Annotated in this window: 59 protein-coding genes and 3 pseudogenes; 24 read left to right on the top strand and 38 right to left on the bottom strand. The window is 67.8% G+C overall.

The features are described 5' to 3' along the window. Positions 1–43: 43 nt before the first annotated feature. Entirely contained in the window at positions 44–271 is a 228-nt protein-coding gene (locus tag GH815_RS14440) for an HNH endonuclease (RefSeq protein WP_246176464.1), read from the top strand. Here the strand turns inward: GH815_RS14440 and tnpC are convergent. The 8 genes and pseudogenes from tnpC to GH815_RS14480 all read right to left on the bottom strand — a co-directional run. Next, the gene (gene tnpC, locus GH815_RS14445) at positions 255–1,871 is read right to left on the bottom strand and encodes an IS66 family transposase (protein WP_153749476.1); all 1,617 of its coding nucleotides are present in this window, start codon (positions 1,869–1,871) and stop codon (positions 255–257) included. The two genes, GH815_RS14440 and tnpC, sit on opposite strands and share 17 nt — an antisense overlap. 55 nt (positions 1,872–1,926) lie before the next feature. Further along, on the bottom strand, positions 1,927–2,259 hold the full coding sequence (tnpB, locus tag GH815_RS14450; RefSeq protein ID WP_246176456.1) for an IS66 family insertion sequence element accessory protein TnpB: 333 nt from the start codon (positions 2,257–2,259) through the stop codon (positions 1,927–1,929). 17 nt (positions 2,260–2,276) lie between these two features. Then, complete coding sequence (gene tnpA / locus GH815_RS14455) at positions 2,277–2,681, bottom strand: IS66-like element accessory protein TnpA (RefSeq protein ID WP_153749478.1); 405 nt, start codon at positions 2,679–2,681, stop codon at positions 2,277–2,279. A 279-nt stretch (positions 2,682–2,960) separates the two neighbouring features. Next, positions 2,961–4,010, bottom strand: coding sequence for a type II toxin-antitoxin system antitoxin DNA ADP-ribosyl glycohydrolase DarG (gene darG, locus GH815_RS14460; protein WP_153749479.1), 1,050 nt, complete (start codon positions 4,008–4,010; stop codon positions 2,961–2,963). Between the two features lie 17 nt (positions 4,011–4,027). Continuing rightward, a complete protein-coding gene (darT, locus tag GH815_RS14465; RefSeq protein ID WP_153749480.1) occupies positions 4,028–4,705 on the bottom strand; it encodes a type II toxin-antitoxin system toxin DNA ADP-ribosyl transferase DarT in 678 nt (225 codons plus the stop codon). Positions 4,706–4,735: 30 nt separating this feature from the next. Continuing rightward, on the bottom strand, positions 4,736–4,945 hold the full coding sequence (locus GH815_RS14470) for a helix-turn-helix domain-containing protein (protein ID WP_153749481.1): 210 nt from the start codon (positions 4,943–4,945) through the stop codon (positions 4,736–4,738). A gap of 292 nt (positions 4,946–5,237) precedes the next feature. Then, positions 5,238–5,495 carry a hypothetical protein gene (locus GH815_RS14475; RefSeq protein WP_153749482.1) on the bottom strand — a complete coding sequence of 86 codons (258 nt, stop codon included), beginning with the start codon at positions 5,493–5,495 and terminating at the stop codon, positions 5,238–5,240. Then, a pseudogene (locus GH815_RS14480) lies at positions 5,492–5,794 on the bottom strand (YcbK family protein); the annotation flags it as partial. The gene GH815_RS14475 and the pseudogene GH815_RS14480, both read right to left, overlap by 4 nt. A 201-nt stretch (positions 5,795–5,995) precedes the next feature. Here GH815_RS14480 and GH815_RS14485 point away from each other — a divergent pair. Further along, entirely contained in the window at positions 5,996–6,262 is a 267-nt protein-coding gene (locus tag GH815_RS14485) for an IS110 family transposase (protein WP_246176465.1), read from the top strand. Between the two features lie 170 nt (positions 6,263–6,432). Here the strand turns inward: GH815_RS14485 and GH815_RS14490 are convergent, their stop codons facing one another. Beyond that, positions 6,433–7,200, bottom strand: a complete 768-nt coding sequence (locus tag GH815_RS14490; protein ID WP_153749483.1) for a DUF5131 family protein — start codon at positions 7,198–7,200, stop codon at positions 6,433–6,435. A gap of 505 nt (positions 7,201–7,705) precedes the next feature. Here GH815_RS14490 and GH815_RS19265 point away from each other — a divergent pair. Continuing rightward, the gene (locus GH815_RS19265) at positions 7,706–8,149 is read left to right on the top strand and encodes a hypothetical protein (protein WP_246176460.1); all 444 of its coding nucleotides are present in this window, start codon (positions 7,706–7,708) and stop codon (positions 8,147–8,149) included. A gap of 49 nt (positions 8,150–8,198) precedes the next feature. After that, a complete protein-coding gene (locus GH815_RS19270; RefSeq protein WP_246176461.1) occupies positions 8,199–8,366 on the top strand; it encodes a hypothetical protein in 168 nt (55 codons plus the stop codon). Between the two features lie 30 nt (positions 8,367–8,396). Here the strand turns inward: GH815_RS19270 and GH815_RS14500 are convergent, their stop codons facing one another. The 15 genes and pseudogenes from GH815_RS14500 to GH815_RS14565 form a co-directional block, all read right to left on the bottom strand. Next, positions 8,397–9,014, bottom strand: coding sequence for an ABC-type transport auxiliary lipoprotein family protein (locus GH815_RS14500; protein ID WP_153749484.1), 618 nt, complete (start codon positions 9,012–9,014; stop codon positions 8,397–8,399). Beyond that, a complete protein-coding gene (locus tag GH815_RS14505) occupies positions 9,011–9,913 on the bottom strand; it encodes an MlaD family protein (RefSeq protein ID WP_153749485.1) in 903 nt (300 codons plus the stop codon). Before GH815_RS14505 ends, GH815_RS14500 begins: the two co-directional genes overlap by 4 nt. Continuing rightward, positions 9,913–10,686: an ABC transporter ATP-binding protein gene (locus tag GH815_RS14510; RefSeq protein ID WP_153749486.1), complete on the bottom strand. Its 774-nt coding sequence runs from the start codon at positions 10,684–10,686 to the stop codon at positions 9,913–9,915. Before GH815_RS14510 ends, GH815_RS14505 begins: the two co-directional genes overlap by 1 nt. After that, positions 10,686–11,762, bottom strand: coding sequence for an MlaE family ABC transporter permease (locus GH815_RS14515; protein WP_211365094.1), 1,077 nt, complete (start codon positions 11,760–11,762; stop codon positions 10,686–10,688). The genes GH815_RS14510 and GH815_RS14515 overlap by 1 nt, the downstream gene beginning before the upstream one ends. After that, positions 11,755–11,880 (bottom strand): Thivi_2564 family membrane protein, encoded by a 126-nt coding sequence (locus GH815_RS19540; RefSeq protein WP_407072188.1) that lies wholly within the window; start codon positions 11,878–11,880, stop codon positions 11,755–11,757. Before GH815_RS19540 ends, GH815_RS14515 begins: the two co-directional genes overlap by 8 nt. Continuing rightward, positions 11,873–11,950: pseudogene (locus GH815_RS19545) on the bottom strand (hypothetical protein); the annotation flags it as partial. The pseudogene GH815_RS19545 and the gene GH815_RS19540, both read right to left, overlap by 8 nt. 233 nt (positions 11,951–12,183) lie before the next feature. Further along, positions 12,184–12,954: pseudogene (locus GH815_RS14525) on the bottom strand (IS5 family transposase). Positions 12,955–13,376: 422 nt separating this feature from the next. After that, positions 13,377–14,294, bottom strand: a complete 918-nt coding sequence (locus GH815_RS14530) for a transglutaminase family protein (protein WP_153749487.1) — start codon at positions 14,292–14,294, stop codon at positions 13,377–13,379. A gap of 16 nt (positions 14,295–14,310) precedes the next feature. Then, positions 14,311–14,514: a hypothetical protein gene (locus GH815_RS14535; protein WP_153749488.1), complete on the bottom strand. Its 204-nt coding sequence runs from the start codon at positions 14,512–14,514 to the stop codon at positions 14,311–14,313. A gap of 137 nt (positions 14,515–14,651) precedes the next feature. Beyond that, positions 14,652–15,488, bottom strand: a complete 837-nt coding sequence (locus GH815_RS14540; RefSeq protein WP_153749532.1) for a transglutaminase-like domain-containing protein — start codon at positions 15,486–15,488, stop codon at positions 14,652–14,654. Between the two features lie 48 nt (positions 15,489–15,536). Continuing rightward, positions 15,537–15,896 (bottom strand): hypothetical protein, encoded by a 360-nt coding sequence (locus tag GH815_RS14545; protein WP_170290359.1) that lies wholly within the window; start codon positions 15,894–15,896, stop codon positions 15,537–15,539. Positions 15,897–15,995: 99 nt separating this feature from the next. Further along, positions 15,996–16,772, bottom strand: a complete 777-nt coding sequence (locus GH815_RS14550; protein ID WP_153749490.1) for a slipin family protein — start codon at positions 16,770–16,772, stop codon at positions 15,996–15,998. Between the two features lie 55 nt (positions 16,773–16,827). Further along, entirely contained in the window at positions 16,828–17,331 is a 504-nt protein-coding gene (locus tag GH815_RS14555; RefSeq protein WP_153749491.1) for a hypothetical protein, read from the bottom strand. A 120-nt stretch (positions 17,332–17,451) separates the two neighbouring features. Beyond that, on the bottom strand, positions 17,452–17,718 hold the full coding sequence (locus GH815_RS14560) for a hypothetical protein (protein WP_153749492.1): 267 nt from the start codon (positions 17,716–17,718) through the stop codon (positions 17,452–17,454). 82 nt (positions 17,719–17,800) lie between these two features. Further along, positions 17,801–18,193 (bottom strand): hypothetical protein, encoded by a 393-nt coding sequence (locus GH815_RS14565; protein WP_153749493.1) that lies wholly within the window; start codon positions 18,191–18,193, stop codon positions 17,801–17,803. A 289-nt stretch (positions 18,194–18,482) separates the two neighbouring features. On the opposite strand from GH815_RS14565, the gene GH815_RS14570 reads away from it, so the two are divergent. From GH815_RS14570 to GH815_RS14580, 3 genes are read left to right on the top strand one after another with little or no spacing between them, the layout of a single operon-like run. Further along, positions 18,483–18,917 (top strand): hypothetical protein, encoded by a 435-nt coding sequence (locus tag GH815_RS14570; protein ID WP_153749494.1) that lies wholly within the window; start codon positions 18,483–18,485, stop codon positions 18,915–18,917. 22 nt (positions 18,918–18,939) lie between these two features. Then, complete coding sequence (locus tag GH815_RS14575; RefSeq protein ID WP_153749495.1) at positions 18,940–19,287, top strand: hypothetical protein; 348 nt, start codon at positions 18,940–18,942, stop codon at positions 19,285–19,287. A gap of 37 nt (positions 19,288–19,324) precedes the next feature. After that, entirely contained in the window at positions 19,325–19,711 is a 387-nt protein-coding gene (locus GH815_RS14580; protein WP_153749496.1) for a DUF302 domain-containing protein, read from the top strand. Between the two features lie 48 nt (positions 19,712–19,759). On the opposite strand, the gene GH815_RS14585 is transcribed toward GH815_RS14580, so the two are convergent. Continuing rightward, on the bottom strand, positions 19,760–19,972 hold the full coding sequence (locus GH815_RS14585) for a DUF3185 family protein (protein ID WP_153749497.1): 213 nt from the start codon (positions 19,970–19,972) through the stop codon (positions 19,760–19,762). A gap of 425 nt (positions 19,973–20,397) precedes the next feature. Here GH815_RS14585 and GH815_RS14590 point away from each other — a divergent pair, with 425 nt between their 5' ends. The 3 genes from GH815_RS14590 (at position 20,398) to GH815_RS14600 (ending at position 22,987) form a co-directional block, all read left to right on the top strand. Beyond that, positions 20,398–21,987, top strand: coding sequence for an OmpA family protein (locus GH815_RS14590; RefSeq protein ID WP_170290360.1), 1,590 nt, complete (start codon positions 20,398–20,400; stop codon positions 21,985–21,987). A 330-nt stretch (positions 21,988–22,317) separates the two neighbouring features. After that, positions 22,318–22,593: a glycine zipper domain-containing protein gene (locus tag GH815_RS14595; RefSeq protein WP_153749499.1), complete on the top strand. Its 276-nt coding sequence runs from the start codon at positions 22,318–22,320 to the stop codon at positions 22,591–22,593. 19 nt (positions 22,594–22,612) lie between these two features. Next, positions 22,613–22,987 carry a hypothetical protein gene (locus GH815_RS14600; protein ID WP_153749500.1) on the top strand — a complete coding sequence of 125 codons (375 nt, stop codon included), beginning with the start codon at positions 22,613–22,615 and terminating at the stop codon, positions 22,985–22,987. On the opposite strand, the gene GH815_RS14605 is transcribed toward GH815_RS14600, so the two are convergent. Then, a complete protein-coding gene (locus tag GH815_RS14605) occupies positions 22,971–24,206 on the bottom strand; it encodes an AI-2E family transporter (RefSeq protein WP_153749501.1) in 1,236 nt (411 codons plus the stop codon). The two genes, GH815_RS14600 and GH815_RS14605, sit on opposite strands and share 17 nt — an antisense overlap. A 221-nt stretch (positions 24,207–24,427) precedes the next feature. Between GH815_RS14605 and GH815_RS14610 the strand changes: the two genes are divergently transcribed. The 3 genes from GH815_RS14610 (at position 24,428) to GH815_RS14620 (ending at position 25,035) form a co-directional block, all read left to right on the top strand. Further along, positions 24,428–24,601, top strand: coding sequence for a CsbD family protein (locus GH815_RS14610; RefSeq protein ID WP_153749502.1), 174 nt, complete (start codon positions 24,428–24,430; stop codon positions 24,599–24,601). Positions 24,602–24,638: 37 nt separating this feature from the next. After that, entirely contained in the window at positions 24,639–24,800 is a 162-nt protein-coding gene (locus GH815_RS14615) for a hypothetical protein (protein WP_153749503.1), read from the top strand. Between the two features lie 79 nt (positions 24,801–24,879). Then, positions 24,880–25,035 carry a DUF3309 domain-containing protein gene (locus tag GH815_RS14620; RefSeq protein WP_153749504.1) on the top strand — a complete coding sequence of 52 codons (156 nt, stop codon included), beginning with the start codon at positions 24,880–24,882 and terminating at the stop codon, positions 25,033–25,035. An 89-nt stretch (positions 25,036–25,124) separates the two neighbouring features. Here the strand turns inward: GH815_RS14620 and GH815_RS14625 are convergent, their stop codons facing one another. Then, entirely contained in the window at positions 25,125–25,358 is a 234-nt protein-coding gene (locus GH815_RS14625; protein WP_153749505.1) for a hypothetical protein, read from the bottom strand. A 180-nt stretch (positions 25,359–25,538) separates the two neighbouring features. Between GH815_RS14625 and GH815_RS14630 the strand changes: the two genes are divergently transcribed. Continuing rightward, positions 25,539–26,270 (top strand): Crp/Fnr family transcriptional regulator, encoded by a 732-nt coding sequence (locus GH815_RS14630; protein WP_153749506.1) that lies wholly within the window; start codon positions 25,539–25,541, stop codon positions 26,268–26,270. Between the two features lie 47 nt (positions 26,271–26,317). On the opposite strand, the gene GH815_RS14635 is transcribed toward GH815_RS14630, so the two are convergent. The 4 genes from GH815_RS14635 to GH815_RS18880 form a co-directional block, all read right to left on the bottom strand. Next, complete coding sequence (locus GH815_RS14635; RefSeq protein WP_153749507.1) at positions 26,318–26,512, bottom strand: hypothetical protein; 195 nt, start codon at positions 26,510–26,512, stop codon at positions 26,318–26,320. A gap of 281 nt (positions 26,513–26,793) precedes the next feature. After that, positions 26,794–27,420 (bottom strand): OmpA family protein, encoded by a 627-nt coding sequence (locus GH815_RS14640; RefSeq protein ID WP_153749508.1) that lies wholly within the window; start codon positions 27,418–27,420, stop codon positions 26,794–26,796. Between the two features lie 275 nt (positions 27,421–27,695). Then, positions 27,696–35,987 carry a GH36-type glycosyl hydrolase domain-containing protein gene (locus GH815_RS14645; RefSeq protein WP_246176463.1) on the bottom strand — a complete coding sequence of 2,764 codons (8,292 nt, stop codon included), beginning with the start codon at positions 35,985–35,987 and terminating at the stop codon, positions 27,696–27,698. A gap of 197 nt (positions 35,988–36,184) precedes the next feature. Next, positions 36,185–36,379, bottom strand: coding sequence for a hypothetical protein (locus tag GH815_RS18880; protein ID WP_170290362.1), 195 nt, complete (start codon positions 36,377–36,379; stop codon positions 36,185–36,187). 426 nt (positions 36,380–36,805) lie between these two features. Between GH815_RS18880 and GH815_RS18885 the strand changes: the two genes are divergently transcribed. After that, on the top strand, positions 36,806–37,681 hold the full coding sequence (locus GH815_RS18885) for a PRC-barrel domain-containing protein (protein ID WP_170290363.1): 876 nt from the start codon (positions 36,806–36,808) through the stop codon (positions 37,679–37,681). Between the two features lie 103 nt (positions 37,682–37,784). On the opposite strand, the gene GH815_RS14655 is transcribed toward GH815_RS18885, so the two are convergent. The 4 genes from GH815_RS14655 to GH815_RS14670 all read right to left on the bottom strand — a co-directional run bounded on the left by GH815_RS14655 (position 37,785) and on the right by GH815_RS14670 (position 44,802). Beyond that, complete coding sequence (locus GH815_RS14655; protein WP_211365096.1) at positions 37,785–38,144, bottom strand: PRC-barrel domain-containing protein; 360 nt, start codon at positions 38,142–38,144, stop codon at positions 37,785–37,787. Positions 38,145–38,356: 212 nt separating this feature from the next. Then, positions 38,357–39,568, bottom strand: coding sequence for an extracellular catalytic domain type 1 short-chain-length polyhydroxyalkanoate depolymerase (locus tag GH815_RS14660; RefSeq protein WP_153749512.1), 1,212 nt, complete (start codon positions 39,566–39,568; stop codon positions 38,357–38,359). Positions 39,569–39,754: 186 nt separating this feature from the next. Further along, positions 39,755–44,071 carry a chemotaxis protein CheB gene (locus GH815_RS14665; protein ID WP_153749513.1) on the bottom strand — a complete coding sequence of 1,439 codons (4,317 nt, stop codon included), beginning with the start codon at positions 44,069–44,071 and terminating at the stop codon, positions 39,755–39,757. 287 nt (positions 44,072–44,358) lie between these two features. Continuing rightward, positions 44,359–44,802: a hypothetical protein gene (locus tag GH815_RS14670; protein ID WP_153749514.1), complete on the bottom strand. Its 444-nt coding sequence runs from the start codon at positions 44,800–44,802 to the stop codon at positions 44,359–44,361. A 108-nt stretch (positions 44,803–44,910) separates the two neighbouring features. Between GH815_RS14670 and GH815_RS14675 the strand changes: the two genes are divergently transcribed. Both GH815_RS14675 and GH815_RS14680 read left to right on the top strand, forming a co-directional pair. Continuing rightward, on the top strand, positions 44,911–45,480 hold the full coding sequence (locus GH815_RS14675) for a sigma-70 family RNA polymerase sigma factor (RefSeq protein ID WP_153749515.1): 570 nt from the start codon (positions 44,911–44,913) through the stop codon (positions 45,478–45,480). 25 nt (positions 45,481–45,505) lie between these two features. Continuing rightward, entirely contained in the window at positions 45,506–45,832 is a 327-nt protein-coding gene (locus tag GH815_RS14680) for a hypothetical protein (RefSeq protein ID WP_132696566.1), read from the top strand. A gap of 110 nt (positions 45,833–45,942) precedes the next feature. On the opposite strand, the gene GH815_RS14685 is transcribed toward GH815_RS14680, so the two are convergent. The 3 genes from GH815_RS14685 to GH815_RS14695 are packed head-to-tail and all read right to left on the bottom strand — an operon-like array spanning position 45,943 to position 48,985. Next, positions 45,943–46,620: an ATP-binding cassette domain-containing protein gene (locus GH815_RS14685; protein WP_253090288.1), complete on the bottom strand. Its 678-nt coding sequence runs from the start codon at positions 46,618–46,620 to the stop codon at positions 45,943–45,945. Then, on the bottom strand, positions 46,617–47,822 hold the full coding sequence (locus GH815_RS14690) for an ABC transporter permease (RefSeq protein WP_153749516.1): 1,206 nt from the start codon (positions 47,820–47,822) through the stop codon (positions 46,617–46,619). The genes GH815_RS14685 and GH815_RS14690 overlap by 4 nt, the downstream gene beginning before the upstream one ends. Continuing rightward, on the bottom strand, positions 47,822–48,985 hold the full coding sequence (locus GH815_RS14695; protein WP_153749517.1) for an efflux RND transporter periplasmic adaptor subunit: 1,164 nt from the start codon (positions 48,983–48,985) through the stop codon (positions 47,822–47,824). Before GH815_RS14695 ends, GH815_RS14690 begins: the two co-directional genes overlap by 1 nt. 167 nt (positions 48,986–49,152) lie before the next feature. Here GH815_RS14695 and GH815_RS14700 point away from each other — a divergent pair, with 167 nt between their 5' ends. From GH815_RS14700 to GH815_RS14730, 7 genes are all read left to right on the top strand, one after another. Continuing rightward, on the top strand, positions 49,153–49,974 hold the full coding sequence (locus tag GH815_RS14700) for a DnaJ C-terminal domain-containing protein (RefSeq protein ID WP_153749518.1): 822 nt from the start codon (positions 49,153–49,155) through the stop codon (positions 49,972–49,974). A 39-nt stretch (positions 49,975–50,013) separates the two neighbouring features. Then, the gene (locus GH815_RS14705; RefSeq protein WP_153749519.1) at positions 50,014–50,946 is read left to right on the top strand and encodes an IS5 family transposase; all 933 of its coding nucleotides are present in this window, start codon (positions 50,014–50,016) and stop codon (positions 50,944–50,946) included. A gap of 206 nt (positions 50,947–51,152) precedes the next feature. Beyond that, the gene (locus GH815_RS14710; protein WP_153749520.1) at positions 51,153–51,500 is read left to right on the top strand and encodes a hypothetical protein; all 348 of its coding nucleotides are present in this window, start codon (positions 51,153–51,155) and stop codon (positions 51,498–51,500) included. Positions 51,501–51,771: 271 nt separating this feature from the next. After that, positions 51,772–51,969 (top strand): DUF6900 domain-containing protein, encoded by a 198-nt coding sequence (locus GH815_RS14715; protein WP_153749521.1) that lies wholly within the window; start codon positions 51,772–51,774, stop codon positions 51,967–51,969. A 12-nt stretch (positions 51,970–51,981) separates the two neighbouring features. Then, complete coding sequence (locus tag GH815_RS14720; RefSeq protein WP_153749522.1) at positions 51,982–52,197, top strand: hypothetical protein; 216 nt, start codon at positions 51,982–51,984, stop codon at positions 52,195–52,197. Positions 52,198–52,309: 112 nt separating this feature from the next. Further along, positions 52,310–52,534, top strand: coding sequence for a hypothetical protein (locus tag GH815_RS14725; protein WP_153749523.1), 225 nt, complete (start codon positions 52,310–52,312; stop codon positions 52,532–52,534). 90 nt (positions 52,535–52,624) lie between these two features. Next, on the top strand, positions 52,625–53,191 hold the full coding sequence (locus GH815_RS14730; RefSeq protein WP_153749524.1) for a DUF3489 domain-containing protein: 567 nt from the start codon (positions 52,625–52,627) through the stop codon (positions 53,189–53,191). Positions 53,192–53,269: the final 78 nt, after the last annotated feature.

Here is a 53,269-nt window from a genome sequence, read left to right on the forward strand (position 1 = left end):
ATCCCGACGTCATCGAACGCATCATGGCCGACGAGAAGAACCACTGAGGCAAGACGGCCCTCGGCGGAGCCTTACCGCCTCTCACATTATCCCGTGGAAGGATTGCACGACGGACGCGGAGCGGCTCGACGTTCACAATGGTTTGCTGCTTTCTGCATTGTGGGACGCTGCCTTCGTAAGCGAGGGTTTTTCCCCATCGGAACAGTGCTTGCGGAGGTGCGCGCCGGCAGGGCTGTGGAGGGATCGATTGCAGTTTAAGCTGCAGCTTTGATTGCAGCCTTGCCGAAGTGCCATGGCAGAAGCGCGTCGATGTCCGAGTTGGGATGGCCGGCGGCGATGGCTTCCAGGGTGGCCTTGAGCCAGGCATAAGGCTCGACGCCGTTCAGCTTGCAGGTCTCGATGACCGAGGCGAAGCGGGCCCAGGATCGACCGCCCTCGTCATGCCCCGCGAAGAGGGCATTCTTTCTTCCGAGAGTCACCGGGCGAATTCGGTTCTCGACAGGGTTGGAGTCCATCTCGACGCGGCCGTCCCGGGTGAAGAGGACGAGGCCATCCCAGTGCTCCAGCGCGTAGGCCAGGGCCCTGCCGAGGTCGGACTTCGTCGAGATGCGGGCCGCCTGCTGTTTCAACCATTCGTGCAGGTTCTCGAGCAGCGGCACCGCGCGTGCCTGACGGACGGCCCGGCGCTCCTCGGGGGGCTGGCCGCGGATGTCCTTCTCGATGGCATAGAGCGCCGCGATGCGCTTGAGCGCCTCGTCCACCAGGGGCGAGCCGGCCTTGGGACGCGCGTCGATCAGCTTGCGCCGGACATGTGCCCAGCAGAAGGCCAGCGTCAGGGGTGCCCCTTCGGCGCGCCGGCCATCGGCGAGGCGGTCGTAGCCCTTGTAGCCGTCGACCTGCAGGATCCCCTCGAAGCCTTTCAGCATGTCCTCGGCATGGGCGCCGCCGCGGCCGGGCGCGTAGGTGAACACGACCGCCGGGGGCGCCGTGCCACCCCATGGGCGATCGTCGCGCGCCATGACCCAGAGAAAGCCCGTCTTCGTCTTCCCGGCCCCGGGGTTCAGGACCGGCAGCGGGGTCTCGTCGGCGAAGAGCTTGCCCGAGCCCTTCATGTGCTCGGCGATCCGATCGACGATCGGGCGGAGATGGAACGCCACCTTGCCCATCCAGTCGGCGAGCGTGGACCGGTCGATCTCGATCCCGTGCCGCGCCATCACCTGGGACTGGCGGTAGAGCGGAAGATGCTCGGAGAACTTGGACACGGCGACATGGGCCAGTAGCGCCTCGGTCGGCAAGCCACCCTCGATCAGCGCCGGCGGCGCCTTGGCCTGAACGACGCCGCTGCGCCCCCTGGGGCAGGCATACCGGGGCCGGATCGTCACGAGCACCCGGAACTGCGCGGGGGTGAGGTCCAGCCGTTCCGACCGGTCCTCGCCGATTTGCACCATCTGCCCGCAGCCGCAGGGGCAGTTCAGGTCTTCGGGCGCGATGATGCGCTCCTCGCGCGGCAAATCCTTCGGCAGACTGCGCGGACCCCGCGCCTTGCGGGGCGGCCGGGTCCCGGTGCGTGCTTCCGCGGCGGTGTCATGCTCTTCGGTGGCGGCCGCGATCGCCACCTCGATGTCCTCGAAGGCCAGTTCCATCTGGTCGGGATGAAGCTTCTCGGAGCGCGGCCCGAAACGGGCCCGCTGAAGTTCCCGGACAAGGTGCTCGAGCCGCTCGTTGAGAGCGCGCAGATCGGCATTCTCAGCCTCGAGGTGCTGGCGCAGTTCCGCCTCGGCCGTCAGGGCCTTCCGCATCTGCGCTTCGACCGCGGCCCGCAGGTCGGGTGGCAACCGGGCCAGGAGGTCGGGATCGAGCGCGGACGACATGGGTATGATTTACCCGATGCCGTCGCGAGAACCCAACAAAACAAGGGGGGCCGATTCAACTCGCCGCAGCCGGTGGCAGCACCCGTTGCGCCATCACCCGCCGCCAGTCCAGGCCCTCGAACAGCGCCTCGAACTGGGCACGGGACAGCCGCATGACCCCGTCCTGCACCTTCGGCCAGGTGAAGGACCCGCTCTCGAGGCGTTTGTAGATCAGCACCAGGCCGCTGCCGTCCCAGACGAGGATCTTCAGCCTGTCGCCGCGCTTCGACCGGAACACCACCGTCAGCCCGGAATGCGGATCGAGCCCCAGTTCGTTCTGTACCGTCGCCGCCAGCCCGTCATGACCCCGCCGGAAATCCACCGGGCGCGTGGCAACCACGATCGGCATGCGCTGCCCGGGAACGATCATGCCCGGGTGGACCTCAGGGCCCCGACGATCTCCGCAAGGCGGCGCGCCGGGATCGTGCCAGGCAGCCGGATCACCATGCCACCCGTCTCGATCTCGATCCGATCCCGGCCCCTGTCGGAACTCGGCGTGGGGTCCGGCGCGTCAACGACCAGCGGCACGAACTCCGCCGGCGTCGGCAAGCCCGGCGCATCCACCGGAAGGGCAATCCGTCCCTCCCGAGCCTGCCGCCGCCACGTCGTCAGTTGCGACGGCAGCACCCGATGCCGCCGGGCGACAGCGCCCACACGCGCCCCGGGCGCAAAGCTCTCCATGACAATCCGCGCCTTGACCTCATCCGGCCAACTCCGCCGGCCCGTCGGCTCCTCCAGGACATCGAACTGCCCGACAAACCCATCCTTCATTCCGCCCTCCGTGCCTGCAAACGCGAGCAGAATGCCCGACCTCAAATCAAGACCGAAGCCGAGAGGCCAATGGGGAGAAACCCTCGCTTACCTGCCTTCGACCGAGGGCTCGTAACCTTCGATGACGCTGGGAGGCCGGAGTTCTCGCCCACCCTGAGCGAGTTGGGGCGCGCTGAGTTGCGCTGGCAGACCCCCATCCCACTGACGGACAAGCACAAGAAACGGCTTGCTTGGCACCGCGCTAAACTGTTTGTCAGCCAAGGGGCTTAGGGGAGCAAGTCAGGCGTTTGCGAACCACCCTTTGCTCTGTAAGGTCTGGAATGCGATGCCAATCTGGCGTGGTGAGAATTGCTTCTTCCGGTCGTTCCAAGCGTAAACGTGCCCCGTGAGTTCGTCCATTGTCCGAGGATGCTCGGTAGTGACGACCCAATGCACAGTGGACAGCAGTTCAAGTCCAAAGGGCGTTTCAAAGCCAGCAACAAGGTCGGCAACTCTGTCGAACCTAGAATGGGTGTCCGGATGTTCCCGGAGAAAGCTATCGGCATCACGGACGGCTCCGGGCACGATCTCGAGTTGCTTGTTGGGCGCGTCGCCACCGTCCCGATAGCCTGAAATGAAATATCCCTCGATCTCACGCAATACGTGGGTGAGGTTCTCAGCGTATGGTCCATACGGCCCCTTGACGACCCGGAGCCGCTCTAGTGAGCCTTCCCCGCTTACTTTCATGAAATACATGAGCTTGTGCACTTCGAGGAGCGTAACGAACGGATCCAGGAGGCCGCTCAGGTAACGATTCATCAGGCCGACGAGTGCAGCGCGGCCCGGCGTCATGTTTGGCGCCGTCTTCCGCTTGGCCATCTGATTAGTATCCGGTGCTCCATTGGGCTCGAAGATCACGACGCGGACGTTGTTGAAGCCTCTCAAGGCTTCTTCGATCCTCGGCCGGACTTCCTTCCAATTAAGGCCGCCCAGACCGCTTCCAAGAGGTGGGATGGCGATTGAACGGATGTTCTTCTCGCGGATCACACGCTGCAGATCACGAAGACCGGCTTCGATGTCCTCCATCCGGCTCTTGCCACGCCAGTGTCGCTTGGTCGGGAAGTTGATAATGTACCGTGGACTGGTCAGCTGACCTGTCTCCACAACGAACATGTGGCCGGGACGCACTTCGTCCCGTTTGCAGGCTCGAGCATATTCCTCGAAATTCGAGGGGAACGCGTTCTTGAATTGGAGCGCAACGCCGCGGCCCATCACCCCGACGCAGTTGACGGTGTTGACGAGGGCTTCGGCATCCTCGGCAAGAATATCGCCCGTTTTGTATTCGAACATTTCGGCCTCCCTCCCTCTCAATAATACCAATCCGTCTTGATTTCGACATGCGGCTTGTGGCCGGAAGCCTGCAGTGCCGTCCGAACATGCCCGTAAACTTGCTGCGACCTTACCCCAATTCTGGTCACAAGCTCCCACGGAAACGACTGCTCCAACAGGAATTCGGCCTGCTTGCCTTCCTTGACGGATCTGGAAATGCCATTGCCCGCCCAGCGATTGGTCTGCACCGCATCCCAGTTGATCTCGCCAAGCTGTGCAAGATCTGCTCTGTCCTCGAAGTAGTAGGCGCCTGCATTCGATAGCGTGAATGCCCAACGGCGGGCGCTGCCGTTGGCCCAATCGACCGTCGCCTGCAGGTCGGCTTCGAGATGCACGATGGGTCCCTGACCGCCGCGATATGCAAGCTCGGCATGGTTGGCGCAATGGATCAAGTACAGCATGATCGAGCGCGGACAAAAGTAGAAGGGCACGCACTGACCGACATAGAGGCCGGGATGGCTCGTCAAGGTAAGTTCGGACAGGCGCCGGTGCTTGATGCTGCTCATGCCGATAGTCGTGCCCATGCCATGGGCGGGATTGGCCGCCGCGCGCCGAACGATCTCTGCATCGCACAGCAGGCTTCCCTCGGCGATCACCGAGGGCAATCTATCCACGTGAACGATGTGGTAGATCTTGGGCTGATTCGGAACGGGCATTCTAGGCTGCCACCCCTCGTTGATGTGTCACTATGTGCCCTTCCTCGGTGGTTGGTGACCTTCATCCTCTGCGGCCATTCCGTTCCTCACCCAACTATCCACCTCGCTCAGTTTGAACTTCCATAGCCTCCCGACCCGCTGAGCGGGCAGGCTTTTGGCATCGATCCAGCGGTAAACCGTGTCCTTGGCGACGCCCAGATGGGCAGCCACCTGATCAACGGAAACCCATGGTTCACTCATCCGCCGCTAACCCCGCTGGTCCGTGTATATCGGCTTGACTCGGTCAGAGTCGACAAAACGCGTATAGCACACCCTTAGCGTTCACGAAAAGTTCTTTCTGTTGCGATCGCGCTTGCCGCCTATCTTCCGGCACTAACGGCACGCCCGAGCCTGGTTCCGCATGACGCTATAGTCGGCGAGCATCTCCGCGATGGCGGACGCGTCTGGCAGCAAGCCGACTTCCTCGGCTGCGCGCGCCTGGAACTCGCGGCTGTACTCGACCACGGGCGGGCAGATGGGCACGACGCGTGGCTCAGAAGCGCCCGTCGCGCAGCCGATCAACGAGATCGTCGCGATCGCGAGGACGGCGAGCCGTAGCGTCGAGCATCTGGCGTTGGACGTCATTTGCCTTCTCCGTGGTTTCAAGGCGTTCGGCTAGGCGGCCGGCGCGCTCGCCGGAGCGCCGGAGTGCCAGCAGGAACAGGAACACGGTGAGTGCGATTGCGCCGTAGCGCAGGACCGACCGCATCCACGGGCTGGCGGTGATCCCGGTGAGGAGCGATGCAATCATCGCCACCCCCGTCTCCAGTCGTCGATCCGGGCGTAGATCGTGATGGCGATGCCCGCGAGTGCGACGGCGATGAACACCCAGCGCAGCGTGTCGAGATAGGGTACGAGCGGCAGAATGGCAGACTGGGTTTCGGCAAGGGCGTTCTGTGCCACCTCGATACCCGCAGCGCCCAGCGTTGCCACACCGGCGGCGCCGCTGCCCTTCATCGTGCGGCTCTCGGCCAGCACTTCTCGTGCAGGCGGCGTTTCCGCCGCGAAGACACCCGCGCGTGGCGGAAAGTGTTCGCCCCACTGCCGCGCAATCGCGATCAGGTGGCGCAGAACGCCCTCGTCCGCCGCCAGATCAAGGCCCGTCTCGTTCAGATCGAAAAACAGATCGGCGAGATCGAGCAGGCGATGGCCGCCATCGTCGGCGCAGACGAGACGCTCCAGCGCAGGCGCGAAATCCTCGCCAGCATTCCCGGCATCGGCCCGATCACGGCAATGGCGATCCTCGTCGAGATGCCGGAGCTCGGCGAGATGGACGGCAAACAGGCGGCGAGCCTGGCGGGTCTGGCCCCCATCACGCGCGAGTCCGGCGGGTGGAAGGGGCGCTCGCGTATCCAGGGCGGTCGTGCGTCGCTGCGATGCGGTCTCTACATGCCGGCCCTCGTCGCCCTGCGCATCAACCCGGACCTGCGGCGCAAGTACCAGGCCCTCAAGGAGGCCGGAAATCCGTCGGACATTTTCGAGCGTAGCCAGTGCCAGAGCAAACGACGTGTCCGATAGGGACTCGGAATCCGAATTGCGCCATGGTCCGGCGAAGGCATCGACGAAATTGAAGACGGGCGACCGTCCCTGAAAAAGCTTGTAGGCCGCATTCTCCAGATATTTCTGCAGGAATAGATGTTTGATGAAGGACTGTTCACGGCCCCGATAATGATTGATGTTGGGCCGCATCAGACGTTCTCGGGTTGCAGAGCGTCCAGGATCGACTTCGGTACGATTCGCCAGGGAAAGCCGTTCCACTCCTCTCCATCGAGGAGCCGGCCGCCAGACTTCGGCCGCGCACCGCCCCATTGCTTAAAGAAGAAGGCGACGCCGTCTCGCTCGCTGATGTCGCGAAGCCGTCGCGCCCAGTCGGCCTGCATTGGCCGCGCACCAGGACCGCTTTCACCGCCGACGATAGCCCAGGCGATGCCGTGCAGGTCCACCTCATCGATCGGCCCCAGGAGCGGCTCGAACGAGATGAAGCGGGCCTCCGAGTTGACCTCCTTCAGATGACGGATGCGGCTGGCATGCGCTGCATCCTCGACCGAGACGCCAAGCCAGATATGGCGGGGCACCGGCCCGCCTGCATAGCGCGCACCGACGTAGTTACGCAGAAGCGAACTGCGCTTGGTCAGTACCTGATAAACGTGCCAGTCCGCACGCTCCATCGTGTCGAACACGCTGTCGATGAACCTACGGTCAATGTCCTTGTGGAACAGGTCGCTCATCGAGTTGACGAAGATCATTCGGGGCTTCTTCCACAGGCGGGGCTGCTCCAGCCGGGAAGGCCAAATCTTCAGGTCGAAGCCCTGTTCGTAGGGATGGTCCGCAACACCACGCCAGCGTTCGGCGAAACGCTCAGCGTAGCAGTTGTCGCAACCGGGACCGACCTTTGTGCAGCCGGTGACCGGGTTCCATGTCGCGTCCGTCCATTCGATTTCGGATTTCTGTGCCATGCCTCACACCCTTTGAGGATGACTCTAAGCGATTGTGGCAGCTGAGGGAATCCTGTTCCCGTAGCTTTTGGGCATTCGCGCGCGCAACTGCGCAGGACCACGCCGCCTTCGGGTGTCTCCACCGGTCAGCCTGCCAGGCGTCCCACCATCAACTTCGTCGATGCCAACTTTCGGCAAGCGCATGAAATCGTGAGAGATTTCGAATCCGACCTAATTTCCGGGCAGGGCGTTCAAAAAGAGACGCGGGCCGTTTAGAGACCGATATCAGCCATGGTGCCAGTCTCCGGAGGGCGGACGCAATCGCAAACCCCTTTGAGACAAAAAGAAAAAAGGCCCACATCGGGACCTCGTACCTGGTTCGCGACTTGAAAGTGGCGGAGGGGATGGGCCTGACGTCGAACCTTCTCTGGCCTCCAGGACATTGATTTCTTTGTATTAACAACTCTGGCTCCATCCCAAATCAATGATGAGCAGTTCGCCGCCCCGTGCGGCTGCGGACTCACGGTTGGGACTGCTGCTGTTGCGATTTCGCGATGTGCCAACGTTGGGCCGCGATCATGGTTCGGTTGACCGCGACTTGATCTTCCTGCTTCCTCAACGCCCGCCGCGCGCCTCGAGGGCGGTCGGGTCGTCGGAGGAAATCCGGAAAGTGAGTGCTGTGGGCGCAATCTGGGCCATTGCTGGGGTCCTGCTGTACGTCATGCAAATGATGTCGGTGTTCACAACCGGATCAGGCGATCAACGGCCGGCGCCCCGGCGGCCAGCCCCCGGCAAGGGCCCGGCGAGAGCAGAGCTGACGCTGGCCGCGGGCGATGAAGCATCCCTGTGTCATCTGGAGGAACGGTTCTGGACCGAGGGCGCAGAGGGTGCGCGCCGGATGACCGCAAGGGATGTGGTCAAAGGATGCGGTCTTTGTCTTTCCGTTCCCCGCCGGCATACTGCAGGGTGATGCGCTCTGGAGAGAAACGGACGTCGCCCAACGGTGGCGCTCCGTCGTGATGAGCGAGCGCTACGTGTCGATACACGGAAATGTTGCCATTCTGGTCTATCGCGTGTCCGCCGAACGCAGCGGCGATCCGATCTGCGAGGCGCTCTGCACGTCGATCTATCTGAAGGATGAGGGCCAGTCGCTGCGCCTGACGCATCAGCAGACAATCTTGGGCTGAGGCCCATTGCGCTCACGCTACCGGCTGGTGTCAGGCCAGTGTCTGCACCCAGCCGACGGCGTCGGCCATGACCGACTGCATGGCGGCGTCGATGCCGGCGATCAGCGCGACCGTGCTGTCGGATATCACCGACGTTGTGGACTCGAAGCGTCGCGTTCCGGCGATTTCGCGGCCGGCCTCGCGGATCACGGTCATCTGCAGCGCGACATGGATCTGGGCCGAGGCAAGGTCCGGGCCGGTCAGCTCGGCCTGGAACGCCTGGATCTCGCACATCAGCGTGTAGTCGGGCATGAGCCCCGCGCCCACCCGGCTGACCAGCCGGAATCCGCCGCGGTTCAGCAGCGAGTTGACCAGCAGCGTCTGCACCATGGCCGGGGTCGGTTCCGACCAGCGCGCGTCGGGCAGGTACTCCGCCTGCAGCGGAGAGATCTTGATCAGGACGCGGTCGGTGGAGAGCTCGCCCCCGGATGTCGGCATCTCGACGACCAGATGGCGCGTGCCGCCGGGCCGCGGCTGCACCGGGCCGAGCGGCGAGAGCGTGTAGGTGTCGAGCGGATCGCTGGCCCTGGAGACCGCGGACACGGCGCTGCAGCCGGAGAGGCCCGCCATGGCCGAGAACGACAAAAGGGAGCGGCGCGAAAGGGTCATTGGGACCTCCTGTAATCCGGTGTCTCGTTGCCCAGAAGAAACCGGCCGGGATCGCTGCCGATCTGGCGGGCGAGGGCGTCGAACCGCGCGATCACCCCGCTTGCATCCGCGATGAGGGCGCTGATCTGCGTCGAGAGCCGCGGCAGATCGTTCTGAGTGGCGCGGCGCAAGCCGTCCATCGCCGCACCCGTGCTGTCGGCGGCGGATCGCAGATCGGCGACCAGCGCAGGCATGTCGCGCTGCAGCAGGCCATCGGTGGCCGCCAGCCCTGACTCGGCTGCAACGAGGGCCGCGTCGAACCGGGACAGGCTCTCCTCCGCGCGGGTGGCGAGGGCATCGATGCGCCCGGTGGCGTCCTGAATGTTGACGAGGATGCCCGCGACCGCATCGCGGTTCTCGGCGGCGGTGAAGCCCCGCACCTCGGTTATCAGGGCCTTCGCCTCGGCAAGAAGTTCGGGCCCGGTCACCATCAGGTCCTGCACCACCGACTTCTCCGAGCGGATCACCGACACCTCGGCGGGAGGCACCGGCTCGAGAGGTTCGGCATCGGCGCTGCCACCTTCCAGCGCGATGAAGGCCACGCCCGTCACCCCCTGCGAGGCCAGCGTCGCGACCGTGTCGGTCCGCACCGGCGTGCTGGCGAAGATCTCGATGCGCACGCGCACCAGCGATGGGTCGTCGCGGTCCAGCGCGATGGTCAGGACCTTGCCCACATCCACGCCGTTGTAGCGCACGGCGGCGGTCTGGCTCAGCCCCGCGACGGTGCCGAAGAGGATGTCGTATTGCGCATAGGTCCGGTCGAGCTGGACCTTGGCCAGCCACAGCACGAAGCCGAGTGCGGCCAGAAATCCGACGATCGTGAAGAGGCCGATCAGGACGAAGCGTGCGCGGGTTTCCATCAGACCGCCTCCTGCCCGAGGGCCGCATGGGCGCGCGGTCCGTGGAAATAGGACTGCACCCAGGGGTCGTCGACTTCCCGCATCTCGGCCATCGTGCCGGTCACCAGCACCCGGCGCTGGGCCAGAACCGCGATCCGGTCGCAGGTGGCCTGCAAGGTGTCGAGATCATGGGTCACCAGGAACACCGTCAGGCCCAGGGCCTCGCCCAGCGAATTCAGCAGCGCATCGAAGGCCGAGGCGCCGATCGGATCGAGGCCCGCCGTGGGCTCGTCCAGAAACAGGATCTCCGGGTCCAGCGACAGGGCGCGGGCCAGGCCCGCGCGCTTGCGCATGCCCCCCGACAGCTCGGCCGGGTAGAGGTCGCCGGCCTCGGGCGGTAGGCCGACCATGGAAATCCGCAGATCGGCCAGTGCCGCGCGGGTGGGGGCGTCCACCGCCAGGCGCTCGCGCATCGGGGCCTCGACATTCTCGCGCACGGTCAGCGCCGAGAAGAGCGCGCCGTCCTGGAACATCACGCCGGTGCGCGCGCTCGCGGCCGCCCGGTCGGCCGCGCTGGCGCCCAGCACGTCCGTGCCCAGCATGGTGATCTGCCCGGCGCTGGGGGTCTGCAGCCCCACGATGCTGCGCAGGAGCACCGACTTGCCGCTGCCCGAGGCGCCGACCACGCCCAGCACCTCGCCCCGCATCACGTCGAGCGACAGATCCTCGTGCACCACCGTGGTGCCGAACCGGTTGGTCAGCCCGCGGATCTCGATGACGGCCTCGGCGTCCATCACACCCCCCAGAACGCGAAGAAGACGGAGAAGAGCGCGTCCACCACGATCACCAGGAAGATGGCGATGACCACCGCGCGCGAGGTCCGCATGCCCAGCGATTCCGCGTCGCCCTTGACCAGGAAGCCCTGATGGCAGCCCACCAGCGCGATGATCACGGCAAAGACCGGCGCCTTCGACAGACCGACCAGCGCTTGGGTCGCGCCGACATTCGCCAAAAGCTGGGTCTGGAACTGGCTGGGCGAGATGCCGAGCTCGATCCAGGCCATCAGCCCGCCGCCGAACAGCCCGGCAAGATCGGCCACAAGCCCCAGCACCGGTAGCAGGATCACCAGCGCCAGCAGGCGCGGCAGCACCAGAAGCTCGATCGGATCGAGACCCAGCACGCGCATCGCGTCGATCTCCTCGCGCATCTTCATCGAACCGATGGCGGCGGTGAATGCCGAGGCTGACCGCCCCGCGACGATGATGGCGGTCAGCAGGATGCCCAGCTCGCGCAGTATCGACACCGCGATGAGGTCCACCACGAAGACCTCCGCCCCGAACTGTCGCAGCTGCGCGGCGCCCTGGAACGCCAGCACGACGCCGATGAGAAACCCCATCAGCGCCACGATCGGCACGGCGTTCAGCCCAACCTCCTGCATGTGATGCACGAGTGCGGTCAGCCGCAGGCGGCGCGGACGCACCAGCGTCGTCGTCAGCCGGGCCATGACCAATCCGGTGAAGCCGAGGCCCTGCGCGCTGGTCGTCAGGAAACCCTCGACGGTTGTGCCGACGGCTGCCAGCGCATCGCCCGCCCGGTGTCGCGCCTTGCGCGGTCGAGCCGTGCGCGCGGGCGGCAATGCGGCCTCGACCGTACGCAACAGCAGGTCCTGTGCGGGACTCGCGGCCTCGATGTGCATCCCCCGATGGTCAAGCAGCGCCCAAGCTCCGGCGGTGTCGAGTGCCGTCACCGAGGAGAGATCGACCCGGGTCGTAGATTCGGCCCGGTCGAGCAGGGCGCGCACTTGGTCGAGCGTGTCTAGCGTCACCGGCCCGGTGAGGGCCAGGCCCGAGGACGGCACAGCGTCAGCCATCAATGCCCATCCAGCCGATCCCGCCGAGCAGGCCGAAGCCGCGCAGCAGCCAGAGAACGACCACGATCACGACGACTACGTTCAGGATCGACTTTATTTTTTTGATCCATGGGGACATAGGTGTTGATGGCCCAGAGGGCGACGCCGACGACGACCAGCGTCACGACCAGGTTGATGAGTGACATCATGGGACTCCTTGCCGCAGATCCGAGGTACGGCGAGGGAACCCCCGCCTTTTCTGGCGTGTGTCAGGATCGTGAACCGCATCACGGCCCGGACGAGGCTGAACCTTGCGCCCAGCCAACCATTCATGCGGATTTCGTCGCTCGGCGCGCTCACATGGATCAGTTTCGTCAAGGGATTGCGTTCCAAGTTGTTCCGCGGTTCGAAATGTCGCGCTAGGCTCCAGACTCATTGATCATCAAAGCCAGAACATCACGGTGGCGGCGAGAGCGATGGCTGAGAGGAAGACCTTTGGGCACCTGTCGTAGCGAGTTGCTATGCGGCGCCAGTCCTTCAATCTGCCGAACATGATCTCGATCCGGTTGCGCCGCTTGTATCGGCGTTTGTCGTAGCTGATCGCCTTGCCGCGCGACTTCCGGCCCGGGATGCAGGGGCGTATCCCCTTGTCTTTCAACGCTTCCCGGAACCAGTCGGCATCGTAGCCGCGGTCGGCGAGCAGCCATTCTGCGGCGGGCAGGCTGCTCAGCAGGGCGGCGGCGCCGGAATAATCGCTGACCTGGCCCGCAGTCATGAAGAAGCGAATGGGGCGGCCTTTTGCATCCGTCACGGCGTGCAACTTGGTGTTCAAGCCGCCCTTTGTCCGGCCGATCAGACGCCCGCGCTTGTCGTCGGGCCCCCTTTTTTGACCCGCAGGCTTGAAGCCGTGCGATGCGCCTTGAGATACGTCGCGTCGATCATGACGACCTTCTCCTCGCCGCCCTTGGAGGCCAAGCCCTCCATCATCCGGGCAAAGACCCCCATCTCACCCCACCGCTTCCATCGGTTGTAAAGGGTCTTTGGGGGGCCATACTCTCGCGGCGCGTCGCACCATCGCAAGCCGTTGCGATTGATGAAGATTATTCCGCTCAGCACACGCCGGTCATCCAACGCGCGGCTTGCCGTGGCTCTTCGGAAAGAACGGCCGCAACCGCTCCATCTGTTCGTCGGTCAGCCAGAAAAGATTGCTCATCCACACCCCCCGTCAGTGCGGGAGCTTGAATCACGCAGACCGGACAGCCTCAAGCCGGTTAATGGGTCCTGACCCTAGGATCGAAATCCGCCGTCCCATGGCGAATGTTACTGTGTATTATCATATGGTTGCAAAGCTATTCACCCGATCAGAGCAGTCATCAGGTCCGGAGAATATCGGCCCTGAGAGACCGCTTCCGGCCCTCCTGGCGACAGGGTCGGTGCTCAGCCCCTCCCGCATAACCCTCGAAAACAAGGGAAAAATCCGGCCGCAGCCGGATCGGGAGAACGCTTTCGCGAGGGCAAGTGGCGGAGGGGGTGGGCCTGACGTCGGACCTTCTCTCGCTTTGCGGTGGAAGCCTACCGGCGGACGCGCGCTGTCCTGCGGCCACAGGGACGGATGCTGTTGGTGAAGTCTTGCGATCAGGCTTCGCGATCGGAAATCGTGCGCGCAGCAGGTTGACGCACTCCCTCGCATTCCGGCTCGACGGCAACGTGGACGGCCATTCCCAGCAGATCGCCCGAGCGGCCGTGGAAGCTGCCGGTCACCGGAGCGACCTGGGCGATGTGGCGGGCGGCGGCGACGGGGATCAGGTTGGCCGAGCCCATGGAGCGGTTGGTCGGGTCGAAGGAGATCCAGCCGGCGCCGGGCACGAAGACCTCGACCCAGGCGTGGGTGGAGCCGGCACCCGCCGAACCGATCCGGTCGCGGGCGGCGTCGAACATGTAGCCTGACACGATGCGGGCGCCAAAGCCCAGCGTCCGAACGGCCTCGGCGAACAGCACGGCGATGTCGCGGCAAGACCCCCAGCCGCGGTCCAGCGTCTCGAGCGGGCCCTGTGTGCCCTCGACCTCGCGGCTCTGATAGCTGATCCGGTTGGAGACGCCGCCCGCGACATCCTGCAAAAGGGACAGGGTGTCGGTCGGCCGGCCCATCACGAAGCCCTCGACCCAGTCGGACAGGCGGCCCGCCACGTCGACATACTGCGGGCGGGCCAGCGCGCCGAGGTCGATCCAGTCCTCGTCGGCGTAGCGGAACGGATACTGCTGCGCCGCGGCGGCGATGTCGAACACCGGCCAGGCCTGGGCGCCGAGATCGACGGTCATCCGGCTTTCGACCGATAGGGTGTCCGTCAGCCCCGAGAAGCTGGCCGTCGCGATGGAGTTCCCGGCAACGTCGTGCGCCCAGGTCACGGTGGCCGCGGGCTGCACGATCAGGTCGAACGACAGCAGGCGCAACTCGCGCGTCTCGCGCGGGCGCAGCATCAGACGGTGCGGCCCGGGCGCGACGGCGGTCGCATAGCGGTATTCGGTGCGGTGGATAATGTTCAGCAGCGGCATGCACCTCCGGCCCTTCTCATCTGAAGGAGCGGCGGCCGCCGCCGCCATCGCCGGCCGGGATGGCGGATTTCCACGAGGCCTGCGCCTTGCAGCGCCTGCAGATGCGTTCGCCGAAGCCTTCGCTCCAGAAGGCGGCGCTGCAGCGCAGACAGCGCCGCTCTGCGGGAACGTCACCGCGGGCAGGGGTCGTCGGGACAAGGCCTGCATCGGGGTCGTTCATCGCTCCGGCTCCTTGGGCCTGGTCCGCCGCGCGATGTGGTCCGGCGAAAGCCGGGCCGCTGTCTCCCGGTACGCCGAAGGAAGCAGGATGTGCGTCGCGGCGGAACTGCCTGATGGCAGAAGTGGGGGCGAGGGGGATCAATTGCCACCCTCCGGCGGCAGGTCTTCCGGTGCGACCTCGTCGCTCCAGACCCGGAAGTCGGTCATCTCGTGTAGCCCGAAGGTCTGGGTCAGCGGTACATCGGCGGCATCGCGGCCGCGGGCCACGAGGATCCGGCCGATGCGCGGGGTGTGGTTGCGCGGGTCGAAGACCCACCAGCGGCCCTCGAGATAGACCTCCATCCAGGCGGAGAAATCGCCGGGGGCGTAGGGCGGCGGCTCGCCGATATCGCCGAGATAGCCGGTGCAGTAGCGGGCGGGGATGTTCAGGCAGCGGCACAGCGCGATCGCCAGATGCGTGAAGTCGCGGCACACGCCATGACCCTCGGTCAGCGCCTGACTGGCGGTGCGCGTGGCCCGGGCGTGTTCGTAGCCGAAGGTCAGATGCGCATGGACGAAATCGCACACGGCCTGCACGCGCGCCCAGCCCGCTTCGCCCTGACCGAAGCGGCGCCAGGCCTCTTCGGACAGCAGGTCGGTGTCGCAATAGCGGCTGCCCAGAAGGTAGACGAGCGTCTCGTCGGGCAGGTCCTGCACCGCGTGCTGCCGGGCGGCAGGCGCCACCGGGTCGGGCTGTCCGTCGTCACGGAACACGCCGTCGGTGGACAGCACGAACGCGCCCGCCGGGGCCACCATGCGCGTGCACCAGTTGCCGAACCCGTCGCGATAGCCCTGGAACGGCACGCGCGGCGAGGCGACAAGGTCGTCGGCGCGCACCACATCGCCATACCGGCTGTGGTGGACGCTGAGCATGGCGATCAGCGGCGTCGGCTGGGGCAGGCTGAACTGCAGACGACACCCCACCCGGATCAGCATGAACCGATCCGCCACGGGCCACCGCGGCGCGTCGGCGCCCTCAGCGTGTCAGGATGCATCGGTTGCCCTCCGAAACCCGAAACCCCGGTCACACTGCCAGCGATTGCCCGACCGGTCGAGGTGGGCGTTCGCGGGCAGGTCAATCATGCCACAGCCAGTCCGCAGGGCCTCGAACCCGCGCGCGTGCTGCGCGCCGGGGCCGTGGGAGCGGTCGTCGAGAAAGGCGTTCTCGGGCAAGACGACGGGATCGCAACGGCCGCTGGCCCGTACAAAACCCGGCTCGCCGCGCCGGGCGGCGCCATGGCCCGCGTTCGTCGCATGGGCGTTGTCGGGAATGACGACGGGAACGCAGGCGCCGGCCTGGGTGACATGGCCGCGGCCGCGCGGCTGGCCTGAAATGTCGAACATCGGGTAGTCCCCTTCGGCCATCGGCCATGTCGGTTGCAGCGGGTGCGCGGCGCCATCGTCCGCCACCGGTTCAGCCCGCCAGCGGTGGCGGACCGCGGTTCAGTCCTGCTTTGCCACGGCCCGGATGCTCGGGATCAGCCCTGCCAGCTCCATCGGGAAGGGGAAGATGATGGTCGAGTTCTTCTCGCCGGCGATGACGTTCAGCGAGCTGAGATAGCGCAGCTGCATTGCGCCGGGGTCTCTGGCCATGATCTGCGCCGCCTCCAGCAGCTTCTGCGCCGCCTGCGCCTCGCCCTCGGCGTTGATGACCTTTGCGCGGCGTTCCCGTTCCGCCTCGGCCTGGCGGGCGATGGCGCGGATCATCGTCTCGGTCACATCGACATGCTTGATCTCGACGTTCGAGACCTTGATGCCCCAGGTGTCGGTCTGCGCATCCAGCAGCTCCTGGATGTCGCGGTTCAGCGTGTCGCGTTCCGACAGCATCTCGTCCAGCTCATGCTTGCCGAGGACCGAGCGCAGCGTGGTCTGCGCAAGCTCGCTGGTGGCCTGCATGAAGTTTTCGACCTGGATGGTGGCGCGTTCGGGGTCCATCACGCGGAAATAGATCACCGCATTGACCCGGACCGAGACGTTGTCCTTGCTGATCACGTCCTGGGAGGGCACGTCCAGCACCTTCACCCGCATGTCGACGCGCACGACCTGCTGGATGCCGGGGATCACGATGATCAGACCGGGCCCCTTGACCCCGGTGAAGCGGCCGAGCGTGAAGACCACCGCGCGTTCGTATTCGCGCAGGATCCTGATGGCGGATGCAAGAAGAGCGACCAGGAAAGCCGCAAGCACGCCGTAGAAGCCGAAGTCGAACAGGAAATCCATCGTCCACTCTCCTCGAACCGGGCGGGACAGCCGGGCTTGCCATCGCCTTCGATCTTCAGCGATGCCGGGGCGGCATCCCTTCGTTTTCGGCCGCCTGCACCGCCGCGCCGTTCTGCGCCGCAGGGGACGGCTGACCGTGCGATCCGATCGTGTCAGGCGCGGCGGCCGGCCGCCCAGGCTGTCCGCTGCGGGCGTAGAGCGCGCGGACCTCGGCCTCCGAGACCCGGTCGGCCCGCATGACGAGCTGGACCATCGGGTCGGCCAGCATCTCATCGACGAAGAAGTCCACCACGGACGCACCCGTCAGCTTGTCGCGACCCAGGGCATCCTCGAGCGCGGACAGCGGAACCGTCAGGCTGCGCACGAGGCCCGGATGAGTGTTTCGCGGGTGCAGCCTCACAAGAACCGAGGCCTTCCAGCGGTCCGGATCCCGATGGTCGGGAGGTGCCGAGATCTCGGTTTCAAGATCGTACTCGCCGGCAGGAAGCACCTCGGCAAAGCCGGGCAGGCTGAACGGTCGTTCGAAGATCGCGGTCGTCTTGCTGATGGGACCGGCCATGGGTTTCCTTTCGTTTCGTTGTGGATCGGCGCCTTGCAGGAGCGACGGATCACCCCGTCCTTGCGGGCGCAACGGCCGCCGCGCGCCGTGACGCGGCGGGCCCGGCGCCGTCTCGGGATGTCATGCGCGCTCCTGCTTTGCCTGTCCGGCAGCGGCCTCCGCATGGGCGCGCTTGCGATAGTCGCCGCGCCAGACCCCGCCGACGGTCAGGACCCAGATGCCGTTGCGCTCCGTAATCTCGGAGCGCGCGCCGCCTTCGGACCCGTCGAGCGGCCCGAGGCCCGGAGCATCCGATGCGGCCCGGTCCATCGGCTGGACGAAGGTCGTGCGCAGAAGATCCAACAGCCTCGGATCGCTCGCGGATCGGCAGGGGATCAGCAGGTCCAACCTGCGGGCTTGCGCACGCAACCGCCGTTCAAGAGCGTCCGCCCGCGATGCCGGTGGGTGCGGAAAGGGCCACGCCATCGCATCACCCCGCCCGGGCCCGGGCCCGGGGCTGCAGCAGCGCGCCGCTGCGCTGCTGCAGTGCTGCCACGCATGCGGTGGCCAGCGTCCGGCTGGCGGCCGCGTTGCCCTCGATGGTCGCCCAGCCTGCCGCGAGCAGGGCATCGCGCTGGCGCGTTGCCGTCGCGGGTTCCCGGATGCTCGCCAGCTTTGCGACCCGGTCGGGGTCGCTCTCGGCCCTCTCGACACAGACGGGCACGAAGGCCGCGACGACCTGTTCGTCGGCCATCGCCTGCCCCATCCGGTCGGCGCCGGCCGCGGTCGTCCATCCCGCCCCGGCAAATCCGGCGATGGCGACAACGACACCGCCTGCCACGGCTCCGATCAGTCCGGGTCTCAGCCATTCGGGTGTGTTCATGGGTGTTCCTTCCTAGCTCCGGGCCCGATTGCGGGCATCGCTCCGGTGCAGCGCCGGATTGGAACGACCCTACGACGCCGGCAGGGGACCGGGACTGATCGATGTTAGGCCGGTTTCGGATCGTGCCCGGCCAGCCGGCAATTGGCCACGCACTGATCTGCATCAGCGCAGGCGAGACGATTCAGGTCCATGTTGATCTTCATGCGCTGCGCGCGGCTTGCCCGTCGGCGCGAGCGGAGGGCGGCGAAGTTCAGGCTTCCGGTCCGCCCTGCCGGGAAAGGACCACACCATGCCGACAATGGACGAGATGCGTCAGGGCGGAACCCCGTTCGACCCGTTCCTCTACGCCGCCGTCGGCGAGGATCGGAACGGCAACACGGTGACTGTCCTGTCCACTCTGGCCCGGCTGGGGCTGGAGCCCTGGGATGCGGCGTCCGATCTGGCCAGCCTGACAAGGGACGAAGCCCGCAGCCGCCTGGGCGGGCTGCTGGCCCGGTTCCGGGATGTGCCGGCGCTTGGGCAGGATCATGCCGCGATCACGCAGCGGCTGATCGATCTGTTGCCGAGAACCGCCGGTCGCCGGGTCGGCCGGACAACGGAGCGGACGGCAGAGCGGACGGCGCCCGCCGGCGCCGGGGGCATCGGCACGATCCTCGCCGTGCTGATGCTGATCCTCTACCTCATCAACATGCTGTTCCTCGGCTCGGATGGCGCCGGAAACTGAGGCGGCAAGGCAGGAGACGGCCATGCACCCCGACGAAGACCTCTGGCGGCTTGAAGAGGCGTTCTGGACCAGCGGCCGCGACAGCGCCCGCGCCACCACGGCGGCGGGCGCGATCGTGATCTATCCCTATCCGCTGGGGATCCTTCAGGGCGACGACATCTGGGCGCACATGCCGGCCGATACCGGCTGGCGCCTGATCGAGATAGCCGACCGGACCGTAACCCGACAGGGGAATGTCGCGGTCCTTGCCTATCGCGTGGTGGCGCAAAAGGACGACACCCCGATCCACGAGGCGCTCTGCGCCTCGACCTGGCTGAACGACGCCGGGCGCTGGCTGCGGCTGTCGCATCAGCAGACCCCGATGGCCTGACCGCAACAGTGCAACCGGGCGGTGCAACGGAGGACCCATGAGCTACACGATCAACCGCCTGATCCCCGGCGCCGATATCGACGCCGTCGACGCCCGTACGCGCGCCGCCCTTGCGGAGCAGGGCTTCGGTGTGCTGACCGAAATCGACGTGAGCGCGACGATGAAGGCGAAGCTCGGCCGCGACATGCCGGGCTACCGCATTCTCGGGGCCTGCAATCCGAAGCTCGCGTGGCAGGCCATCGGGGTCGAGCCCCGCGTCGGCGCGATGCTGCCCTGCAACGTGATCCTGCGCGAGACCGATGCCGGCATCGAAATCGGCGCGGTCGATCCGGTCGCCTCGATGCAGGCCGTCGCGAACCCCGCCCTGCGAGCAATCGCAGGCGAGGTGCGCGCGTTGCTGGCGAGGGCGGTTGCAGCGGTCTGAGGGCCGGCCGGGGGCCGCAGGCCAGCCCCCGGCGCGGTCACGCTGTTGTCAGCCCCGGGCGTTCCCCCGCCAAAGCAGTCCGACGCCGGCGACGACGGCCACTACACCTCCCAGCAGATACCACATCGTGTTGCCGGCAAACCGGCCGGTCAGCGCCTCGGACATCTGGTCCATCGGCGCCTGCGAGGCCCGCCAGGCGAAGAAGAGCAACACCGCGCCCAGGGCCAGGACGACGAGGCCGATGATGTTTGTCTGTGTCATGGGAAAGCCTTTCCATCGGAGGGCAACTTCGGATGAGGCGCCGGCCGGATTGCCGTGTTTCCCACGGCCAGGCACCGTTCGCGAGTCGCGAGGAGCAACCCCGATCATGGTGCATTGCGCGCGCGCCGCACTTACCTCGATCAGTCGCCGCGGACAGAAATTCGCCCGGCGCCTGCAAGCATGGTGCGCGCAGCCGCCATCGAGCGTCACGAGTTCCGGTACTCGACGGCAGTGATGACGGGGCGGGGCAAACCTGGATCAGTCCGAAGGGCCTCGCTTCGGACTAGCGATTACGGGGGCGATGACGCTTCGAAGCCGCTTCCGTGCGGATGCTCCATCGCCGGCAGGACGCCCGACCACAGCAGTGCCACAGACACAGCACGGGCACGGCTGTCGCACGGACCAGGATCAGAAAGGGTGACAACATGACCGCAGTTTCGCTCAGGTCGTCCACGGCCGCAATCGTTGTCCTGTCGCTGCTGCAACCCCTCCCGATGCTGGCGCAGTCGCCATCGCGTCCGGACGGCGGCGACGGGGCATCCGCCGAAAACCGCAACAGGCAAGCCGACCGGCGCACGCCCGAAGAGATCTGCGCCGAGGCCATGATCTTCGACGCACTCGCCTGCGAACTGCACATCCTGTCGCTGGAAAACGGGTCGGAGGCAGACACATCGGCCGCGCCGGAGGCTGCGACCCGGCCGGACCTGCCTGCCGCAGCCCGCGAGGAGGCCGAAGCCCGCGACGAGGCTGCAAGCGAGACGGAGACGCCTGCGGAAGCCGCAGTCCAGGTCGAGGCCGAACGAGCGGAGGACCCCGCCACGGAACCGGGCCCGCAATCGGAACCGGCTGTCGTCGCGCAGGACTGTCTGGCCGAAGTCGTCGCCAGCGACGGCACCATCGTCTGTGCCGATGCGCTGACGGGCGAGACCATCGCTGCAATCGCTGCCGAGGCGGAGGCCGGGGCCGACACGGCTGCGGAAGTCATCGTCGAGACTGTCACCGAGAGCAGCAGTCGTTCGAGCGACCAGGAATTCCGCGACGTGACGCGCGAGGACGGCGCGCGCCCGAGCGAAGACGCGCGCACCGAAGCCGACCGGAGCAGCCGGGTCCCCCCGGCGAGGGAGCGCGGATTGAGCGATCTGGAAAAGGCGGGGCTGCTCTTGCTCGGCACGGCGGTCGTGGGCGCGATCCTGACCGCGGGGCAGCGCGTCGAGTCCAATACGGGCGACCGGGTCATCGTGATCGACGACGACGGTCGCTACCGGGTTCTCAAGGATGACGATGCGCTGCTCCGCCGGCCAGGCTCGGAAGTGCGCACAGAGCGGTTCGCCGACGGCTCGACCCGGGCCACGGTCACCCGCGAAGACGGAACCAGGATCGTCACCATCCGGGATTCCGCCGGTCGTGCCCTGCGCCGCGTGCGCATCGAGCCGGACGGGCGCGAATACCTGCTGATCGACGACACCCGACCATTCGAGCCCGTGGTTCTGCGCGACCTTCCCCGCCCGAGCCACGAGGACATCTCCTATCGGGAGGCGACCGACCGGGAAAGCCTGCGCGTGGCCCTGCTCGCCGCCGAGCGGCGCGACCTCGGCCGAAGCTTCAGCCTGCGGCAGGTGCGCGACCATGCCGAGGTGCGCGCCCTCGCGCCGGTGATCAACCTCGAGGCCGTCACCTTCGCCACGAACTCCGCGGCGGTTCAGCCGTCACAGGCCGAACGGCTGCGGCAGGTCGGCCTGCTGATGCGGGACCTGGTGGCCGAGAACCCGACCGAGCTGTTCCTGATCGAGGGCCATACCGACGCGGTGGGCAATGCGGGCTACAATCTCCTGCTGTCCGACAGAAGGGCCGAGTCTGTGGCTTTGGCCTTGAGCGAGTATTTCGGGGTTCCGGCCGAGAACATGGTCATTCAGGGATATGGCGAGAGCTTTCTCAGGATCGCCACCCTGGACGCCGAGCGCCTCAACCGCCGGGTCGCCGTGCGCCGGATCACGACGCTGGTCCGACCCTACTGAGGCCGGGACGGTGCGGCGGCCGGGTCGGGCGGCGTTGCGCGTTCCGGCCGCCGCTTCGGAGACTGATCCAGGTTGTGGCGCCGTTTTCGCCAAGGCGTCACTGTCGGGGAGGAGATGGCGAGACGCCATCTCGAAACCGGTGAGGCTTCGATGAATCAGATCATATGGATCGTAGGGCTGGTCGTGATCGTCCTGTTCATTCTCGGATATTTCGGACTGCGCTGAATGCCGCGAACTGGGCAGGGCGGTGCCGGGTCGATCCCGGACCGCCGGCACCGATGTGAGCCCCGGCACAATCCGGGGCGACGATCGATTTTCCGGAGACACGCGATGAACACGACTGCGACGCAGGCGGCAAAGGCCGTAGCCGACCCCGAAGACCTCAGCGCACAGATCGAGACGCTGCGGGCGGACCTCATGAAGCTGGCCGCGACGGTCAAGGGCGACGTGACCGAAGGCCTTGAGAAGGCCGGCAGACAGATCGGCCAGACCGGACGGGACGCCCGTGCCACGGCAACCGGCGCGGTGCTGGACCATCCCCTCGCCGCGATCGGGATCGCCGCGGGGCTGGGGCTGCTGCTCGGCCTCGTCGCGCGCAGGGGCTGAGGCCGCCATGGAGTTGCCGTTGCTGGCACCGCTTCGCGATCTTCTCCGCGCACGGGCCGGCCATGCGGCCGGTCGGGCCGCGACAGGGTCGGCCACGGCAGGGCTTGCCGGGGTTGCCGCGGCGCTCCTTGTGGCGGCGGGCCTCGTGGCGCTGACGGCGGTGGTCGGTTTCCCGCTCGCGGCCCTCGCCTTCTCCATGGTCTTCGCGGCGCTGGCGTTGACCGTGCATCTGCTTGGGCGGGCGCTGTCGGCCCGCCGCGCCGCTCAGGCCATGGCCGCCCGAAGGCGCGCCGAAGCCGACATCGCCCTTGCCGCCGCACTCGTCCGCTCGGCAAGGCCGCTTCTGCCGCTGGCCGCATTCGTCATGGCCTTCGCGCTCATGCGCCGTCCCTGACGGAGGGGCGTGCAACTGGCGCGGCGGCGTTCAGGCGACGCACGAAGGCCACCGCCACGATCAGGGTCGGCGTGGCGACCAGCGCGCCGGCGGCCCCCCACAGCCACGCCCCGAAGGCGATGCCCGCGAAGACCGCAATGGGAGCGATGCGGATGCGCGCGCCCACCACCATCGGCGTGACGGCCTGGCTCTCGATCATGTTGAGCACCACGACCACGGCGAAGGGGGCAAAGGCCGTGACGGGATCCTCGAACGACACGATCCCGACGCCCAGCGTGACAAGCGCCATGATCGCGACGCCGATGAAGGGCATGAAGTTCAGGAGTGCCGCGGCCACGCCCCAGAGCGGCGCGTTCGCCACCCCGAGCAGCTGGAACGCCACCCCGATGCAGAGCCCCAGCCCCAGGTTGACGGCAGTGATGGCCAGCAGATAGCGCGCGACGCTGGTGCGCACGTCGCGCATGGCCCGACCGACCGCCCGCCGGGCGGAGGCGCCTGGGACCATCGACATCCCCCAGCGGGCCAGCATGACCCGGTCGCGCAGCAGAAAGAAGGTCAGCATCGCCCAGAACGCGGCCCCCGCCGCCAGCCTCGGGGCGCCGATGGCCCAGTCCGCCAGCAGACGCTGCCCGCCTTCCACCATCCGGCCCACGGTGTCGTCGCCCGGTGCCCGCGGAGCCTCGGGTTGACGCGGGACGGTCTCGTCCGTCGGGGCGACCATGGAGCCCGGGTCGAACGTATCGGACAGTCCCGAGAGGATCTCGCGTGTGCGGCGCTCCATCTCGCGCAGGATCTGCGGCGCCCGGTCGTTCCAGGCCTCGGCCGACGGCGCCAGCGCGTAGACGGTCGTCGCGGCCCCCAGCAGCAGCCCGCCCACGACCAGCGCCGCGCAGAGAGCGATGCCGGCGCCCCGCTGCGTTCCAGTCGCCGGACGGCCGGTGCCAGAGCGATGGAACAGAGGAGCGCCAGCACCGTCGGGATCGCGATGAGGCTGGCGGCGTCGAGGGCGGCAAGGGTCATCACGCCTGCGATGATCCCCAGAAACACGGTCTGAAGCGCTCCACGGTCGAGCCGCGAGAACCAGCCGGCGGGTGGGGCGCGGCCGGCCGACGGTGCAACGCGCGGCCGCGTCGCTTCGCCGTGTGGGTGATCCTCGGGCATGGTGTGTGGCAGCCTTCGCGAGCCGGTTGGCGGGCAGCAGGTCCGGTCCGATCGGCATGATGCGGACCGCGGCATTGATTGCCGACGCCCTGGCGCAGACACTGTCGGCGGCAGGCCATCCCGGACCATGACGACGATATCTCCCGTGGCGGGCCGCTTTGCTGATGCAGGTTAGGGACGCTTGGTCGGCAAGCGGCGAGGATGATGTTCATGGCGCTTGCGGTCGCCCGAGTCTGTGGCCGGTGCGCGGCGCCTCCCTCCGCAGAAGGAAGTCGGACGATGGACAAGGATCGCATCAAGGGAACTGCCAAGCAGGCCGAAGGCGCCGTCAAGGAAGGGCTTGGAAAGCTGACCGGCGACAAGGCGCTCGAGGTCGAGGGCAAGATCGAACAGGTCGAGGGCAAGGTTCAGAAGGCCTACGGTCGGGCGAAGGACGACCTGCGCAAGGCCTGAGGCCTACGACACCGAAACGCAGCGAAAGGTCGCGTCGATGGAGAAGAACAAGAAGAAGAAGGCCGGAAGCGGCACCCCGAAGGGCGCCAAGGTGCCGAGCGATTACAAGTCCCGCGAGGCCGCAGGCAAGATCAGCCAGACCGACGCGGCGTTCCACAAGGCACCCGGCAAGGCGAAGGATGCAACCCGCAAGGGCTGATGCCATTGCCGGATGGCCCTGCCGCGACGCCCTCGCGCGGCGGGGCCGCTATCCATGACGATCCCGAAAGGACACCACCATGCTCGGAACCATTCTCATCGTCATTCTCGTCCTGATGCTCGTGGGCGTGCTGCCCACCTGGGGCCATAGCCGCTCGTGGGGCTATGCGCCCAGCGGAACCATCGGCCTGATCCTCGTGATCCTGATCGTGCTGGTGCTGACCGGCCGCCTGTGACGGGCGCCTGACGGTCAGGGCCCCGGCCTGCTCGGACAAGGCCGGGTGGGGAGACGGGACGCGTCCCGTCTCCTTTCGCATCTGTTCGACTAGCGCCGACGCACCGAGTTGCCGCCTGCGAGGATGTTGTTGATCAGCGCGGCCACGGCGGCGTGCAGCGCATCCTTTTCGCCTGGCGGTGCGAACTCGTGCGCAGCGGCGGCATCCTTCAGGACGCCGACGATCTCCCTCTCGGGCAGGATGTTGCGGTCGTTGAGCGCGAGCAGGAGCGACTCGCAGATGGCGAGCGCGGCGGTTCCGGCGATGTCGTTGGGAACGGTCATGATCGGTTGCGCCTCTATTTCCTAGGAAACGATTCGGGTCTGCGTCGACCGCATGGAACGTTCCGGCAGCATAGGCGTTCCCTGACGGTCGCGACTGATCGAGAGCAGTGCGAGGTGCCTTTTTCCGGCCCCCCGGCAGCTGCGAGCGACAGCAAGCCCATCCTCACCGGAGTCGCCCCCATGCTGATGCTGCAAAGCCCGCTGACACGAAAGCTTTCGGCCTATGTGGCCTTGTCGGCCGCCGATCTGGAGCCTCTGGCGCGCCTGCACAGGCGCAGGCGGAGCTTTCAGCCGGGGCACGAGCTGATCCACGAGGGTCAGGCCAATGCCTCGGCCTTCATTCTGTCCGATGGCTGGGCCTGTTCCTACAAGCTTCTGCCGGATGGCGAGCGGCAGATCGTCGACTTCCAGATCCCGGGCGACTTCCTCGGCCTGCGCAGCATCCTGTTCCGCACCTCCGACCACTCCATCGAGGCCGTGACCCGAATCGAGGCGACCGAGGTGCTGGCCCCGGACATCCTCGAAGCCTTCGCCGAGGCGCCGCGGCTGGCCACCGCCGTGCTCTGGGCCGCATCGCGGGACGAGGCGATGGTCGTGGAGCATCTGGTCAATCTCGGTCGCCGCTCGGCCGAGGAGCGCATGGCGCATTTCCTGCTGGAACTGGGCGCTCGGCTGGCGCTGGTGGGGTCGGGCGACCGGACGGGATTCGATTGCCCGCTGACGCAATATCACCTCGCCGACGCGCTGGGGCTGAGCGCGGTGCATGTCAACCGTGTCCTGCGCCACCTGCGCGAGGAGGGCCTCGTCACCTTCCGGAACGGGCGCGTGGCCTTCGACGATTTCGACAGGCTCAAGGCGGTCGCCGGGTTCGACTCCGGCTATCTCGATCAGGACGGCCCTCTGCTGCGCTGAGGGGCCTCCCCCGCAGAGGTCCTGCCAGGGAAGGTTCGTGCCGGATCTTATGCCAGCGCGCGGGCGGCTGCGTCCAGTTCGCGGCTGCACTCGCCATCGTGTTTGGCGGCCATCGCCTTCTCGGCCGCCTGATAGTGCTTGAGCGCCGCGTCCTTCTTCGGACCGGCGGGCGCCTTGTCCCAGGCCGCCTTGACGGACTTCATCTTCTCGGCGGTGTTGGGCACGGGGGTTTTCGCTTCCATGGGCGTTGTCCTTGCTGGGTCTGCCCGAATTGACGAAGCCTCCCTGCCGGGCCGGAACGGTGCCCGGTTACCGGGCAGGGAAGCATCGCCGTCACTCGAAACAAACAACCGACGGCGGAATGTGGTGCCGTCATGAAGACCCTATCGACGTGCCGCCTCGGCGGGACTGATGCAGGTTGGTGCTGCAAGAATTAGTTTCGGCCGGTGATCGCGCTCCCCCACAAGGGATGGGCCCGGAGTTTCCCCCGGGCCCGTCCCATCGCCTCAGCCGACGATAGCCGTCAGTTCGTGGGTGTTATCACGATCTCGACCCGGCGGTTCTGCGCCCGGCCGGCAGCGGTCGCATTGGACGTGATCGGCTCGTAGAAGCCGCGCCCGGAAACCGTGATCCGCTGCGGTTCGGTTCCTGCAGCGATCAGCTCGCGGGCCACTGCCATTGCCCGCTCCTGGCTGAGCTGGTTGTTGTAGGCCGCCGAGCCGACATTGTCGGTATGGCCCACCACGCGCACGGTCGAGGCCGGATGTTGCCGCAAGCTGCCCGCAACCGACCGCAGGGCCGGCCGGAACCCCGGGTCGACAACCGACGACGCCGTGCGGAAGGTCACCGACTCGGGCAGGATGACCCGAAGCTGGGAGCCGGTGTTGGTGATGTCGGCGCCGGTGCCGGCAAGCGAGCTTCGCAACTCCCGTTCCTGCGCAGCCATCTGCGCCCCGATGGCGCCACCGACGGCCGCTCCGACCGCACCGCCGATGACCGTCGCCCGGGTATCCCCGCCGATGATCTGGCCTGCTGCGGCCCCGGTCAGCCCGCCGATGACTGCGCCGGTCCCGGTCTGGTTGTACGAACCGTCGGGATTGGCGCACCCCGCCAGTGTCAGCGCTGCCGCCACCATGACGGCCGTGATCATCCTTCCTTGTCTGCTCATCGTACATCCCCCTTGATGGAGAACCCCCGCCGCGCACCTGCGCAGCTGGCTGCCCCAATGTTCCGGACAATGGCATCGAAGCGGATCATCCGGGCTGATCTGAATTAGCTTGCGATCAACAATACTTGGGCTTTCCGCGCGCAGAGCGCCGCGTCGGGCCGATTGATTTCGCGTGGGCCGGGTGAAGGCCCTGCAACGGCTGTCGGCGCGGGAAAGGCCAGGCCCCGGCGGCCAGCACGGCAGCGGCGCGATCCGCGTCACAAGACCGGGGGCGACGGGGAAGGACTCAGAGTGACGACCAGGCTGTGCGACCCGCCCGAGAGCCTGACGGTCAGCCGCCCGTCCGCGGGGCGAAGGGGCGCATCATCCAGCGTCGCCGCGGCAACGCCGTGGCCGGTCCGGCCGGGGTTGTCGATGGTGATCGCCAGTTGGGTGTCGCCGATCCTGACGGTGGAGGACATCCGCGGCCAGGCTTTGGGAAAGCATGGGTTCAGGACGAGGTCTTCGCCTGCGCGGGTCAGCCCTAGCAGGCCCTCGATCCCCGCCCGATACATCCAGGCCGCCGAGCCCGTATACCAGGTCCAGCCGCCGCGCCCCGCATGGGGCGCGCTGGAATAGACATCGGCGGCGACCACATAGGGCTCGACCTTGTAGCGAGCCGCGTCCGCGGGCGTGCGGGCGTGGTTGATCGGGTTGAGCATCGCGAACAGCCGCCCTGCGGCGTCGCCGTCGCCCATGCGGGCGTGTGCCAGCACCGCCCACAGGGCGGCGTGGGTGTACTGCCCGCCGTTCTCTCGCAGGCCCGGGGGGTAGCCCTTGATGTAGCCCGGATCGTGCGGGGTGGCGTCGAAGGGCGGCGCGAACAGCAGGGCGAGGCCGGGGTCGGGGCGGATCAGGTGCTCGGCCATCGACGCCATGGAGGTCGCGGCGCGCTCGGGATCTGCCGCGCCCGAGAGGACGGCCCAGCTCTGCGCGATGCTGTCGATGCGGCATTCGAGGGATGCGGCCGACCCCAATGGCGTGCCGTCGTCATAGGTGCCGCGACGATACCATGCGCCGTCCCAGCCTTCGCGCTCGATGGCCTGCCGCACCGCCTCGGCGTGGTGGCGCCAGCGTCCGGCGCGTGCGGGATCGCGGGGCTGCGCCAGCGGCGCCATCGCCTCGATGGTGGCTATCAGCAGCCAGCCCAGCCAGACCGACGTGCCGCGCCCGGCCTCGCCCACGCGGTTCATGCCGTCGTTCCAGTCGCCGGTACCGATCAGCGGCATGCCGTTCTCGCCGGTCAGCGCGATGGCCTGATCGAGGCCCCGCGCACAGTGTTCGAACAGGCTTGCGCTCCGGTCCGAGACGCTGGGCAGAAAGAAATCGTCATGCACGCCCGGCAACAGCGCCGGACCCTCGATGAAGGGCACCTCCTCGTCCAGCACGCCGGCATCGCCGGAAACCGCCACATACTGCGCCACCGCATGGCCCAGCCACACCCGGTCGTCCGAGATCCGGGTGCGCACGCCCTGGCCCGAATGCGGCAGCCACCAGTGCTGCACGTCGCCCTCGGGGAACTGCCGCGCGGCGGCGCGCAGCAGATGCGCCCGCGTCAGGTCGGGCCGCAGGGCGGCCAGCGCCATGCCGTCCTGCAACTGGTCGCGGAAGCCATAGGCGCCGCTGGCCTGATAGAACCCTGCCCGCGCCCAGATCCGGCAGGCCAGCGTCTGATAGAGCAGCCAGCCGTTCAACATGATGTCCATCGCCCGGTCGGGCGAGGTCACCTGAACCGCGCCCAGCAGGTCTGCCCAGTGGTCCTTCACTTCGGCAAGCGTCGCCTCGGGGTCCGTGGCGCGATGGCGCAGGATCAATTCGCGCGCTGCCTCGCGGCTGTCGGCCTGACCCAGCAGGAACAGCACCTCCACGCTGTCGCCCGGGGCCAGCACGATGCGGCGTTGCAGGGCGGCGCAGGGGTCGAGCGCGGGGCCGGTTCGGCCGGACAGGGGCGCGGGCCCGATGCCCCGGGGGGCGGCCAAGGTGCCCCCGATGCCCAGGATCTCGGCCCGGTCGGCGCTGCGGCTGGTGGTGTCGGCGCCCAGGTCGGCGAATGCCACCCGGTCGGCAAAGGCGGTGGAGAACGGATTGCGGGCGAGGATGGCGCCGGTGTCCGCGTCGGCCTCGGTGACGACATGGCGCTGGGTCGCCCCGCGCGACGGGCCAAGGACCCACTCGGCATAGGCCGTCACCGACAGCCGTCGCGGACGGGCGGAGGTGTTGCGCAGGGTCAGACGGGTGACCCTGACCGGATCCTCCAGCGGCACGAACTGCACCATCCGCGCCTCGATCCCGTGGGCGGCATGCTCGAAGGCGCTGTGGCCGAAGCCATGGCGGGCGACGTAAAGGCCACGGTCGCGGATCGGCCGGGCGGTGGGCGTCCAGGTCGCGCCGCTGTCCAGGTCGTGCAGAAAGATCGCCTCGCCCGCCGGGTCCATGACGGGGTCGTTGGACCAGGGCGTGAGCTGGTTCTCGCGGCTGCTGACGGCCCAGACATGGCCCGCGCCCAGCGCCGAGACCTGAAAGCCGAAGCCCGGATTGGCGATCACGTTGATCCAGGGGGCCGGCGTGGTCTGGCCGTCGCGCAGGACGGTGACGTATTCGCGCCCGTCGTCAGCAAATCCGCCGGTGCCGTTGAAGAACTCCAGCCCGGAGGTATCGAATGCCGGGGCGGGCGGCCCTGCGGTTTGCGGACGTGCGGGCGCCCGCCGTCGCGGCGGGGTAGCGGCGGTCGCCGCGTCGATCTGCTGGCCGATGCTGCCCCGACCGGCGACCAGCACCACGCTGGCCACAGACAGCAGGAGTGCCCGCGCATCCGCCCCGATCAGGTCGCTGCGCAGGACGTGGACGGTGCCATCGGCCCTGCTGTCGGCGGTGTCCGGCCGGGGCCGCGACCGGGCCGACCGCACGGCAGCATCGATCGTCTTCTGCAGGTCCTGCACATAGGAGGCAGCGCGGTCGTTCAGCACCACCACGTCCACGGCAAGCTGGTGCATCCGCAGGTATTCATGCGCGGCCAGAAGCTCCAGCAGCCTCGGCGCGTCCTCGGCATCCTCGATGCGGAACAGGATGATCGGCAGGTCGCCCGAGATCGCATGCGGCCAGAGCGCCGACTGCGGCCCCGCCCCGGCGAGGATGCCGGCGGCCGGAGCCCGCAGGCGCGCATCGGCCCGGATCACCATGCCACCGAGGCGCTGGAAATCGGCCGCGGCGGCGTGGGTCACGTCCAGATGCCGCAACTGTACCTGCGCCTGCGTCCAGGCCAGCGTGACCGCCCGACCGAAGGCCGACGGGTCGCGGTGGCGGTCCACCAGATCGAGCAAGACATCGGGATCTCCGGCGATCATGGTCCAGAAGGTGACCCGCGCCATCGCCCCGGCGGGAACCACCAGCGACCGGCGGATCGCAAAGATCGGGTCCAGCACCGTGCCGGTGGTCTGCGACAGCGGGGCTGCGGCCATGGCCGCCCGGCCGACGCTGCCGCCAGCCCCGATGAACTTCGCCCGGTCCGTCTCGATCTGGATCGGCGCGGCCTCCTGCCCCTCCACCACGGCGATGTGGGCCGCCCAGACCTCCGGGTCGGTGGGGGATCGGCGGCGGCGCGTGGCGACGATCACGCCCAGTTCGGGCAGGTAATCGGTCACGACGAAGAGCTTGGAGAACGCCGGGTGGGCCACGTCGGCCGAAAGCGGCGCCAGCACCAGTTCGGCATAGGAGGTCAGGTCGATCTCGCGCGCCTGCCGCCCGGTGTTGGTCAGCGTGACACGCCGCGCCTCGGCATCATCCTCGGCCGAGACGACCACCTCGGTCAGAGTGGTCAGGTCGTCGGTCTGATGGGCGAAGGTCGCATGATGCTCGCTGAACACCGCTTCATGGCGGGCGGGATCGGCGCCGGTGGGCTGCATTCCGGCCGACCAGAGCGCCCCCGACCCCCGGTCGCGCAGAAAGATGAACGTCCCCAGCGCCGCCGTGGTCGGATCGTCGCGCCAGCGCGTCACCGCCAGGTCGCGCCAGCGGCTGTAGCCTGCCCCGCTCGGCGTCAGGACCACGCCGTAGGAGCGGTTCGACAACAGATGCGCCGTGGGCGCCGCGTCCGCCGGCGCGGGGAAGCGGCGGACCACCGGCTGCACGTCGGTTTCCTGGGCGCTGGCGGGCACCTCGCGCGCGCGCGGCGGCGCATCGGTGGCATCGCGGGGAACGCGCTCCTGCAGCAGCAGTTCCACCGCCCGGATCATCGGCTCGGCATGGAAACGCGCGCGCAGGCGGCCGTCCTGCACGCAGTTGGCGATGGCAACGATGGTCATGCCCTGATGATGCGCCATGAAACTGCGCACGATGGCCAGGTCGGCCCCCACGGGCAGCCGCTTCGCGGTGAAGTCCAACGCCTCGTAGAAACCGAACGTCCCCTGCGCGCCAAGGGCTGCGAGCCGGGCGAAGTTGCGCAGCGCGGCTGCGGGGTCGATCATCGCCGCAAGCGCGGTTGCATAGGGGGCGACGACACGATCCGCACCCAGACCCCGCTTCAACCCGAGGCCGGGCACGCCGAAGTTGGAATACTGATAGGTCATCTCGAGATCGCGGGCGTTGTAGGCCGATTCCGAAACACCCCAGGGAATGCCGAGGGCCTCGGCATGAGCCCGCTGGCGCGCGACGATGCGGCGGTTGGTCTCCTCCAGCACCGAGCCGACCGGTTCCTGAAGCACCAGCGACGGCATCAGGTATTCGAACATGCTGCCCGACCACGACACCAGCGCCGAGCCCGCCCCCAGCGGCGTCGCCGCACGGCCCAGGCGGAACCAGTGGCGGGTTTCCACATCGCCCTTGGCGATGGCGAACAGGCTTGCAAGCCGCGCCTCGGAGGCGAGAAGGTCGTAGCAGCCGTGGTCCAGCCGGTTGGTGGCAGGCGAAAAGCCGATGGACAGCAGCTTCTTGTCGCCGTCGAGCAGAAAGGCGAAGTCCATGCCGTTGGCGAGTGCGCGGGCGGTCTGCTCGACCGCGGCGAGGCGTGGGCCAAGGTCCAGATCGCGGTCGGCGGCATGTCCGGCAAGCCCCGTGTGGATCGCCGTGCACCAGAACGCCATGTCCGGGGCAGGACCGTCGGCCGCGTGCGCGGCCGCGGCATCGGCCAGCGACAGCAGCAGCTCGAGCGGCGCCCCCTCGGCCGCGGCCCGGCCCAGCCCTGCCAGCATGTCGGCCTGTGCCGGGTCAGGCGTGGCGACAAGGGCGCGTTCGGCCAGCAGCAGCCCATCGCGCAGACCGGCGCGCCAGTCCGCTTCGGGGGTGCGGGGCTCCGCCTGCCATTCGGCGCAGGCGCGCGCGACGGCGATCAGGTGCCCGGCAAGGTTGCCGCTGTCCACCGAGGACACATACCCCGGCTCCAGCACGCGCAGATCGTCGGTGGCATGCCAGTTGTGCAGATGGCCGCGGAACCGCGGCATCCGCCCGACGGTGGCGAGCGTCCGCTCCAGCCGCGTCAGGGCGTCGGCGCGCCCGATCCATCCCAGATCATGCGCCGCCGTCACGGACAGCAGATACATGCCGATGTTCGTGGGAGACGTGCGGCGCGCCAGCGCCGGCCCGGGCGTTTCCTGAAAGTTGTCGGGCGGCAGATGGTTGTCGGCTTCGGTCACGAAGGTCTCGAAGTAGCGCCATGTGCTGCGGGCGATCAGCCGCAGGCCCTGGGCATCCTCCTGCGTCATCGTGCCTGGGCGATGCCGCAGCGCGGGCCGGCTGATCCGGTGGGCGATGGCGGGGCTTGCCAGCCACAGCAGGGCGAAGGGCACAACCAGCGGCCAGACCGCGGGGTTGAGGGCCGCCGCGCCGCCCGCCACACCCAGGCCCAGCGCGACACCCCACCCCATGCGGCGAACCTGCGCCGGCATGCCGGGCCGTTCGCCCTTCGCCGTCTGCGCGGCCGTGACCCATTCCAGCAGGTTGCGCCGCGACATGCCAAGCCGCCAGGCGGTTCGCAGGATCGCGTCGCCCATCCGAAGCGCCGTGTCGGGCAGAAAGGCGACCTTCAGCAGGATCTGCCCGAGCGCCGCGCGCAGGTCGGCGCCGAGTGCCGCGATATGGCTGTGCGCCGTGATCCCGGCCCGCCCCGGCAGCACCACGAAGGGCAGCGGCAGCAGATGCGGCAGCGCGAGCATCGCCAGCACGGCCAGCGTCCAGCCCGCCGCCAGCGGCGGCGGCAGCAGCCAGCCCACGGCCAGCGCCGCCAGCGTCAGGGGCGGCGTCAGGGACCGGCGCAGGTTGTCGATGATCTTCCAGCGGCCCAGCCCGGGCATCGCGCCCCGCCCGACCAGCCAGGGCAGGAGCTGCCAGTCTCCGCGCACCCAGCGGTGCTGCCGCAGGGCGGCGACATCGTAGCGTGCGGGGAAATCCTCGACCACCTCGATGTCCGAGGCGAGGCCGGCGCGCGCGAAGATCCCCTCGAACAGGTCGTGGCTGAGCATGGTGTTTTCGGGCACCCGCCCGGCCATCGCCGCGGCGAAGGCATCGACATCGTAGATGCCCTTGCCGGTGAACGAACCTTCGCCGAACAAGTCCTGATAGACGTCCGAAATGGCCGCCGCATAGACGTCGATCCCGGCATGGCTGGCATGGATGCGCTGAAACGTCGATCCTTCCGTCCCGACCGGCAGCGCCGGCGTGACGCGCGGCTGCAGGATGCCGTGGCCCAGCGTGACCCGCCCCAGCGCGGGGTCGAGATGCGGGCGATTGAGCGGATGCGCCATCTTGCCGATCAGCCGACGCACCGTGTCGCGCATGAGCCGCGTGTCGGCGTCCAGCGTGATGACGAAACGCACGTCCTGCGGCACGGCGGCCGGCGCCAGAAAGCTCGTGTCGCTCGCGCCGCGCAGCAGGCGGCCCAGCTCGTGCAGCTTGCCGCGCTTGCGCTCCCATCCCATCCAGACACCCATCGAGGGGTTCCACAGCCGGCGGCGATGGAGGAACAGGAACCTGTCGCCATGGGGCGACGGGTAGGCCGCGTTGAGGCGGGCGATCCCGGCGGTGGCCTGGGCGATCATGCGGGCATCCTGCGGCTCGGTCTCGGTGGCCGCATCCCGCCCGTCGGACAGCAGCGCATAGTGCAGCGCGCCCTCGGTGCTGGACAGGTGATGCACCTCCAGCTGCTCGATGGCGGCGGCCACCTCCTCGGCGCTGCCCAGCAGCACCGGGACGGCGACGAGACAGCGAAGGTCGGGCGGCACCCCCTCGGCCAGCTCCATCCCCGGCAGGCGCTGTGGGGTCACCGATCGTGTGACCACGAGGCCGACCAGCGCACTGCCCGCCTCCAGCGCGACGCTCAGGCCAACGATGGCCAGGGCAAGCGCGACCCAGCCCTGAGCCCCCGACAGCCACAACGCGAGGCCCAGAACAGCCAGCGCGACCAAGGCGATGGCGGCCAGATAGCCCGCAAGGCCCGCCCGCGCGGCGAAGCGTCTTGCGCGCAGCCCCGCCCGCGGCGCGTAGCCGATGCGGCGCTCCAGCACCCCGCGTCCTGCCCCGATCAGCCAGTGGCCCGGGTCGCGCATGGCGTCATGGTGACCGGCGGCGGCCAGCGACAGCGCGGCTCCGGCGACCTCCGCCTCTGGCCGGTGCGAGCCGCGCGCCAGCGTCTCGATGGCGGTGCGATAGAGGTTGCGCGTCGCGAAATCCAGCGCGGCGAAGTCGGACGCGGCGCGGAGCTGGGCGTCGACCGGGCTGACCTCCTCGAAGAACTCCTGCCAGTCCATCTCGGAGATCAGCCGCATGCTGGTGACGACGTTGCGCATGGTGACGTTGGAGGCGCCCTGCCGCTGCTGGGCATGCAGGATCACCCCGTCCCGCGTCATGTCCTGTGCGGCCAGCCGGTCGTCGAGCCAGCCGCAGAGTGCTGTCTCGGCCGGGTCGCAGCCGCGCAGGCGCTTTGCGATCCGGGCGGCCAGGATCTCGGGCAGCGGCGCCCCCTCCAGCGGGGCGACCGCCTGCGCCAGCCGGAGTGTGGGCGAGGATCGGGCAGCGGTCGCGGGGCCGCGCCCTTCGTCCGTGACGCGCAGGCCGTCGACCAGCCTGTCTGCCGCGTCACGCTCTGCATGGGCCGCCATGATCTCGTCGGACAGCCGGCGCGCATTCTCTATGAGCACGATCCGCAGGGTGATCGCGACCGCCCACAACTCTCCGATCGTGAGCGGCTCCACGGTCTGATAGGCGCGCACGAAGCGGGCCAGGACGGGCGCGTTGAGCAGGCTGTCGGTATGCGCGACATAGGCCCAGGCGATGCCGAGTACGCGCGGATAACCTGCAAACGGCCCTTCGGCCAGCTTCGGCAACTGGCGATAGTATCCGGGCGGAAGGTCGTCGCGAATCTGCTGCAGCTGCTGCTCGATGAGGTGGAAGTTGTCCAGCAGCCATTCCGCGGCAGGGGTGATCGTCTGCCGCGCCTGCACCGCCTGCCCGCAGGCGCGATAGGCGGCCAGCAGGACATCCGCGTTGTCGCCGACCCTTGCGGCAAGCGGCGTCACACGCATCCGCCGGCGCGTGACCGGCTGGGCCCGCGCCAGGGAGATCGCATGATGTTCGAGGCGCTCGGCGCCGAACAGGTCCGCGCGGATGACCGCAGTGTCCTGCCACAGACCCGAGCGCGCACGCCTGTGGGCGGTACCGGGCCAGAGCGATGCTCCTGCCGCTGACCCGGCCAGAGAACGCTGGCCTGCGGCTCGGGGCATCACCGCAAGGTCGGCAGGCTGCTGTTTTCGGACCCATTTTCGCCCAGGCCCGAATCGGCCGGCGGCGCGGGCCAGGGCGGCGCCGCTTCACGCTCCCTGCGGGGCGCCTTCAGGCCTGCCGGGCCATCCCGCCAGTCCGCTCGGATGCGGCGGGTCATCGTGGTCCATTCTTCCTCGATCCGGTCCCAGGTCATGTGCAGGTCCTTTCTGGACATGGCAGGCCGCCGTTCCGGCGACGCTGGTCTCCCCTTCAACGACTTCCGTCCCGGACGCGTTCCACCGTGGCAGTGCAACGGTGGACCTGCGACATATCCGACAGGCCCCTGACAGGCGCGCTGGCACAGCCGGGCCGGCATCGGGCAGACGGAGGATACCGCTGCCCGGCGGTGACCGGACTGATGCATGTTGGTGAAGGCCCGTACCTGCCCAAGGGTCGCGAGACCTTTGCCGCTAGCAGGTTGCGGCCGGGCACGGCCGTTCCCTGCGCCGCCGTCAGGGGAGCCGCCCAGCCCGGCGCGTTCATCGGTAAAGGGAACGCGCCCTGCTACCGCGCGTTGTCCTCGTGTCGGGCAAACACGCAGACGGTTGTCGATCTGCCCCTTGCCCGCGGAGGACTTCAGATGAAGCGGCTTCTTTCAACTACGGCGCTTTTGCTGGCGCTTGGCCTGCCTTCGGTGATGCTGGCCCAGAACACACCCGCTCCCGAGCGCGCGACGCAGAGCCAGAGCGCGGGCATGGCAGGGTTTCTGACCCAGCGGAGCCAGTCCGACCTCTTCGCATCCGAGCTGATGGGCCATGATGTCCATGCGCGTCGGGTGTCCGCAGACGGTTCGGCAGCAAGAACCGGAGCCATGGCGACGGTCAGCCGGGCCGATCTGGACGACATGGACAACATCGGGCAGATCAACGAGATCGTGCTGTCGCATGACGGTCAGGTCCGCGCCCTCGTGATCGGCGTCGGCGGGGTTCTCGGCATGGGCGAGCGCGATGTGGCGGTCACGATGGATCAGGTGACGTTCGCCTCCGATCCCGATGACCGGGCGCAGATGCATGTCATCGTGAATGTCTCTGCGGAGATGCTCGAGGGCTCGCCTGCCTATGACCGTTCGTCGATGATCGACGGCGAGCCGGCGGACCGGACCGTCGTGGCCACGACCGACCGCACGGCACTTGCCCGACCGGAGTTGATCCGCGACGGCTACCACGTGGTTGATGCGACGCGCGTAACGAGCGACATGCTGGTCGGTGCGACGGTGTACGACCCCTCAGACACATATGTGGGGACGGTCGAAGACCTGTTCCTCGATGCTGACGGGGCGATCACGAACGTGATCATCGATTTCGGCGGTTTCCTCGGGTTGGGCTCGCACCAGGTGTCGCTGCGCTTCGACGAGCTGACGGTTCTGACGAACGACCGCGCCACCGATATGCGCGTCTACGTGGACGCCACCAAGGAGCAGGTTCAGTCCCTGCCGCAATACGAGGCGATGAACTGATGCACTCCTGCGGGGCCCTGCGTGGCCCCGCAGCCGACCTGCACCGACGAGAAAGGCCACGCACCCTGGTGCGTGGCCACTTCGTTCCGGCCGAGATCCGGTGTCAGCCGCCGTGATGCGGCATCGCCTTCAGCCTGTCCTTGGTGGTGTCCATGTGAACGCGCACATCGGACCCGCCGGTTGCCCGCAGCACCGTGAGGTCGCCGAAGGGGACCAGCACCGAATGCGCGCCGATGCCGAGGAAACCGCCGACATCGATCACGGCCGCGTTGATCCGGCCCTCCGATCCGATCTTGAGCGCGCTGACCGAGCCTATGGTCTCATCCTCGCGGCCATAGACCTTGGCGCCTTCCAGATCCGACGCCTTCAGCTCGTGGAGCGCCGCTTCGGCAAACCCGTCGCGGGCAAAGGCGTGGGTGCCGCCGCCGGACGCGCCGGTGGGTGTGGTTGTGGTGGGTGTCATGATGTTCTCCCTGTTCCCGGAGGGGCCGGGAACTCTGAGCGCAGGGGCCCCCTGCAGGGTCGTGGATCGCCGCTCCGCTCGCGCCGCGAAGGTCTTGGCGCGGTGTCGATCAATGACGGGGTCAACGCAGCGCACCCCGGTATTCGGATCGTGCGGCGGGTCGTACATGGACAACGCCGCAGCGCAGGGGACGTTCCCTGGCGCGCGCGCCGTCAGCGAGACCGGGCCAGAAAGAACCGCACCATTTCCGCCGACGCGTCGGGCCCGCGCGAATCGGTGAAGGAGCCGCCGGCCTTACCCCCCGACCAGGCGTGGCCTGCGCCCGCGACCTGCCAGAGTTCCACATCGACCGTTCCGTCGGGCAACGCATACTCGGTGCGCAGATAGCTCCGGCCTGCTGCCTCGGCGGGCGTCACCCGGGCCGGGGTCCGGGGTCCGACCGCGGCCAGCACGATCTGCGGCGCGTTGGAGGGGTGCACGGCACTGTCGGCATCGCCGTGAAAGACGATCCGGCGGGCGGGGGCACGGCTGCCCGCCGCCGCTGGTCTGCGTGCCCGCGCGGCCCCCGGTGTGCCGCCACTGCGCATGGCGGAGAGCGCCGACATGACATCGCTGGCAGCCCCGCGCGCAAGCCCCGAATGCACGCCCACGGCCGAGAAGACATCCGGATAGGTCTCGGCCACGATCACCGCCATCGCCCCGCCCGCGGACAGGCCGGCGACGAACACGGCCTGTCGGTCCAACCCGAACTCCCGCATCAGAGCGCGGGTCAGGCCGGCAAGGATCGCCGGCTCGCCCTTGCCGCGCGCCTGGTTGACGGGCGCGAACCAGTTCCAGCAGGACGCGCCGTTGTGGTCGCGGGTCTGCTCCGGCCAGGCGACTGCCAGACCGTGCCGCTGCGCCACCGCATTCATGTCGGTGCCGGTCGCAAAGTCGTCGGGGTTCTGCGAACAGCCGTGCAGCATCAGGATCAGCCCCTTCGGCCCTTGCGATTGCCCGGCCGGCAGGAACAGCTTGAAGTTGCGGGTCCCGGCGCGACCGCGATGGGTGCGGTCCAGATACTGTGCGCCCCGGGGTATGGGCGGCGGGCGTGAATGCGTAGGGAACCGGTCGAGCAGCATGCGGGCGGGCAGCGATGACCGCGCCGCGCGCAGCTGCTTCACCACGGCGCTCAGGCGCCGGTCCACCTTCGCGCCAGCTCGGGATGCCGCCTTGTGCCGTGCCTTTGCCGGCGGCTTGCGGTGCTTTCTCGCGACGGTCGGCTTGCCCGGCGTCATGGCCTGCAGGGTCGAGAGCGACTCAAGCGTGGTCCTGATCATCGTTGCACCTATCGCCCGCTGCATCGCCCTTGCGGACGACCGCCGCGCGCCCGCGCGGGCCAGCCGCATCGCGCGGCGAATCGCGCGCGGGATGGTGAATTTCATTGGAGGTCCTTCGAGGTTGGGCGCGTCCGAGGTGGCGACGTCCCGGCATCATGCCCGGCATCGCCCGCCTTGACACTAACATGCAGTGTTGCCTCCGCCGTGCGGCAAGGACTCCGCCGGACGTCAGGGGCGGCGAGTGCCCGGCCCCCGCGTCACGGCCCCGAAGCTTCTCAGTTGCTCCGTGGCCTAGACGCCCGGCAGTCCGGCCGCCATCGCCAGCCGGACGAGGTCCGGCAGCGACGTGGCCCCGGTCTTGCGCATCACCGCCGCCCGGTGGTTCTCGACCGTGCGCTGGTTGATGCCGAGGTCGGCGGCGATGATCTTGTTCGGCGCGCCTTCCAGCACCCGGGCCATGACCTCGCGTTCGCGGGGCGTGAGATCGGCGAAGGATTTCAGCGCCATGCGCCGGGCATTATGGCGGGCGCGATCGTCGGTCGCCTGTTCGAGGGCCCGTCCGATGCTGACCAGAAGATCCGCCGCGCTGGCCGGTTTCTCGATCAGATCCGCGGCGCCCGCCTTCATCGCGCTCACGGCCATGGCCGTGTCGCCATCTCCCGTCAGCATCACCGCCGGTAGGGACGAGCGCTCCGCCCGCAAGGCCTCCAGCAGCGCCACGCCGCTCATGCCGGGCAAGCGGTCGTCGATGACCAGACAGGCCCTGGCGGCCGGACGGGGAGCGGCCAGAAAAGCCTCGGCCGACGGGTAGGTGACCACGGCCCACCCCTCGGCCTCGAACAGGCGGCGGGTGGCCTCGCGCACCATGGGATCGTCGTCCACGACATGCACTGTCACCTGTTCGGGCGTAGAGCCCGTGCCGTGTTGCGCCCGGGCTGCCCGCGCGCCCTGCAACATGGCGGCGATCCGGGCCAGCAACGCGTCGGGCAGGACGGGCTTGACGAGCTGCACGAAGGGGGTTCCCGCGATCTCGCGCATCGTTTCGGCCGTGATGTCGCCGGTCAGGATGATGGTCGGCACGCCATGGCCCAGAACCCGAGGCAATTCCCGCGCCAGCGACAGCCCGGACGCACCGCCATGCAGATCGAAATCCGTCAGCAGCAGGTCGGGCGGCACTGCGGACCGGGTGGCCCAGGCCAGAGCATCCGGGGCGTTGGCCATGGCGACGACGCTGTGGCCCTCGGCGATGAGTGCCCGGGCAAGCAGCTGACGCAGGTCGTCCTCGTCCTCGACCAGCAGGATCGTGCCGGTCTGTCGGTCACCCTCGACCGGCGCTGCGTCCGCCAGCGCCGCAGGCTCGGCTGCGGCCAGCGGAAGCGTGACCGTGAAGGTCGATCCCTTGCCCTGCACCGACCGGACATCCACCGGATGAGCCAGCAGATCCGCCAGCCGCTGGACGATCGACAGCCCCAGCCCGAGGCCCTGAGCAGCAAGGAACCCGGGCTGCTCGCCCTGATGATAGGCATCGAAGATCGCCTTTTGCTCGGACGGGGCCACACCGATGCCGCTGTCGCTGACCTGGATCGTCAGGCGGTCGCCACGGATGCGGCAGCCCATCAAGATGCCGCCCCTCGGCGTGTATTTTACCGCATTCGACAGGAGGTTGCGCAGCATCTGCCGAAGGAGCTGCGGATCGGTCCGCACCCAGGCCCTGGTCGGCACCACCCGCAGCTTCAGCCCCTTCAGCTCGCACAGCGGCGCGAATTCCTCGGCAAGATTTGCCATGAGGGGGGCAACCGCGACGGCCCGCACCTGAGGGCGCACGATGCCGGCCTCGATGCGGTTCAAGTCCAGCAGCGCGTCCAGCATCTCGGTCATCGTCTTCAGCGTGCGGTCCATCAGCGCCGCCAGCCGCTGCGTCTCGGCGCTGCGACTGCCACGCGTCATCAGCTCATGCAGCAGCGCCAGCGACTGCAGCGGCTGGCGAAGATCGTGGCTTGCGGCGGCGAGGAACCGCGACTTTGCCGCCGTCGCGCGGTCGGCCTCGCGCCGGGCGGCGACCAGTTCCGCATGCGTCCGTTTGTTCTCGGTGATGTCGACGAAGGTGATCACCACGCCTTCGACGCGCCCGCCATCGGCGCGATAGGGCTGGACCCGGCGCAGATACCAGATGCCCCCGGCGCCGGCGATCTCGCGCTCGACCGGTCTTGCCGTCGCCAGCACCGCAGCCGCGTCGGGTGCAAGGTCCGCGTCGCTTGACAGGGCGGCCAGATCGGACAGCGGCCTGCCAATGTCGGTCGGGATGACATGGAACACGGCGCGGGCGTTGGGCGTGAAGAACCGGATGTTCAGGTCACGGTCGAGGAAGATCGTCGCAACATCGGTGCTGTAGAGCACGTTCTGCAGGTCGTTTGCGGTGGTGCGGTGGCGCTCGACGGTTTCCTGCAACTGGGCGTTCAGTGCGGTCAGCTCCTCGTTGAGCGCCTGCAACTCCTCTTTCGAGGCGAGCAGTTCCTCGTTGGTGGACTGGAACTCCTCGTTGACCGACAGCGCCTCGGCGGCATCGGCGGCGTGGCCCTCGACCTCCTGTTCCAGTTCGCGCAGGGCATCGCTGCGATCGTTGCGGGTCGCCTCCAGATCGGCCTCGAGCTCGGCGATGCGCGATGCGGCATCCGCCGCCCCGTCCCCATCGGCAGGTGATCCGGTCGCCGCGGGCGGGGCATCGAGGAAGCAGGCAAGCAGCAGGTCTTCCTTGCCGGCCTGCACCGCGCGCAGCTCGATGTTGAACCGGCCCTCGCGCGCCGAACGTCCGCCGGGCACGACGACGACCGGGTTCGCGGCGTCGCAGGACGCTGCCGCCGCACGGAACCGTGCGTGCAGCGTCCTGGGCAGCATCCCCAGAAAGCCCGGATCGGGGTGGCCTTGCGTCACGCTGAGATAGCGTTCGGTCGGGCCCAGCAGATACAGGCTCTCGAACCGGCGGTTCAGCAGCACGGCCGCCGGGGCGTAATTGTCCAGAACGACCCGCCGGCACAGCTCCGCGAGGGAGGTCCTGCGGCTTGGCTGCGGGTAGGTTTCGACGGGCCTCGCGATCCGGGCGCCGGCTGCAAGATGCAGATCGCCCAGCCGGCTGGGGCCGACACGGCGCCAGAGCCGGGCGTCCTTGTGGGCGACCTCGAAGCTGCCATCGGCCGGCCCGGGCGTTTCGGCAGCCCCCAGCAGCAAGAGCCCGCCCTGCCGCAGCGAGAAGGCGCACAGTCCGATCACCCGCCGCTGCGCCTGCGGCTCCAGGTAGATCAGCACGTTGCGGCAGGACAGAAGGTCGATGCGCGAGAACGGCGGGTCGGACAGCAGGTCCGCCACGGTGAAGACGATCACGTCACGCAGTTCCGGCCGGACCCGCCAGCCACCCGCCTCAGCGTCGAAGAACCGCGCAAGCCGGGCGGACGAGACCGCGCCTGCGATGTCGGCGGGATAGAACCCCTCGCGGGCGGTCCCCACCGCGTCGGCGTCGATGTCCGAGGCGAAGACCTGCAGCCCGGCCCGCGACCCTGCCGCCTCCAGCGCCTCGATGCAGAGCATGGCCAGGCTGTAGGCCTCCTCGCCGGTGCTGCATCCGGCCACCCAGACCCGCAGCGGCCGGTCGGCGGGCTGGGATGCGATCAGTTCGGGCAGGGCTGTCGCGCCGAGGTGCTCGAACACGCCCGGATCGCGGAAGAAGCTCGTGACATGGATCAGCAGATCGGCCGTCAGCCGCGCAAGCTCGGTGCTGTCGGCGCGCAGCATCGTCAGATACCGCTCCGTCTCGTCCGGCCCACAGCCAGCCATCGCCATGCGACGGGCGATGCGGCGCTTGATCGTTCCAGTCTTGTACAGCGTCACATCCTGAGGGGCCGTTTCCGCGACGAGCGAGATGATGGCGTCGAAATCCCGGCCCGCCAGCGTCGCGCCTGTCCGGCCTGCGCCGGCCTTCGCTTCCAGCGCGGTGTCCGGGCGTTCGGGCGGTTTCGGCAGACCCCCTGCTGTGAGCTGCCCCAGCACCGCCGGCATGTCCGCAATGCCCAGGACGTGATCCACCAGACCGGTCGCCATGGCGCTGTCCGGCATGCCGGAATACCCGGCCTCCTTCGGGTCCTGCGCCAGGATCAGCCCGCCTGCGTCATGGATGGCGCGGAGGCCGCCGCTGCCGTCCGTGCCGGTCCCCGACAGCACGATGCAGGCCAGCGGCGATGATGCCTCCCGTGCCAGAGACTGCAACAGAACATCGAAGGGCAGGCGCACCGCCTTGCCGCGCTCCGGGGCAGATGTATGGAGAACACCGTTCTCGACGGTCAGAAAGACGCCCGGCGGGATGACATAAAGATGGGCAGGCCGCAGCGTCATGCCCTCGCCGGCCAGAAGCACCGTCAAGGCGGTATCCCGCGCCAGAAGGTCGACCATCATGCTGTCATGTGTGGGGTCGAGGTGCAGGACCAGCACGAAGGCCGCCTGCATGTCGCCGGGTATCGCCTGCAACAGTGCCCGGCACGCCTCGAGCCCGCCTGCGGATGCGCCGACGGCAACGATGGGGAGCGCAGGACCTAGCGTTCGAGCGTTCGCATTGGACATCGCATCTTCCCACCACAGGGGGCACCGCGCCCGGCACGCAAAACCGTCACATGCGCAGGCTATTTCGTCGTCGCGCTGCCGTCTTGCGATAAGACCGTATCAGCCTTTTCGCCCGTGCAGAAGCCGGGCTTTTCGGGATCGCCGTGATCGCCCGACGGTCCTGCGGCGCGCAGTTTTCCGACCGGGCTCACTGGTACACCCGGCGCTCTACGCTTTGTCTAAGTAGATTCCGGGGCTGTCGGCGCGGCCGACCGATGGCTAGCTTCAACCCACGGCATGTAGTCGCATTAACCAGTGTGAAGTTGACCGGACAGCCGGGTTGCGTTCATGGCGAACGTTTCAAAAGCCCCCAAAGTCGGCTCGCGTTGCTTCGTCGGCGACGAGTCCGGCTGTCCGGCCATTGCGAAGGAATTCTCAAAGACGGCACGGAACGTGCCCAGCGCGGTGCGTTGAGCGTTCCCGGAAGCCCGTTCTCCATCGCTCGTCCACCGCTGAAAAGGAATGAGAAGCTGGACCATGGCCAAGCTCATCCCGGCTCCCTGAACGATCGGAGCCTTCATCAGGGCGCCCGGCGTCTCCTCGCCGACCCCGCCATCGCCCTGGAGACAGAAACGTCGGCTCCCGTGCCAGCGGTGACGCAGATCAAATGCGGCAAGGCGAGCGTGCGGACCCACGCCATGCACGGCCCAGACCTCCGGCGAGGCCGACAGCTCCGACCGGAGCCGCAGCACTGCGAGCCGCCTTCATCTCATCCGGACGCAAGCTCGCTCCCCCATCGGACGGGCACGGCCCCGCGGGAGGCCGGCAACTCCCGTCATCGGAAAGGTGACACGAAGACTATGATTGACGTCCATCCGTTTCATTTCCTCCTGCCGCCGCAGGCCGCGGTCCTGTTTCGCTTCGCCCTCAGGCTTGCCGCCGACGAGACTCGGGCCGAGGACCTGGTTCAGGAGACCTTCCTCAAGGCCTGGGCGAATCGCGACAGTTTCACGCCCGGCACCGAACTGAGGGGGTGGCTGTTCACCATCCTTCGCAACACGTTCTATTCCAGCCTCCGCAAGCACAGACGCGAGGTGGAGGACGTGGACGGCAGACTTGCGGCGCTGCTCTTCGAGGAAGCGGCGCAGGAGCATTCCGTCGACCTGAACAAGCTGATTTCGGCCATGGCAAGGCTCCCCGAAATCCACCGTCGGCCGGTCGTCCTCATGGGGGCATACGGATTTTCGCAGCAGGAAGCGGCCGATGCCTGCAACTGCGCCGTCGGCACGATCAAGAGCCGCGTCAGTCGCGGACGGTCCGAACTCGGCCGTGCATTCGGTCGCGACCCGGTGGAGCCCCACGGAACGATCACGCACCCGGGGCCGTTGGCAGACCGGCATGTCGGGGCTTGCATGAGCGAAACGCCCTGAAACCCCGCAACGACAGGAGCCGGACATGGAACGAGCGGACACCGAGAAGGACACCCTGATCATGGATCGTTCGATGCTCCTGCGGAGGGCAAGGGCTCCGCGGCTGCGGGCACGCTCCCTGGCCGAGTTGCGAGACCTGTCCGCGGCGCTCTCCGATGCCTGTGCGGCGTCCAAGGCGGACGCCCTGCGGAACATACGCGCCCGTTGGGCCGATGCTCCGGAAGAGGCCGACGAAAGCACATGCGGCTTCGCAGATCTCTTTGCCGCGCTTCGCCGCGTGCGAGCCGAACTCCAGCGTCGTCAGGACGAGAGGGCGGCCGCTGCGCAACGGACCCTGGCCCTGGATCGCTAGCGGCTGTCCGGTCGGGGCTGCTCTCGTCCCGGGACGTTCCGGAGGTCGACGATCTTCGCCCACTTGGCGCCCCGTCCTTCCGGCCGCGTTCGGTTGCCAGTTGCCGCGCCCTACCCCGTCACGACCCCATCGCCCACCACGACCTGTCGCCGGCAGAGGCTTGCGATCTTCTCGTCGTGGGTGGAGATGAGAAAGGTCGTGCCTTCGTCGCGGTTGATCTCGGAGATCAGCGCCATGACCTGCATGGCGGCGGCGCGGTCGAGGTTGCCGGTCGGCTCGTCCGCCAGCACCAGTTCCGGCCGGTTCATCAGCGCGCGGGCCACTGCCACGCGCTGCTTCTGACCGCCCGACAGGTTTGCCGTGGGGAAATCGATCCGTTCGGCCAACCCCATCCGTGCCAGCAACTCGCGCCCGCGGGTCCGGGCGGCAGCCGTCTCGCGGCCCTCTCGCACGGCGGTGGGGAAGGCCACGTTCTCAAGCGCGGTGAAGTCGGGCAGCAGGTTGTGGAACTGGAACACGAAGCCGATGTGCAGGTTGCGAAACAGTGTCAGCGCCCTGTCGTCGGCTGCGACCAGATCCGTCCCGAGCATCGAGTGGCTGCCCGCGGTGGGTTTCATCAGCGTTCCGAGGATGGTCAGCAGCGTGCTCTTGCCCGACCCTGACGGGCCCAGCAGCGCCGTGAGTTCTCCCCCCTGCAGCGTCAGGGACAGCCCGCGCAGGACCCGCGTCGCCGCCTCGCCCGACCCGAAGGTCTTGACCAGCCCTTCGACCTCGACCAGCGCGCTCACTGGCTGATCGCCGTGACCGGATCGACCCGTGCCGCGGCGCGTGCGGGGAGGATCGAGGCAAGGATCGCACCCAGCACCGTCAGCGTAATCGCCAGCCCGTAGGAGCCCTGGGTGATGTCCATCGGCAGGGTGCCCGGCCTGAACGCATCACGCGTGGGAAAGGGCAGCAGGGCCAGGTAGCCGAGCGCGGCACCAGATAGCCCCCCCAGCAGCCCGACCAGCGCGCCCTGGGTCACGAAGACGAAGACGACAAAGCTGCGCCCGGCACCCATTGCACGCATGATCCCGATCTCCGGCCTTCGGCGGTAGGTGGACAAAAGCAGCGCCGAGGCGACGCCGATCACGATGGTGATCAGTGCGAAGGATTTGAGGAAGTATCCGGTCTGCGCCTGCGCATTCAGCGCCTCCATCAGCTGCTCGGCGCCGTCGGTCCATGGTACGGCATCGAGTCCGGTCAGCGCCCGGATGCGCAGCGCCGTGGCATCAGCGGCGTTCAGGTCCGCCAGCTTGATCTCGATCCGCGTCACCCCCTGCGGCAAGGCGAAGAGCGTGCGCGCCGTGGGCAGGCTGACGAAGATACTGCTGCGGTCCATCATGCCGTTGCCGGTCCTGTAGATGCCGCTCAGCGTCAGCACCGTCGAAACGCCGCCCGAGGATTGCAGGCGCAGCGTCTGACCCAGCCGGAGCGACAGGTCATCCGCCAGCGTCTGCCCCAGCACGATCAGCCCCGAACCCAGCCGCGCCGTACCTTCGACCATGTAGCCGTCCAGATCCAAGATCGCGGATTCGCGCCCCGGCTCAAGACCCGTCACGCCGACCTGCGCCACCTGCGCCCCGCGTGTCAGGAACCCCGCGCCGGTTATCTGCGGCGAAACGGCGGTCACGCCCGGCACCGTCTCGATCAACGGCACCCAAGTCGCGGCGTCGGCCAGCGTGGCGGTGCGGGCGCGGCCCTGTTCGACAACGGCGAGGACATGGCCATCGGGCGAGATCAGGATCGGCGGGTCGGCGTCCTCGGCCTTGATCGTGACATGGCTGATGTCGCCCACGGTGCGGGACAGGATGAATTCGGCTAGACCCCCGATCAGCGCCGACATGAAGATGAAGATGAACACGCCCACCGCGACACCCAGCACCAGAAGCGCTGTCTGTGCCTTGCTTGCGGTCAGATAGCGGAGGGCGATCTTGAGGCCGTAGAGCATCAGGGTTGCTCCACGCGCACCGACTGTCCGTCGGCGATGCCGGTAGCATCCAAGATCAGCGCATCTCCCGGCACCAGCCCTTCGGTCACAATGAGCCGTGCGGCGGGCCAGTCGATGACCGTCACGGGCCGCAACCGGGCGATCCCGTCCGAAACGACAAGGACCGCCGGTCTGCCATCCCCGGTCACAACCGCCGTCCGGGGCACGGTCAGCGCAGCGTCCCGCCGGTCGATGACGATGTTGGCCGTGACCGTCAGGCCGACCGGTGCCGTCACCGGCTCGTCGAACACAAGCTTCACCGCCAGACCGCCGGTCGCCGCATCCACCCGCTGCGACACATAGCTCACGCGGCCCTCGCGCTTGGCCGTCTCGCCAGTGAGTTGCAGGACAGCAGGCATGTCAGCCCGGAGCTGCGTGGCATAGGCCTCGTCCACATCCGTCTCGACGGTTAGCTGGCCCAGATCGGCAATCGTCATCAGCACGGTCGAGGGATCGATGGTCTGGCCCGGGTCGGCATTCAGGGCAAGAACCGTCCCGGTCATCGGTGCGCGAATGGTGAAGTTGCCAAGCTGGATCTGCGCCTGATCGACCAGAGCCGTCATACGCGCCGCCTCCTGCGCGGCCGACTGCACTGCGGTTTCCGCGTTTTCCAGTACGGTGCGGGCGACATTGGCCCCAAGCGCGCGCGTCCGTTCAAGGGTCGCCTGCGCCTGCGCCTGAGCGACCAGGGCGGCATCCAGTCCCGCCATCGCCTGCCGCAGGACGGCCTGCTGGGCAGTGGAGTCTATCCGCGCGACGATCCCGCCAGATTGCACGCTGTCGCCTTCGACGACCGACAGATCGGCCAGGGTGCCGCCCACCTGTGCCCGCACATCGACCGAATGAAGGGCTTCGATCCTGCCGTTGACGGCCAGGATCCGTGTCACCGGCGCCAGAGTGACGGTTTCGACGGCAACAACGACCGGACTGCTTGCCCACGGCTGCAGGAAAAAGCCGAGGCCCGCACCCCCTGCCAGAACAAGACCAACTATCCAGATACGCCGCAATCTGGGGGCGGGAGACGCAGGCGACGGACGCACAGCCGGCAAACGGCGGTCGCTCGCCTCTGCCGGTGCGGCCTCTCTGGCAGGGTCAGACCACTTCTGTTGCACCGGTGTCGTCATCTGGTCCTCCCGGCCCGCGAACGGTCCAGACGGACGGCGGACGGTCGATGTCGAACATGACGGTATCCTGCCGATCGCCTACAGACGCTGATCTGTGTCAACGACGGAAGGGGTGGTACTGAGAATGAATTGCAGGTGTTGTCATGCCGAGACGAGAAACCTGACCGATGTCGATTGATCCCTATGGCGTTCTTGGCCTGACCAAATCCGCCACACCGGATGACATCAAGAAGGCGTACCGCAAGCTGGTGCGCACCAGCCATCCTGACCTGCACCCCGACGACGCCGGGGCGGAGGCGCGGTTCAAGGCCATCGCTGCCGCCCATGACCTGCTGAAGGATCCCGACACCCGTGCCCGTTTCGACGCGGGCGAGATCGATGGGGCGGGCGCTGAACGGCCGCAGCGCCAATACTATCGCGATTTCGCAGAGGCCGGAGGAAATCCGTACCAGCAACGGCGCGGGTTTGAGAGCCACGTTGATCCGGCTGACATTTTTGCGGAAATCCTGCGCCAGCGAACACGACAGGGCAGCGATGATTTCAGCGGCCGCGGGTACTCCGCGCCCGGCCCTGATCTTCGATATGCGCTCGAAGTGCCCTTTCTGGACGCCGCGCGCGGGGGTGAGATGCGCATCACCCTGCCGGACGGCGCCAGCCTGGCGGTGCGGATCCCGCAAGGGGCACATGACGGTCAGACCCTGCGCCTTCGCGGCAAGGGTGGGCCGGGCTTTGGGGGTGGTGCTCCGGGTGACGCGCTTATCACGCTGTCGGTCAGCCAACATCCCGTCTTCCGTCGAATCGGCGATGACGTCTTCGTCACCCTGCCCATCACCATTGATGAGGCCATTCTTGGAGGGAAGGTCACGGCGCCGACTATCTCCGGACCTGTCAATCTGACGATCCCGAAAGGAGCGAGTTCCGGCCGGGTTCTGCGCCTGCGTGGACGCGGCGTGGCGCATCAAGGGGGCTCTGTTGCACAAATGGACTGAGGGGATTCATCACGTGACTCCAGCGTGGTAGCTGGGGCCTTGAGCAGACCGACACCCCCCGCCTACAAGATCCGCAACTGGCCAGGCTACAACGAAGCGCTCAAGCGCCGCGGCTCGCTGACGATCTGGTTCGACCCCGACATGGCCTGGGAGGCCGCGCCGACCGGCAAGCGCGGGCGGCAGCCGCACTACACCGATGCCGCGATCCAGACCTGCCTGACCATGAAGGTGCTGTTCGGCATGGCCCTCAGGCAGACCACCGGGTTCGTCGAGAGCCTGCTTCGCCTCATCGGCCTCGACCGGGACGTGCCCGACTTCAGCACGCTGTCGCGGCGCCAGAAGACCCTGAAGGTCAACATTCCCTACCGGGCATCGGACGGGCCGTTGCATCTGCTGGTCGACAGCACCGGCATCAAGGTCGAGGGCGAAGGCGAGTGGAATGCGCGCAAGCACGGGGGCTCCAAGCGCCGGGTTTGGCGCAAGCTGCACATCGGGATCGACGAGCAGACACTGGAGATCCGCGCGACGGAGTTCACCTCCAGCGACATCGGCGATGCCCCCTTGCTGCCCGAGTTGCTCGACCAGATCCCGCCCGAGCAGGAAATCGCCACCGTCACCGCCGACGGCGCCTTCGACACCCGCAAGTGTCATGACGCCATCGCCGCCCGCGGGGCTTCCGCGATCATCCCGCCCCGCAGCAACGCCCGGCCATGGAAGTCCGACACCGCCGGGGCCATCGCACGCAACGAAATCCTGCGGACATCGAAGCGCCTCGGCCGGACCATCTGGCGACGATGGAGCGGGTATCACCGCCGAAGCCGCGCCGAGACCAAGATGCACTGCGTCAAACTGCTGGGCCAGCGCCTCTCCGCGCGCGAGTTCGACCGTCAGGTCGCCGAGTTCCAGGTCCGCGTCGCCGTCCTGAACGGCTTCACCGCGCTCGGCATCCCCATCACAGAGGCCGTGGGATAGGTCTGTCCGGGGAAAGGGGAACCCTGTCCGTCACCCGATTTGTGCAACAGAGTCCATCAAGGGGGAAAGACCGCCGGTGATCAGCTTGTAGACCTGAAGATCGTCATACCCCCGGAGATCGACGGATCCTTGCACGACTTCCTGACCGAATGGCGCAAGACCCATTCCCATGACCCGCGCGTCGATCTGCTCAACGAGGCCGCATCATGACCGACCGTCTGACCGAGGACGACGTGCTTGTCGCCATTCCGGGGCTGACGCGGACCCGTCTTCTCGCATTCGTCGAGTCCGAACTGATCATTCCCCTGCGCAGGGAAAATGCGGGCGACCCAGTCCATGTCTTTCGCCGGGTCGACTGCGCCCGCCTGAACTTGCTTTGCGATCTGACAGATGGTCTTGAACTCGACGAAACGGCGCTCGGCGTCGTCATCACCCTGATCGATCAACTCCACGCCACACGCAAGGATCTTCTGGCCATTGCCCGTGCCGTGGATAGTGAACCACCCGATGTGCGTGCCCGGATCGGATCGGCTATCGTCGGATTTCAGAGGTGATACTGGACCAATGTTCGTGATCTTAGCCTGAGCGCTCACTCCACCAACCTGACCATCTTGTCAGCAGCGGTGGTCGAGACGGTCCAAGTTCCTTCAATGGCCTAACGCCCCGCGACAGCCCGACATGGGCGGCGTACTGGCGCTCGCTCATGCCCTGCATCGACGGCTCCGATTATCGTTCAGATTCATATGCTTATCTCGTTGATAAGCCTCGCGGACAGAGGGAACGTGTCTCCAGAAGGACGATGCAACTCACCAAGGAGCCACCGCGATGACCCGCCGCAAGACCGACCCCGCCGCCGCCCGCGACGCCCTGATCCTGGAGATCGCGCAGCGGCGCTTCTTCCTCGAGACGCTCGAGACCCGGAACTCCGACCGGCTCGATTTTTACGACGTCGCCGTCCGGGCGATCCGCGACGCGCTCGCCGAGGCCTACGAGGCCGGACGCCGCGCCGCCGCCCAATCCTGAAGGGACCCCGCCATGAGCACGACCACCATCCGCATCGATCACGACGCCTTTCCGGACCAGTTCGACCGCTCCCGCCCCGATGCCGTCGCCGAGGTGATCGAGGCGGCCCTGCGCGAGGACGGGATCGCGGCCGAGGTCTCGGACGTCATCTCGCACCTCAAGATCGAACTGCCCACCGCGCAACTGGCCGCCGCCAGCGCATCGCTGGCCGGGATGGGGCTGATCTGAGCGCAGGCGGCCAGATAGCAATCATATGGCTCTGAATTGCCTACACTTTCGGGCGTCGCGGAGCGATTCTGATTGCACAAGGACGATGCAACTCAGCCACGGAGCCACACCGATGACCCGCCGCGCCACCGACAACACGAAAGCCCTCGACGCCTTCCTCGCCGCCAAGTTCGAGATCGACGCCATGCTGGAGCGGCTCGCCGCCCTCAGCGCGGACCATTTCGAGAACAGCCCCGACGAGATCAACTGGGGCCATGTCGGCACCCTGAACCACTACCGCGACCGCCTGCGCGAGATCACCAACAGCGCCTTCAAGGAAGGCGAATACGCCGAGTGAGACGACCCGCTCCCGGTCCTGCCCGCCGACTGGCGGGCTTGGCCTCGTAGAAGGGCCCGCATCCCGCGCGTCCCGATACGGGAGACGACGATGACTAAGCTTTCCGACACCCAAGCCCTGATCCTGAGCGCCGCCGCCCAGCGGCCCGAGCACATCGCCCTGCCGCTCCCCGACAGCCTGCGCGGCGGCGCTGCCGCCAAGGTGGTCGGCGCGATGCTCGCGAAGGGCTTCCTGCAGGAGGTCAACGCAGACATGCGCAACGGCGAGCCCGTCTGGCGCGAGACCGGCGACGGCCACGGCGTCACGCTGGTCGCCACCGACGCGGGCCTCGCCGCCATCGGGATCGAGCCCGAGGACGCGAACCCCGCGCCTGCGGGCGCGCCGGACGCGCCGACCGAGGAGTCCGCATCGGACACCCCCACCGAACCGAAGGCTGCGCCCAAGACGCGCACACCACGCGAGGGCACCAAGCAGGCGACCCTGATCGCCATGCTGCGCGCACCGGACGGCGCGACCATCGAGGAGATCATGGCCGCGACGGGCTGGCAGTCGCACACGGTGCGCGGCGCGATGGCCGGGGCGCTGAAGAAGAAACTCGGGCTCGAGGTGACCTCGGAGAAGGTCGAGGATCGGGGGCGGGTCTACCGCATCGCTTGATTGGACGCAGCTTCGCGGAAGCACGACACGTCAAGGGGTATGAATCATACCTCTTGACGAATCCTATCGTTGGTCTGC

Origin of the sequence: Rhodovulum strictum (genome assembly GCF_009649175.1) — a bacterium.
Classification (GTDB): Bacteria; Pseudomonadota; Alphaproteobacteria; order Rhodobacterales; family Rhodobacteraceae; genus Rhodovulum; species Rhodovulum strictum.

Excerpts from the sequence above, each read along its gene's own strand:
- GH815_RS14655 (WP_211365096.1), bottom strand. The coding sequence starts at position 38,144 with ATGACACCCACCACAACCACACCCACCGGCGCGTCCGGCGGCGGCACC.
- tnpC (WP_153749476.1), bottom strand. The coding sequence starts at position 1,871 with ATGTCGTCCGCGCTCGATCCCGACCTCCTGGCCCGGTTGCCACCCGAC.
- GH815_RS14585 (WP_153749497.1), bottom strand. The coding sequence starts at position 19,972 with ATGACACAGACAAACATCATCGGCCTCGTCGTCCTGGCCCTGGGCGCG.
- GH815_RS14590 (WP_170290360.1), top strand. The coding sequence starts at position 20,398 with ATGACCGCAGTTTCGCTCAGGTCGTCCACGGCCGCAATCGTTGTCCTG.
- GH815_RS14630 (WP_153749506.1), top strand. The coding sequence starts at position 25,539 with ATGCTGATGCTGCAAAGCCCGCTGACACGAAAGCTTTCGGCCTATGTG.
- GH815_RS18880 (WP_170290362.1), bottom strand. The coding sequence starts at position 36,379 with ATGACCTGGGACCGGATCGAGGAAGAATGGACCACGATGACCCGCCGC.
- GH815_RS19540 (WP_407072188.1), bottom strand. The coding sequence starts at position 11,880 with ATGTCCCCATGGATCAAAAAAATAAAGTCGATCCTGAACGTAGTCGTC.
- GH815_RS14575 (WP_153749495.1), top strand. The coding sequence starts at position 18,940 with ATGCACCCCGACGAAGACCTCTGGCGGCTTGAAGAGGCGTTCTGGACC.
- GH815_RS14710 (WP_153749520.1), top strand. The coding sequence starts at position 51,153 with ATGACCGACCGTCTGACCGAGGACGACGTGCTTGTCGCCATTCCGGGG.
- GH815_RS14565 (WP_153749493.1), bottom strand. The coding sequence starts at position 18,193 with ATGAACACACCCGAATGGCTGAGACCCGGACTGATCGGAGCCGTGGCA.
- GH815_RS14695 (WP_153749517.1), bottom strand. The coding sequence starts at position 48,985 with ATGACGACACCGGTGCAACAGAAGTGGTCTGACCCTGCCAGAGAGGCC.
- GH815_RS14485 (WP_246176465.1), top strand. The coding sequence starts at position 5,996 with ATGCCGGAGCTCGGCGAGATGGACGGCAAACAGGCGGCGAGCCTGGCG.
- GH815_RS14515 (WP_211365094.1), bottom strand. The coding sequence starts at position 11,762 with ATGGCTGACGCTGTGCCGTCCTCGGGCCTGGCCCTCACCGGGCCGGTG.
- GH815_RS14595 (WP_153749499.1), top strand. The coding sequence starts at position 22,318 with ATGAACACGACTGCGACGCAGGCGGCAAAGGCCGTAGCCGACCCCGAA.
- GH815_RS14675 (WP_153749515.1), top strand. The coding sequence starts at position 44,911 with ATGATTGACGTCCATCCGTTTCATTTCCTCCTGCCGCCGCAGGCCGCG.
- GH815_RS14610 (WP_153749502.1), top strand. The coding sequence starts at position 24,428 with ATGGACAAGGATCGCATCAAGGGAACTGCCAAGCAGGCCGAAGGCGCC.
- tnpA (WP_153749478.1), bottom strand. The coding sequence starts at position 2,681 with ATGAAGGATGGGTTTGTCGGGCAGTTCGATGTCCTGGAGGAGCCGACG.
- GH815_RS14645 (WP_246176463.1), bottom strand. The coding sequence starts at position 35,987 with ATGCGTGTGACGCCGCTTGCCGCAAGGGTCGGCGACAACGCGGATGTC.
- GH815_RS14505 (WP_153749485.1), bottom strand. The coding sequence starts at position 9,913 with ATGGAAACCCGCGCACGCTTCGTCCTGATCGGCCTCTTCACGATCGTC.
- GH815_RS14635 (WP_153749507.1), bottom strand. The coding sequence starts at position 26,512 with ATGGAAGCGAAAACCCCCGTGCCCAACACCGCCGAGAAGATGAAGTCC.
- GH815_RS14500 (WP_153749484.1), bottom strand. The coding sequence starts at position 9,014 with ATGACCCTTTCGCGCCGCTCCCTTTTGTCGTTCTCGGCCATGGCGGGC.
- GH815_RS14470 (WP_153749481.1), bottom strand. The coding sequence starts at position 4,945 with ATGAGTGAACCATGGGTTTCCGTTGATCAGGTGGCTGCCCATCTGGGC.
- GH815_RS14545 (WP_170290359.1), bottom strand. The coding sequence starts at position 15,896 with ATGTTCGACATTTCAGGCCAGCCGCGCGGCCGCGGCCATGTCACCCAG.
- GH815_RS14530 (WP_153749487.1), bottom strand. The coding sequence starts at position 14,294 with ATGCCGCTGCTGAACATTATCCACCGCACCGAATACCGCTATGCGACC.
- GH815_RS14690 (WP_153749516.1), bottom strand. The coding sequence starts at position 47,822 with ATGCTCTACGGCCTCAAGATCGCCCTCCGCTATCTGACCGCAAGCAAG.
- tnpB (WP_246176456.1), bottom strand. The coding sequence starts at position 2,259 with ATGCCGATCGTGGTTGCCACGCGCCCGGTGGATTTCCGGCGGGGTCAT.
- GH815_RS14555 (WP_153749491.1), bottom strand. The coding sequence starts at position 17,331 with ATGGCCGGTCCCATCAGCAAGACGACCGCGATCTTCGAACGACCGTTC.
- GH815_RS14605 (WP_153749501.1), bottom strand. The coding sequence starts at position 24,206 with ATGCCGATCGGACCGGACCTGCTGCCCGCCAACCGGCTCGCGAAGGCT.
- GH815_RS14625 (WP_153749505.1), bottom strand. The coding sequence starts at position 25,358 with ATGACCGTTCCCAACGACATCGCCGGAACCGCCGCGCTCGCCATCTGC.
- GH815_RS14715 (WP_153749521.1), top strand. The coding sequence starts at position 51,772 with ATGACCCGCCGCAAGACCGACCCCGCCGCCGCCCGCGACGCCCTGATC.
- GH815_RS14660 (WP_153749512.1), bottom strand. The coding sequence starts at position 39,568 with ATGAAATTCACCATCCCGCGCGCGATTCGCCGCGCGATGCGGCTGGCC.
- GH815_RS14640 (WP_153749508.1), bottom strand. The coding sequence starts at position 27,420 with ATGATCACGGCCGTCATGGTGGCGGCAGCGCTGACACTGGCGGGGTGC.
- GH815_RS14580 (WP_153749496.1), top strand. The coding sequence starts at position 19,325 with ATGAGCTACACGATCAACCGCCTGATCCCCGGCGCCGATATCGACGCC.
- GH815_RS18885 (WP_170290363.1), top strand. The coding sequence starts at position 36,806 with ATGAAGCGGCTTCTTTCAACTACGGCGCTTTTGCTGGCGCTTGGCCTG.
- GH815_RS14730 (WP_153749524.1), top strand. The coding sequence starts at position 52,625 with ATGACTAAGCTTTCCGACACCCAAGCCCTGATCCTGAGCGCCGCCGCC.
- GH815_RS14725 (WP_153749523.1), top strand. The coding sequence starts at position 52,310 with ATGACCCGCCGCGCCACCGACAACACGAAAGCCCTCGACGCCTTCCTC.
- darT (WP_153749480.1), bottom strand. The coding sequence starts at position 4,705 with ATGCCCGTTCCGAATCAGCCCAAGATCTACCACATCGTTCACGTGGAT.
- GH815_RS14510 (WP_153749486.1), bottom strand. The coding sequence starts at position 10,686 with ATGGACGCCGAGGCCGTCATCGAGATCCGCGGGCTGACCAACCGGTTC.
- GH815_RS14490 (WP_153749483.1), bottom strand. The coding sequence starts at position 7,200 with ATGGCACAGAAATCCGAAATCGAATGGACGGACGCGACATGGAACCCG.
- GH815_RS14540 (WP_153749532.1), bottom strand. The coding sequence starts at position 15,488 with ATGCTGATCCGGGTGGGGTGTCGTCTGCAGTTCAGCCTGCCCCAGCCG.
- GH815_RS14535 (WP_153749488.1), bottom strand. The coding sequence starts at position 14,514 with ATGAACGACCCCGATGCAGGCCTTGTCCCGACGACCCCTGCCCGCGGT.
- GH815_RS14615 (WP_153749503.1), top strand. The coding sequence starts at position 24,639 with ATGGAGAAGAACAAGAAGAAGAAGGCCGGAAGCGGCACCCCGAAGGGC.
- GH815_RS14570 (WP_153749494.1), top strand. The coding sequence starts at position 18,483 with ATGCCGACAATGGACGAGATGCGTCAGGGCGGAACCCCGTTCGACCCG.
- GH815_RS14550 (WP_153749490.1), bottom strand. The coding sequence starts at position 16,772 with ATGGATTTCCTGTTCGACTTCGGCTTCTACGGCGTGCTTGCGGCTTTC.
- GH815_RS14680 (WP_132696566.1), top strand. The coding sequence starts at position 45,506 with ATGGAACGAGCGGACACCGAGAAGGACACCCTGATCATGGATCGTTCG.
- darG (WP_153749479.1), bottom strand. The coding sequence starts at position 4,010 with ATGTTCGAATACAAAACGGGCGATATTCTTGCCGAGGATGCCGAAGCC.
- GH815_RS14475 (WP_153749482.1), bottom strand. The coding sequence starts at position 5,495 with ATGATTGCATCGCTCCTCACCGGGATCACCGCCAGCCCGTGGATGCGG.
- GH815_RS14700 (WP_153749518.1), top strand. The coding sequence starts at position 49,153 with ATGTCGATTGATCCCTATGGCGTTCTTGGCCTGACCAAATCCGCCACA.
- GH815_RS14665 (WP_153749513.1), bottom strand. The coding sequence starts at position 44,071 with ATGTCCAATGCGAACGCTCGAACGCTAGGTCCTGCGCTCCCCATCGTT.
- GH815_RS14720 (WP_153749522.1), top strand. The coding sequence starts at position 51,982 with ATGAGCACGACCACCATCCGCATCGATCACGACGCCTTTCCGGACCAG.
- GH815_RS14620 (WP_153749504.1), top strand. The coding sequence starts at position 24,880 with ATGCTCGGAACCATTCTCATCGTCATTCTCGTCCTGATGCTCGTGGGC.
- GH815_RS19270 (WP_246176461.1), top strand. The coding sequence starts at position 8,199 with ATGAGCGAGCGCTACGTGTCGATACACGGAAATGTTGCCATTCTGGTC.